This window comes from Flavobacterium sp., from assembly GCF_035299005.1.
Taxonomy (GTDB): domain Bacteria; phylum Bacteroidota; class Bacteroidia; order Flavobacteriales; family Flavobacteriaceae; genus Flavobacterium.
Genome location: NZ_DATGXL010000015.1, coordinates 230686 through 288356, shown reverse-complemented (window position 1 = coordinate 288356; position 57671 = coordinate 230686). Strand labels below are relative to the sequence as shown.

At 32.6% G+C, this 57671-nt stretch carries 44 protein-coding genes (2 of these 44 only partly in view); 25 read left to right on the top strand and 19 right to left on the bottom strand.

Annotated features, from left to right (window positions below; translation table 11 throughout):
- The 4 genes from VK164_RS12855 to VK164_RS12840 all read right to left on the bottom strand — a co-directional run.
- Positions 1–3016: the 5' portion of a GEVED domain-containing protein gene (locus VK164_RS12855; protein WP_324209729.1), read on the bottom strand. Its footprint begins 2342 nt before the window's first position; 3016 of the gene's 5358 nt are visible here — the first part of the coding sequence; its start codon is at positions 3014–3016; its stop codon lies beyond the left edge, outside the window.
- Between the two features lie 227 nt (positions 3017–3243).
- Positions 3244–7410 carry a choice-of-anchor J domain-containing protein gene (locus VK164_RS12850; protein WP_324209728.1) on the bottom strand — a complete coding sequence of 1389 codons (4167 nt, stop codon included), beginning with the start codon at positions 7408–7410 and terminating at the stop codon, positions 3244–3246.
- 324 nt (positions 7411–7734) lie between these two features.
- Positions 7735–11889, bottom strand: coding sequence for a GEVED domain-containing protein (locus VK164_RS12845; protein WP_324209727.1), 4155 nt, complete (start codon positions 11887–11889; stop codon positions 7735–7737).
- Positions 11890–12314: 425 nt separating this feature from the next.
- Positions 12315–13907 carry a hypothetical protein gene (locus tag VK164_RS12840; protein WP_324209726.1) on the bottom strand — a complete coding sequence of 531 codons (1593 nt, stop codon included), beginning with the start codon at positions 13905–13907 and terminating at the stop codon, positions 12315–12317.
- Positions 13908–14070: 163 nt separating this feature from the next.
- Here VK164_RS12840 and VK164_RS12835 point away from each other — a divergent pair, with 163 nt between their 5' ends.
- Genes VK164_RS12835 through hemL form a run of 4 tightly spaced genes read left to right on the top strand, consistent with a single transcriptional unit; the run spans position 14071 to position 19024 of the window.
- Positions 14071–15912, top strand: a complete 1842-nt coding sequence (locus tag VK164_RS12835) for a T9SS type A sorting domain-containing protein (protein WP_324209725.1) — start codon at positions 14071–14073, stop codon at positions 15910–15912.
- 49 nt (positions 15913–15961) lie between these two features.
- Entirely contained in the window at positions 15962–16873 is a 912-nt protein-coding gene (locus tag VK164_RS12830; RefSeq protein WP_324209724.1) for a 1-aminocyclopropane-1-carboxylate deaminase/D-cysteine desulfhydrase, read from the top strand.
- A complete protein-coding gene (locus VK164_RS12825; RefSeq protein ID WP_324209723.1) occupies positions 16866–17738 on the top strand; it encodes a glucosaminidase domain-containing protein in 873 nt (290 codons plus the stop codon). The genes VK164_RS12830 and VK164_RS12825 overlap by 8 nt, the downstream gene beginning before the upstream one ends.
- A complete protein-coding gene (gene hemL, locus VK164_RS12820) occupies positions 17738–19024 on the top strand; it encodes a glutamate-1-semialdehyde 2,1-aminomutase (RefSeq protein WP_324209722.1) in 1287 nt (428 codons plus the stop codon). The genes VK164_RS12825 and hemL overlap by 1 nt, the downstream gene beginning before the upstream one ends.
- Before the next feature lie 31 nt (positions 19025–19055).
- Here hemL and VK164_RS12815 read toward each other — a convergent pair whose 3' ends face one another.
- The 3 genes from VK164_RS12815 to lysS all read right to left on the bottom strand — a co-directional run bounded on the left by VK164_RS12815 (position 19056) and on the right by lysS (position 21723).
- Positions 19056–19385 (bottom strand): hypothetical protein, encoded by a 330-nt coding sequence (locus tag VK164_RS12815; RefSeq protein WP_324209721.1) that lies wholly within the window; start codon positions 19383–19385, stop codon positions 19056–19058.
- Positions 19386–19458: 73 nt separating this feature from the next.
- Positions 19459–19911, bottom strand: a complete 453-nt coding sequence (locus VK164_RS12810; protein WP_324209720.1) for a hypothetical protein — start codon at positions 19909–19911, stop codon at positions 19459–19461.
- A 114-nt stretch (positions 19912–20025) separates the two neighbouring features.
- Positions 20026–21723 carry a lysine--tRNA ligase gene (lysS, locus tag VK164_RS12805; protein WP_324209719.1) on the bottom strand — a complete coding sequence of 566 codons (1698 nt, stop codon included), beginning with the start codon at positions 21721–21723 and terminating at the stop codon, positions 20026–20028.
- Between the two features lie 135 nt (positions 21724–21858).
- Between lysS and VK164_RS12800 the strand changes: the two genes are divergently transcribed.
- Positions 21859–23262, top strand: coding sequence for an MATE family efflux transporter (locus VK164_RS12800; RefSeq protein WP_324209718.1), 1404 nt, complete (start codon positions 21859–21861; stop codon positions 23260–23262).
- Positions 23263–23282: 20 nt separating this feature from the next.
- Positions 23283–23513, top strand: coding sequence for a hypothetical protein (locus VK164_RS12795; protein ID WP_166236583.1), 231 nt, complete (start codon positions 23283–23285; stop codon positions 23511–23513).
- A gap of 49 nt (positions 23514–23562) precedes the next feature.
- Here the strand turns inward: VK164_RS12795 and meaB are convergent, their stop codons facing one another.
- A complete protein-coding gene (gene meaB / locus VK164_RS12790; RefSeq protein WP_324209717.1) occupies positions 23563–24705 on the bottom strand; it encodes a methylmalonyl Co-A mutase-associated GTPase MeaB in 1143 nt (380 codons plus the stop codon).
- A gap of 45 nt (positions 24706–24750) precedes the next feature.
- Between meaB and VK164_RS12785 the strand changes: the two genes are divergently transcribed.
- Positions 24751–25662, top strand: a complete 912-nt coding sequence (locus VK164_RS12785) for an AEC family transporter (RefSeq protein ID WP_324209716.1) — start codon at positions 24751–24753, stop codon at positions 25660–25662.
- A gap of 26 nt (positions 25663–25688) precedes the next feature.
- Complete coding sequence (locus tag VK164_RS12780) at positions 25689–27089, top strand: FAD-binding oxidoreductase (protein WP_324209715.1); 1401 nt, start codon at positions 25689–25691, stop codon at positions 27087–27089.
- Between the two features lie 5 nt (positions 27090–27094).
- Here the strand turns inward: VK164_RS12780 and VK164_RS12775 are convergent, their stop codons facing one another.
- The 9 genes from VK164_RS12775 to VK164_RS12735 all read right to left on the bottom strand — a co-directional run bounded on the left by VK164_RS12775 (position 27095) and on the right by VK164_RS12735 (position 36929).
- Positions 27095–27505 carry a hypothetical protein gene (locus VK164_RS12775; RefSeq protein WP_324209714.1) on the bottom strand — a complete coding sequence of 137 codons (411 nt, stop codon included), beginning with the start codon at positions 27503–27505 and terminating at the stop codon, positions 27095–27097.
- Positions 27506–27584: 79 nt separating this feature from the next.
- A complete protein-coding gene (secA, locus tag VK164_RS12770) occupies positions 27585–30941 on the bottom strand; it encodes a preprotein translocase subunit SecA (RefSeq protein ID WP_324209713.1) in 3357 nt (1118 codons plus the stop codon).
- A gap of 85 nt (positions 30942–31026) precedes the next feature.
- Complete coding sequence (locus tag VK164_RS12765; RefSeq protein ID WP_002986941.1) at positions 31027–31248, bottom strand: DUF2795 domain-containing protein; 222 nt, start codon at positions 31246–31248, stop codon at positions 31027–31029.
- Positions 31249–31427: 179 nt separating this feature from the next.
- On the bottom strand, positions 31428–31997 hold the full coding sequence (locus VK164_RS12760) for a cob(I)yrinic acid a,c-diamide adenosyltransferase (protein ID WP_288983167.1): 570 nt from the start codon (positions 31995–31997) through the stop codon (positions 31428–31430).
- Between the two features lie 131 nt (positions 31998–32128).
- A complete protein-coding gene (locus VK164_RS12755) occupies positions 32129–32821 on the bottom strand; it encodes an ABC transporter ATP-binding protein (protein WP_324209712.1) in 693 nt (230 codons plus the stop codon).
- Between the two features lie 96 nt (positions 32822–32917).
- Positions 32918–33745, bottom strand: coding sequence for a class I SAM-dependent methyltransferase (locus VK164_RS12750; protein WP_324209711.1), 828 nt, complete (start codon positions 33743–33745; stop codon positions 32918–32920).
- A 71-nt stretch (positions 33746–33816) separates the two neighbouring features.
- Positions 33817–34200 (bottom strand): hypothetical protein, encoded by a 384-nt coding sequence (locus VK164_RS12745; protein WP_324209710.1) that lies wholly within the window; start codon positions 34198–34200, stop codon positions 33817–33819.
- A gap of 11 nt (positions 34201–34211) precedes the next feature.
- Positions 34212–34982, bottom strand: coding sequence for a hypothetical protein (locus VK164_RS12740; RefSeq protein WP_324209709.1), 771 nt, complete (start codon positions 34980–34982; stop codon positions 34212–34214).
- A gap of 84 nt (positions 34983–35066) precedes the next feature.
- Positions 35067–36929, bottom strand: a complete 1863-nt coding sequence (locus VK164_RS12735) for an ABC-F family ATP-binding cassette domain-containing protein (RefSeq protein ID WP_324209708.1) — start codon at positions 36927–36929, stop codon at positions 35067–35069.
- 80 nt (positions 36930–37009) lie between these two features.
- On the opposite strand from VK164_RS12735, the gene VK164_RS12730 reads away from it, so the two are divergent.
- The 5 genes from VK164_RS12730 to lipB all read left to right on the top strand — a co-directional run bounded on the left by VK164_RS12730 (position 37010) and on the right by lipB (position 40786).
- Positions 37010–37234: a hypothetical protein gene (locus VK164_RS12730; protein ID WP_264550382.1), complete on the top strand. Its 225-nt coding sequence runs from the start codon at positions 37010–37012 to the stop codon at positions 37232–37234.
- 34 nt (positions 37235–37268) lie between these two features.
- Positions 37269–37505 carry a hypothetical protein gene (locus VK164_RS12725; RefSeq protein ID WP_324209707.1) on the top strand — a complete coding sequence of 79 codons (237 nt, stop codon included), beginning with the start codon at positions 37269–37271 and terminating at the stop codon, positions 37503–37505.
- A gap of 3 nt (positions 37506–37508) precedes the next feature.
- Positions 37509–38627, top strand: a complete 1119-nt coding sequence (locus VK164_RS12720) for a glycosyltransferase family 2 protein (RefSeq protein WP_324209706.1) — start codon at positions 37509–37511, stop codon at positions 38625–38627.
- Positions 38628–38711: 84 nt separating this feature from the next.
- Complete coding sequence (locus tag VK164_RS12715; RefSeq protein ID WP_324209705.1) at positions 38712–40010, top strand: dihydrolipoamide acetyltransferase family protein; 1299 nt, start codon at positions 38712–38714, stop codon at positions 40008–40010.
- Between the two features lie 80 nt (positions 40011–40090).
- On the top strand, positions 40091–40786 hold the full coding sequence (gene lipB / locus VK164_RS12710; RefSeq protein WP_324209704.1) for a lipoyl(octanoyl) transferase LipB: 696 nt from the start codon (positions 40091–40093) through the stop codon (positions 40784–40786).
- 19 nt (positions 40787–40805) lie between these two features.
- Here lipB and VK164_RS12705 read toward each other — a convergent pair whose 3' ends face one another.
- On the bottom strand, positions 40806–41465 hold the full coding sequence (locus VK164_RS12705) for a ribonuclease HII (protein ID WP_324209738.1): 660 nt from the start codon (positions 41463–41465) through the stop codon (positions 40806–40808).
- A gap of 198 nt (positions 41466–41663) precedes the next feature.
- Here VK164_RS12705 and VK164_RS12700 point away from each other — a divergent pair, with 198 nt between their 5' ends.
- The 6 genes from VK164_RS12700 to VK164_RS12675 all read left to right on the top strand — a co-directional run bounded on the left by VK164_RS12700 (position 41664) and on the right by VK164_RS12675 (position 51601).
- Positions 41664–44723, top strand: a complete 3060-nt coding sequence (locus VK164_RS12700; RefSeq protein WP_324209703.1) for a SusC/RagA family TonB-linked outer membrane protein — start codon at positions 41664–41666, stop codon at positions 44721–44723.
- A gap of 12 nt (positions 44724–44735) precedes the next feature.
- Positions 44736–46199 (top strand): SusD/RagB family nutrient-binding outer membrane lipoprotein, encoded by a 1464-nt coding sequence (locus VK164_RS12695; protein WP_324209702.1) that lies wholly within the window; start codon positions 44736–44738, stop codon positions 46197–46199.
- A 17-nt stretch (positions 46200–46216) separates the two neighbouring features.
- The gene (locus VK164_RS12690; RefSeq protein WP_324209701.1) at positions 46217–47122 is read left to right on the top strand and encodes a hypothetical protein; all 906 of its coding nucleotides are present in this window, start codon (positions 46217–46219) and stop codon (positions 47120–47122) included.
- A gap of 21 nt (positions 47123–47143) precedes the next feature.
- Positions 47144–48139 carry a hypothetical protein gene (locus VK164_RS12685; protein ID WP_324209700.1) on the top strand — a complete coding sequence of 332 codons (996 nt, stop codon included), beginning with the start codon at positions 47144–47146 and terminating at the stop codon, positions 48137–48139.
- Positions 48140–48224: 85 nt separating this feature from the next.
- Positions 48225–50117 carry a putative porin gene (locus VK164_RS12680; protein WP_324209699.1) on the top strand — a complete coding sequence of 631 codons (1893 nt, stop codon included), beginning with the start codon at positions 48225–48227 and terminating at the stop codon, positions 50115–50117.
- 122 nt (positions 50118–50239) lie between these two features.
- Positions 50240–51601 carry a pyridoxal-phosphate dependent enzyme gene (locus VK164_RS12675; protein WP_324209698.1) on the top strand — a complete coding sequence of 454 codons (1362 nt, stop codon included), beginning with the start codon at positions 50240–50242 and terminating at the stop codon, positions 51599–51601.
- A 37-nt stretch (positions 51602–51638) separates the two neighbouring features.
- Here VK164_RS12675 and VK164_RS12670 read toward each other — a convergent pair whose 3' ends face one another.
- Positions 51639–53327, bottom strand: coding sequence for a GLPGLI family protein (locus VK164_RS12670; protein ID WP_324209697.1), 1689 nt, complete (start codon positions 53325–53327; stop codon positions 51639–51641).
- Between the two features lie 66 nt (positions 53328–53393).
- Between VK164_RS12670 and VK164_RS12665 the strand changes: the two genes are divergently transcribed.
- The 6 genes from VK164_RS12665 to VK164_RS12640 all read left to right on the top strand — a co-directional run.
- A complete protein-coding gene (locus VK164_RS12665) occupies positions 53394–54662 on the top strand; it encodes a DUF2851 family protein (RefSeq protein ID WP_324209696.1) in 1269 nt (422 codons plus the stop codon).
- A 28-nt stretch (positions 54663–54690) separates the two neighbouring features.
- Positions 54691–54912, top strand: coding sequence for a PspC domain-containing protein (locus VK164_RS12660; protein ID WP_324209695.1), 222 nt, complete (start codon positions 54691–54693; stop codon positions 54910–54912).
- An 11-nt stretch (positions 54913–54923) separates the two neighbouring features.
- A complete protein-coding gene (locus VK164_RS12655) occupies positions 54924–55799 on the top strand; it encodes a ComEA family DNA-binding protein (RefSeq protein ID WP_324209694.1) in 876 nt (291 codons plus the stop codon).
- Positions 55800–55834: 35 nt separating this feature from the next.
- Positions 55835–57004, top strand: a complete 1170-nt coding sequence (locus tag VK164_RS12650; protein ID WP_324209693.1) for an acyl-CoA dehydrogenase family protein — start codon at positions 55835–55837, stop codon at positions 57002–57004.
- 74 nt (positions 57005–57078) lie between these two features.
- Positions 57079–57273, top strand: coding sequence for a 30S ribosomal protein S21 (gene rpsU / locus VK164_RS12645; RefSeq protein ID WP_166236606.1), 195 nt, complete (start codon positions 57079–57081; stop codon positions 57271–57273).
- 66 nt (positions 57274–57339) lie between these two features.
- Positions 57340–57671: the 5' portion of a tyrosine-type recombinase/integrase gene (locus VK164_RS12640; RefSeq protein ID WP_324209692.1), read on the top strand. Its footprint extends 562 nt past the window's final position; only the first 332 of its 894 coding nucleotides appear in the window; the start codon lies at positions 57340–57342; the stop codon falls past the right edge of the window.

Genomic DNA, 57671 nt, shown 5'->3' with positions numbered 1-57671 from the left:
TTCCTACTAAATCAAAAGTAATTATTCCATTTGAGCCTATTAAGCATTGATTGTAAGTGTTACCATAAAAGCAAAAATCAAATGGGAGATTAACTACTGGAGACCAGCGATCATCAATATTTACACTCACAGGGTTTTTTAAACAACCAAATTGATATGGAGGAGCGTAGGTGATTGATTCAACGGTATAGCTTGTTGTATTTCCTAAATTTAAATACGTAGCTTCTAAATCAACACATGTTGAAGCAGCTGTACAACTTATAGCTGCATGATCAGCTCCACTTAACCCTAGACCTCCACCTACTACAGAAGGACAGCCTAGTGATGATGTTCCTGTGCTATTTCCTATAAGACAAGTTGGCGCTACGAATGAGGTTCCAATCCAAAATCCTTGTGTGCCACCACAATTTGAACGAATCCAAATATAATATGTAGAACCAATAGTTAATCCAGTTAAATTTAATGTTGTTATACCAGCTCCAACTGATCCCGTTGGTACGGTTGCGCCATTAGGAACTGTTGCAGATGTAGTTAAATAATATTGATATCCATTACTTGGCGCAGGCGTTGCAGCTGTCCAATTAATTGTTGCAGTTGTTTGTGATGTAAGGTTTACTGTTATGTTTGATGGGCCAGGACAAGTTGCAGCTATTACATTGATGGTATAATCTTCATATGTTCCGTAAGAGCCTGTATAGCAAGGTGTAGGTGGTCCAAAATCAACACCGCCTATTCTTAATCTATGATTCCCTAAAATTGCTGTTGGAGGAATCTGAAAGCTTCCGGTTAAAATACCAGGATTTGTTGATGGAGATGTTCCACTAAACATCAGTTCTCCAGTATCATCAAAATCTAAGTCATTATTCCAGTCAATCCAAATAATTGCGTCGTATCCAAAGCCTGATGTTGAAAATCTGATGCTGAATGGAATGGTTTCTCCTTGAGAACCTGTTGTACTCATAGCAGAATAATTTCCATAATTTCCAGCTTCAGCTCCGGTATTATTGTTTATTGTACCCATTGTTACGTTAGTAATTCCTGTACCATCAACACTTGTTGGAGCAGGAACACAATATCCTGTTGTTGCACTACCGGTTGTATAGCTTGAAGAGCATCCATTATTTGCTCTAATTCTATAATAATAAATAGTATTAGCAGCTAAACCAGTCAAATTATAAGTTATTGTTGGATCATTAATTGTAAATGGTGAACCAGCAACATTAGCTGTAAATCCAGCATCAGTTGTTACTTGTAATGTGTATGTTACAGCATTGCTACCTCCTCCAATTGAAGATGGCCAAGAAAAGTTAATGCTATTAAGTGTTGAACTAGTTGATATAGGACTTGGTGCTGCAGGACATGTTACAGCATTTCCAGTTAATGGACCTCCAGCGTTGTATAATGGACCTCCTGTACAGCCAGAATTGTTAAAGGCATAGATGTAATAGTAGTAATGAGTATTTCCTGTTAATCCAGTTCCAGTAATTGAAGTAGACGCTCCACTTTGTACAAATGTAAGTCCAGCTCCTAGAGTAGCAATATTTCCAGCATTATAAATAGTTCCATTTACAGGATGAGTAGGCGGAGTAGCAGAGGTTGACTGAATTACTAAATAACTATCGGCAGTTCCAGAAAAAGTTGCTGGAAAAGAAGTAGAAGTAATTGTTCCTGCAGTAAAACCATTTGCTTGCGCTCCAGGGGTTGTACACGGTCCAGGAGAAGTAGCGCAGATGCCAAATGTGCCTGGATTATCATTTGAATATTCCCAAAAACGTACATAAATTGTGGTTCCAGGGGTTAAGCCAGTTCTCGTTATACTAGACATTAATCCATTAGCGCTATCATCATCGTCACATTCTAACAGAGATAAAGTACCACATGTACCTGTATACCAAGCCATTCCACTATCGGTCATTCCACCCGTTTGTGTGTCAACAGTAACTTCTCCGTTTGCAGGAACAACAAAACTAAACCATACATCGCCACCAGAATAACTAGCACAACCTGGGACAGGTGGTGTTGAAGGTGATGTAGAAGCGGTTGCTCCAGCAGTTGTGTAATTTGAGTATGAACAGCTGGTATTTAATGTTAGAGGAATTGCATTGTTACAATCGTCATTTGATGGTGCAACAATAGGGCAACTTATGGTGAAGCTGATGTTTCCACCCGCAGTACTTTCGGGATCCAGTAACAAATAATATTGAACTCCTCCAGTTAGAGTAAATGAAGGGCTGTTTGAAGCACCAGTTAAATCATCAATACATGTCCATCCAGCAGCAGCACATCCAGAAGCTACAGTTCTAAATTGATAATCTATAAAAGCAAATGAACTTGATTGTTGAATAGTGTACGCTCCTGTTGTAATTGGTGTGAAAGTGAAAACTCTTTCGATTCCACCCGTTGTAAAGCCACAAGCAGAAGTTCCAAAACTTCCTGTTCCTGCTGCAATTGTAGTGTTTACAAGAGTTCCACATGAGGCTATGTTGGTTGTACTGCCACAAACTGAAGCAGGTGTAGTGTCAACAATACAGATAGTACCAGTCATATTATTGGCGGTATTGTTGTTTGTTCGCATAATTCTTAGCTTATACGTTGTACTAGGTGTTACAGTTGTGTTTAAAGTAGCGTTTGCAGCACCAGGTACAATACAAGCTTGTTGTGTTAGAGCATTACATGCGCCAGTACCAGTATATATAGCAATACCCATTTGTCTATTACTAGTGCCTTGAATTGAAATAGATGTTGTTGTGGCTCCAGTAGTAAAAGTATACCATCCATCTCTAAATGAAGTTCCTGTACATGGTGCTTGACCATCGTTGTTAAATCCTGAGGCAACATTATAGTTTGTTGTTGTGCATGTTGCACCAATACTAATTGATGTTGGAGTTGTACAAGTGTCGGTTTGAGAAAATGACAAGTTTGTGTAAAAAACAAAAGCAAAAAGGAGAGAGAATAATTTAATGCTTTTTGCAAAAGAGAATGTAGGAAAAATGTATCCTAAAGGATTCTTTTTCATAGTTTTATAGTTAGGGGTTAATAGAATTTTACACAAATATATTTTTTTTTGTTTAAATAGCAACAAAAAATTAATAATTTGTTAAAAAAACATTATTTTGTTGATAACTTCATTGTAAATTATCATTATAATTTTACTTAGTTAAATTTTAATAACGTTTTGTTGTTAATAAAATAAAAAAAATGACCAGTAAAATACTGGTCATTTTTGTTGGTAAAATAGTCTTTTTAAAATATTATTTTATAAGGCTTTGTTTGTCCGTTTTCTAGAGTTATTCTTATTAGTAAAGTTGTTTTAGTTGGTTTTAAATTTTCGATTCTAAAAAGTGAGTTATTTATATTGTCATATGTCTCAACATTTCTTCCTAACAAATCAAATATTTGTACAGATTTTATTTTTTCGGCAGTTGATTTAATATGAATATTCTCATCGGCATAAACTTGTAGATTGTTACTATTAGTAATAAAATCTTCATTTTCTAAAGTAGAATTGTTGAATCTTATTTTAAATCGATCAGTAAAAGATCCTGAGTTTGTATTAAAACTATAAGGACTCAATGTTAAATTATGGATTGTATTGGTCAACAGATCTTGTAGATAAATGTTTTGATTGTTGAATATGCCGTCTACAGCATTGATAGCTATTGTATAATTTCCACTAGTAGGACTGTCATATCCAATTGGAATGATATCTTGATCGTTAAAAGGTAATTCGCGTCCTTGAATTGCAAATTTATCTTGATTAATTAAACTGTAAATTTTTTGATCGTTATTAGATGATGTGGTAGCATCGAACAATCTGTCTTGGTTGTTAGTAGCTCCTTCAATATATCCTACAAGTGTGCGTGTAGCTTGTAGATATGAATTGGAGATTTCTAACCAAATTCGGTGAGATTCTGGATTGATTAATGTGCTTTGATTTTCAATTGTTTTTAATTGTTGTCGAAAAAACTGATTGTTGTTTTCATCTCTCATAGAATTATTAAATTCGACGGTTTGGTTATTACTGCCTGTTTCCAGTAGCTTGACCATAAAGCCTTGTCCAGCAGCGATATCACCTTCGAATACATGTGGTCCAGCCTGACTTCCTGTTAAGTTATATATGATGTAGTCATTTGAATGATAGTTGGATACAAAATTTGCATAAAAAGGATTCCCATTCGCAGAAGATGGACTGGTATTGTGAGTCCAAACTGCTATTGATCCTTCTATATTTGTGTTTGAAAGCATAAATAAATGTGAATCAATTGCTGATGGGTATGGGTTTCCAATTAGATTCCAATTGTCTGTGTCTTTATTTGGACCAGTGGTAATGGTACCTCGTTGAACATTAGTTGTTATTATTCCATTATGTGGAATGCCTGTGAAGGTTTTTGAAAAAACATCTCTCATTATGTATCCTTTACCAGTTATCATTGGGGTGTTATTAGCTGAAGACCAATTCCCTTGTGTTCCATTTGTGTTGACATAAGTTGTGTTCCAACTGTAGCAACCAACAGCAGCTGTAGAAGAATTTGTTGTTGGTGTTGACCAATATACATAATCATAGAGTGCAGAAGTATAATCTATAGCGTTTCGATAGTAATTAATATTGCCTGTGTTGATGGCATTGTTGTTAATCTGAACTAATGAGGCCTTGTCTTGGAATGTGATGCTTCCTCCATTTACATTTAATTCGTTATAAAGTTTTAAACTATGACCGGTCGTTATAACCACAGCTCCAGAATTAATAGTACAGCTACAAGCTTCAATATCTTCAGTCGAAGTGAAATTTCCTCCATCAAAAATTATTGACTTGTTGTTTGATGGTGCTTCTGACCAATTTGCTGGAGTGTTATTAGAATACAAACTAGGATTGTAAAATACACTTTGAATATTAAAAGCTACAGTGTCAGATTTAATACATCCATTTCCAGTAGATGTTGCTGTGTAAATAATAGATTCAGTAGGTTTCGCGTATAGTATTGGCGCGTTTGAAACACCATCGTATGTAATTGTACAGGTTAGATTTGTAAACAAGTTTGTATTTGGAGACCAAACAATGTTTTGTTTTGAAGCAGAAAGTACAACATTATCTATTGCCCAATACCAATCCCATGTGGCATCATATTTAAATCTTAATTTAAGATTTGATTGTCCAGTATAAGCATCAAGATTAATAGTTGAAAGTATAAATTCCGTTGGAGTTCCTTGGTCATTGTTATAAGTGACTAAATTGATGTAATTAACACCTCCATCCGTTGAAATTTGAACTTTAGCAGTATCATCAGAGTTGTTGTCATAATGTTGATAAAATTGTAAAGTTGCTGAAGTATAGCCTACTAAATTGAAGACAGGGCTAATGAGTTGTGTCGCAGTTGTTCCAGAGTTTTGAGCGTCGCTATCAGACATCGCAAAATTAGAATTATCATTGCTATGAAAAGTTGTTCCAGAGGAGTAAAGTGCCCAAGCGGCATTTGCAGTTGTTCCTCCAGTCGAATTGTTTATCGTGGTCCACCCAGGTGCAGCTCCATTGAAATTTTCTGAGAGTATGTTGTTAGTTACTATGCCTCCAGTTGCAGTAAGTGTTTGTATGTTATTAGTACAAATTGTACTGTTTGAATTTGCTATTTCAACATCTGTAGGTGTTGAATTGATTGTTATTGTAATTGTATTTGTTGTGATTGTTGTTCCAAAAGTACCAGTTACAGTATATGTAGTTGTGTTAGCTGGTGAGGCTATAACTGTAGCTCCTGTAGATGAATTTAGTCCGGTATTTGGAGACCAAGTATAAGTATATCCTACAGTACTTGATGCGGTTAATGAGACAGAATCTCCATTACAAAAAGTAGTGTTAGTTGCAGGAGTTATAGTTATTGGTGCAATCAAAGTTGTAAATGTAGAATTACCAATCCACGATGATGTATCTCCGTTCCCACAATTAGATCTCACCCAAAAGTAGTATGTTGTGTTCGGAGTTAATCCTGTTAAAATAGTAGTATTACCTGTAAGAACGCTTCCTGATGCTGTTATGTTTGATGTTGGAACTGTAGAATTAGTACTATAATAATATTCGTAACCATTGAGAGGGGCTATAGTAGGGGATGTCCATGATAAAGTTGAAGAGTTGGTTGTAATATTTGAAGTGGCTAAACTAGAAGGTGAGGCACATGTGGCACAAGTTCCAGAGTATAATGCTAACAATGCAAATCCAGCTCCTTCATTTGATACATCGGATGTGAATGCAACGGTTAAAGACTGACCAGCACTACTTGTTATGGGAGTTATTGTGCCAGCGGAATTAGAGGAATATGTAGCTAATAAAGTTCCACCAGTACCTACACCACTATATATTTTTAAATGATCATATGAAGACTCAATATAAGTGTAGTTTCCTGTTAATGTAATTACGCCAGTTCCAGAGTTTTCTATAATCGTATATCCATTACTTGAAGTCGCATAATTACCTGATGTTCCTCCATTGTCGTAAATGAAAGAGCTAGACCCGCATGGTATTGTATTATAGCTAGTTGTAGGGACATTAACAGACAAGCAGTTTATTCCGTTAAAGGAAACTGAATTTGAGCTATTTGAGTTTGAGCTATTAGAGCAAGTAGTTACTAGTTTGTAGTATGTTATGCCTGTTGAAGTAGTAATATTATAAGATGAATTAGTTGCTCCAGTGATATTATTCCAAACGATATTATCTAAGGATGATTGCCATTGATAGGTTATACCAGTTCCTGCACTTAAATTTGATGCGTTTAAATTTACAGAAGTATTTGCACAGCCAGAAGAGGAGCTTATGCTTGCTGTTCCTGCATTAGGTGTTCCAGAGCAGGGTGTGAGGTATGTTAAAGTGATGTCGTCAATAGCAGGTGCTGCATTTGGAGCAGCAGCATCACTTTTAAATGTAAACACTAATCTTACAGTTGTTCCTGCAAAAGCACTAAGATCAATTTGTGGCATTGAAGTAAATGTGCTGTAAGCAGTGGCGGTATTTACAAATTGTTGAGTATAGCCAGTTGTAGGAATAGTTCCATTAACAGGGGTGTTACTATTTGAAGTTGTAAATACGTAAAAATAATCAAAAGTATTGTCAATAGTTGGGTATTTTAATTTGTAATTTAAATACACACTTGTTGCGCCTGCAGGTATTGTAATATCTCTGTAAAAATGCCCAACAGCTGCATTGGCATTACCACCATAAGCAGTTGCTGATCCCCAATAGGCAGCCTTTGTTCCTGTTGCTGCTCCTCCATATGTCCCAACTCTCCATGTTCTACCAGAGGTTCCTACTTGAGTCCATCCATTATTTGAAAAAGCTGAAGTGGTATTTTCAAATCCACCATCACTAGTCGTAATTAATGAATTTTGCCCATAAAAAAAATATGAAATGAAAAGTGTTGTAAACAAAAAAAACACTCTGCTATTGGTATTTTTTTGCTTTTTTAATGTTTTGGTTTTATTAGTAAATAAACGGAGTAAAAAGGAATAATTGTTTATCATTTTAACTATATTAATTTAATATTCAAAATATATAGTTAAGAATTTTTAATTATTGTAGGAATTGCTAATGTATTATTAAATTATATTGATAATACTAAAAATCGATGAAAAACAAATAAAATCGATGAAATGATTTTATTCAACTTACTGTAAATCAATATGTTGTTTTTTTGATATTAAAAAAGGCTAACTTTTTAGTTAGCCTTTTCTTAAACTTTTGGAGCTTATTACTTAATATATTACTTTGTATGTTTTTGTATAACCATTTTCTAATATTACTTTCACTAATAAAGCGTTTTGTGTAGGCTTTACATTTTGTACAATGAAAGAATTATTATTGATGCCATTTGCGTTTATAATTTCTCTTCCCAACAAATCAAATATTTGAACAGATTTGATATTTTCAATTGATGATTGAATATTGATGTTTTCATTAGTGAATACAGTTATTGAGTTATTATTTTCAAAGTCGTTATTTCCTAAAGCATCATTTGTATAAGTCAATATAAATCTATTCTCGTCTGTTCCTATGGTTCCAGTAAAACTATATGGGGCAACTCGCAAATCATGTGTTATGCCTAAAGTGTTATCTTTTAGAAAGATATTTTGATTTGTGTCGGAAAATAATCCATCAACTGAAGTAATAGCTATAGTATATACTCCATTTTGTGGTATGGTTACACCTAGAGCTACATGGTCGTCAGTGTTAAAAGGCAAACTTCTTCCTTGAATACTTAATTGATTTGTGTTTTCTAGTGAATACAATTCAAAATTTGATTTAACACCTAATGCTGGAGCATCGTATAATCTATCTGTACCATTTGTTGCATTTGTTGCATAGCCAACTAATGTTCTACTAGCTGAATTTGAAGGACTTATTAAGTCCAACCAAATTCTGTTTTTTTCATCTACAACAGAAGTATTTGAATTTGAATTTCTGTAAAATAAATCGTTTCTATAACCATTATTTCTCATAGTATTATTAAAAACTACATTTTCGGTTGTTGCAGTTGAGGTGTGATTCATTAATACAAAGAAACCTTGTCCTGCAGCAATATTACCATCAAAACCAGGGGTTATTGCTCCCATAAGATTATACGTTACATAATCTGCAACTGAATAGTTCATGGCAAAGTTGTTATAAAATGGATCTGTAGCAATTGCTGATGGAGCAGTTCCGTGTGACCATAGTTTTATAAATCCTGCAATGTTTGTATTTGCTGTTAAAAAACTATCTGCATTTACTGCTGAAGGGTATGGATTTCCAATTAAATTCCAGTTGTCATCATCTTTTGTGGCTGCAGTTCCAGAAACACCAGTAGAATAATTAGCACCGTTATAGACTCCTCTGCTAATAGACATGTTTATGTTTCCATTGTTTGGAACTCCAACAAAATTAGCAGTAAAGTTTTGTGGTGTACTATTAAATGAATCTGGACCTCTTACAATATATCCTTTTCCAATGACCATAGTTTCATTAGCACCTGCCCAGTTTCCCCATCCATTTGTATTTGAAGAAATAGTTGGTGTCCATTTGTATTTGTAATTAGTAGTTCCTGTTGAAACGGCATTTACACCAAAATTAGCAACTGGGGTTGACCAATATACATAATCTAATTTTTTGATGTTTACATTTCTTTTCATTTCAATATTGCCAATATTTGCAACATTGTTAATTTGAATTAAGCCAGCGCCATTTTGAATATTGAACATACCTCCAGGGCTTACTTCAACCCAATCGGTAACTGTAATTGTGTTTTTTGGCTCAAGTTGTAAGTTCCCAGTTGATTTTACTTGAAGAGTTTTTGCAAAAGCGTTATAATTTGTTCCAATTATTCTAGAATTATTTATAGCACTCGGAATTATTACACAAGTTGAAGCATCAGGAACGCCAATTGGTGACCAGTTATTTGGATTGTTCCAATCCCCATTAGTTCCGCCTTTCCATACTTTAGATTTATTGTTAATAGATACATTTTGACTCACATTACATCCATTTGAAAGCGTAGCTGTTGCTGTAAAAGAATAAGTCTGATCTTCTAATTGTGATAAAGTTGGTTTTATATATACCGTTGTTATTGGTGTTCCTGTGACATATGGGGTTAAACAAGTTGCATCTTGATATGCGTCAACAGTAGTTGTGCTTGACCAATTGAAAGCGGTGTTTAAAGGGGTATTTCCGTAAAGTTGAAAATCATCAATAGCTATTCCATCACACCAAGCACCATAATATTGTATTCTTGCCTTAAAGTTTGAATTGTTTATATATGAATTTAAATTGTATGTTTTTTTTGTAAATCTTGTGCCATAACCAATATCAGATAAATATCGGTCAATTTCTATCCATGTTGCTCCTCCATCAGTTGAAACATCAACAGTTACATAATCTAGAGTTGGATTTGCATTGTCGACATAGTACCTTGAATAAAAGATATTGAATGATAAGGTTAAATCTAAGAATGAGTTTGTACTAACTGTAGGTGATAAAAGCGCGTTGTGCGTAGTATATGATCCAACATCTGAAGTTGACATTGCAAATTTATTGCCACTCATACCTGAAGCAATGGCAGGGAACCATACTTGTTGTGCTGGTACAAAAGTACTTGTTTTAGTTTGCCATTCTGTAATAGCATTTATTGTACTTGTATTTGAAACAATGTTTTGATTGGTTAATGTACCTAAACCCGATTCAAAATTCTCATTAATTAAATAATTTTGTTGAACATCTCCTGAAGCGGTTAAAGACAAAACTTGGTTTTCTCCACAAATTTCAGGAACGGAAGAAGTAAAGCTTATGGTTGCTGTAGGATTAATATTGGCAACAATTTTTTTACGTTCTAATGATTCACAACCATTATATGCGCTAACCCAATAAGTAGTTGTTGTAGATAATGATGGCGTTGTCCAGGTTCCTGTGGTTGTAGTTGCTAAAGCGATACCGCCAGTTTCGTTCGCGTACCATTTGAATTGAGTTGGCGAACCTGAAGCGATAGCATTAAGTGTTACTGGTCCTGCACCACAATTTACACCATCTGTTACTGATGTTATTATTGCAGAACAGCTAGCAACAACTGTAAAAACATAATCTTCGGTTTCACCATAATAATTGATATTTTGACAAGAATCAAAAGTACTGATGGCATTTATATCATATGGATAGGTATTGTCATCTTTATTTACTCTGATTCTAATTCTATAATTTCCTAATGCTTGATTGGTTGGGATTACAAAACCAAAAGTTGTTGAATATGTTGCAATTCCGGAAGTATTATAAACAGTTTCATTTGCATCATCAAAGTCACCATCTCTATTCCAGTCAACCCATGCTTTAACATATCCTCTACTGCTCATTTGCATAGAAATATTTATTCCTTCTCCTTGTGCTTGTTTAGCAATATTTGATAAAGAAGTGAAATTTTGATATCCTCTTGTTGGAGTAGTTGTGTAAGTAGAAGAGTTAGAAACATCGTTTAAGGTTCCAACAAAGCTAATATTGTTGAAGTAGACTAAACTTTCATAACCACTACCAACACTTGGTGTACAATAAGTTGGTGTTATATTGCAAGTTCTTGAGATTGTAAAGTTCCCAGTTCCTAAGTCGCCACTTGTGTTTTCTGCAATATAAATATAGTAATGTGTGCCTGATACTGTTGTAAAAGTATAAGTTTCTGCAACTCCACTTCCATTTGTATCTTGGCAGTTAATATTTGTTAAAGAACCACAGCTTCCACTTGAGATTGACATTTCAATATTGTATCCAGTAGATGGTGTAGTAGTAATTGTATTGATAGTACCATCTCCTATAAATGTGTACCAAACTCCATAATTACTCATTGAGCAACCTGTGTTATGTGTCTCACTTACAGAGTTTAAGGTTGTTCCTGAAAGATTTGAAGTAGCACATGGTAAATTTGTTGCAGAAGAACATGCGTCATTTACTGGAGGAATAGGTGAGTAGATAAATATCGTACCATACATGCTTAAATTGCTAGCGTATCTTTGTATTCTAATTCTGTATTTGGTTCCTATTGTTGTTGCATAAGTAATAGTTTCAGCTTGAGCACCTCCATAGGAGTCAGCACAGCTTAAAGCAGTCATAGCAGTACTACAGCTACCAGAAAAAAGCGTTAGAACCGGATCTTCTAAAGCAGTAGGGGTGTAGGTGATAGTTGTTGAGGTACTTGTTGCGATAAACCATCCCCATGCATCATCCACATCTGAAGCATTACAGCCTGAAGCACTGTTCCAATAATCTGTGTCGTTTGTGGAATTGAATACACTAGCTGAACAACTTGAGCCAACAATTAATTGTCCGGACAAATTATCATCACAATCGTTACTTTGGCTATAAATGTTTTGATAGCCACACAGTAAAATAAAAATCAAAAGAACTTTTTTGATTAATATGTTACTTTTTAAATAATTTTTTTCGCTCTTTTTTATTAAAAAAGAACAAGTTTGAAAAACATAATTTTTTCTCATTAATACTATAAATTTAATTAGATTAAAGATATAGCTGAGGGGGTTTTATTTTTGGGACTGCAAAAGTAGAATTAAAAAAATGCTGTTAAGTTAATTAATCGTTAAAATACGTAAAAAATCGTTAAAAAACATTTTTATAAAGCATTAGTTGTCAATTTGTTGCTAAAATTTATCAAAAATTTAGTCTGAATGAGTTAAAAAATTTTCAAAAATTTAGTTTCAATGAATTAAAAAAAAACTCAAAAATTTAGTCTGAATGAGTTAAAAAAAAGAGTTTACTAAGCTTAGTAAACTCTTTTTTTGAATGAGTCGCGTGAGTTATAATAAAATTATTTTTTTGTTTCTTTTGGTCTTTTAACTAACGGAGGAATGTTTGATCCTTCGTGCGCTTCAACAGGTGCCATTTTCCCAAATTCTAAAGAAGTGCCATTCCACCACATAGCTTTTGAAGTTTCTGTAGCTTCTTCATCAATTGTTAAAAAGCTATCTAAATTTGTATCAAAATCTTTGGTTAATAATTCTGAAGGGACATTTAATTCGTTGGCATTGTTTTTTTCTCCAATAGCGATCCAATAAAAAGAAGCGTTTGAAGTTCCGTTTCCGTTTTCTTTCACAATAAAACCATTGTTTGTAACTTCTGCGATGTAAACTCCTTTAGTTTCTCCCATTGGAGTTACGGTAACAATTACAGGTTTGTCTTTAGCGGTTAATTGCGAATAATTTGTATCAAAAGTAATTTTAGCTGTACCATTTACTAATTTCCCTGTTCCTTTTGTGGAAACATCAACTGTGGTTGACGTAGCTGCATAAGTAACTGTTTTGTTGCCTTCTTTTGTAGTGTTAACTACGGCATATCCCTTATTAGATATTGAAGAACCATCTGTATATTGACCAACAATATCTCCTTTTGTAATTAAACCGTATTGGTTTCCTTTTAAGTGACCACCCAGGAAACCTCCACCAATAGCTAAACCGATTGATGAATTTACAGATGTATTTGAAGATCTTGCTGCTGCTGCAACATAAGCAACACTCCCTTGAACTGCATTATTGTTTCCATTGCTTCTTTCGTAACCCAGCATTCCATAAGTGGCATTGTTGTTATTGATTCCCATTACACCTCCAACTGCTCTTGCGGTATTACCCGTTGTTTGTCCTTTGATTGCGAAGGCCCAATCTGTTGTTGTTCCTAATTGTCCATTAACACCGGCATTCGAGTTGTTAAGAGTTGTTCCTGCTCCTGTTGAGTTGCTTAATCCTCGCACGCCAGGCCCATCGGAAGCTGATCCTTCATATTCTCCTTGTACGCCTGCAAACACGGTAGTTCCGGATTGGACTAATCCATAAGTTCCGGCTCCATTAAAATTTGTATATCCATTAACTGCCCATGGAAATGTTGCATTACCAACTCCGTTCATTAAGTCTCCTGGTAAAACTGTATTGTAAGCTCCAATAAAAAATTCTCCTAAATTAGATACACGTGCTCTGTGAACGCCATTTGTTCTAATATCAATATTGGTATTATCGTAAGTTCCTAAAAAGTGAGTTCCACCAGTAGTTGCGGTTCCACCATTAATTCCACCATTCCCAATGATGGACCAGTCTAGTCCCCCTGGGGAACCTGCAACAGAAATCCATCTAGTGCCATTCCAATAATATAGTCCCGGTGACACGTTGTTTGGCATAACGCCTGCAGTATTTGTATTCCAAACTAAAGTTCCATTAGCTAATGCGCCTCCTTGAGGATTAAGTACTGGGGCAGCAACTGTTAAATCAGTAAGGGCAACTTGTGGAGGAATAAATCCAGAGGTAGTTGAAGAAACATCTAAAGCTCCTCTAGGGGTTGTTGTACCAACGCCAACTTGAGCAAATGAATAAGTGCTGCAAAGAACTGCAGCTAAAAGTAATTTTTTAACTTCCATAGTGTAAGGGGCTTAAGTTATTTTTTAATTTTTATAAAACTAAACATCACAAAAATAACTATTTATTTTATATAACAAAATTTTATAAAAAAAATCTTTGATTTCTTGTAAAATACGTTAATTAAGTATATATTTGTCAATTAACCCCCTAAAGGCTAAGATCATGAAAGAAAAAATACTTTTAACATTGGGAATGTTGTGTTTTTTTGTGAACGCAAGTGCTCAATTGTATGTTAATCCAGGTAGTTATGTTTTTATGACTAATCAGTTTATGTATGTTACACAGGATGTTAATATACAAAATACTGGGAATTTCTATATGAGGAATACTGCACAGTTGTTGCAAGGTACTACAGGAGCTTCTACTAATTTTGGTGCTGGTAAATTGTCACTTTTTCAAGAAGGGACAACTAATAATTTTCAATATAACTATTGGTGTTCTCCTGTTGGAGCGGCTTCTGGTATATTTGGAAATGAACAATTTGGTATCGCACTATTGAATAGACCAACAGGATTGGTAACAAGTACTGCAGCAACAATTTTGCCAACAAATAATTACAATGGAACATCAAGTCCTTTAGCAATAGCTCCATATTGGATTTGGAAATTTGTTACATCGTCAACTTATGCACAATGGGCTTATGTAGGTAGTGCTACTTCAGTAAATCCAGGCGAAGGTTTTACTATGAAAGGAACCTCTGGAAATGATGCAACTATTGTTGATGCTGATGGTGTTCAGAATAATTCAGGTAGTAGACAGCGTTATGATTTTAGAGGAAAGCCTAACGATGGAACTATTTCAGTACCAGTTTCAGCCGGAAACTTTACCTTAGTTGGTAATCCATATCCAAGTGCAATTGACTTAAATGCTTATTTACTACATCCAGCAAATGCTTTGGTAATTGATGGTGCTGCTCGTTTTTGGGAACAAGTAGTTGTGAATACACACACTTTAAGCCAGTACCAAGGAGGTTATGGAATATATACACCCGGTTTAGGTTATACTGCTGCGGCTTTTTGGACATATGATGGATTAGGAAATCAAGGAATTCCAGCCGGTTCGGGAACAAACTTTCAAAGAAGATTTAGCCCAGTAGGACAAGGATTTATGGTGATGGGAACTGCAGCTGGATCAGTTACAATGAGAAATTCTTTTAGAGCTTTTGTAAGAGAAGCCGTTGTTAACCAATCTGAATTTGCTAAAAATACAGATCAAACAGCTACTACCGATGTTTATGACCCGAGTTCTGAATATTTTCCAGAAATTCCAAATGTAGCAGGAATTGATTATACTCAAGTTAAAAAAACGTATGCTCCTCAATTAAAAATTTACGCAATGTATAATGATGGGGGAGTAAGACCTACAACTTTAGGTTTTGATGATAATGCAACTGATGGTTTTGATTATGGATGGGATGGAAGATCTCCTTCCGGTGAGGCAGCAGAATTTTATTATATTTTAGAAGGAACAACTAATGAATATGTAGCTTCGGCTATCAAGTTTGATATCAATAAAAAAGTTCCTGTTGGTTTTAGATGTACTGCACAAACCAATTTTAAAGTTCAAGTAAAAGAAGTATTGAATGGTTTTGATCCCAATCAAGCTGTTTACATGCATGATAAAGTAACTGGAATATACTACGATATTAAGACAGGTATTTTTGATATGACTCTACCTGCAGGTGATGATAAAACAAGATTTGAAATTACTTTTAAAAATACTGATGACACTTTGACAACACCTGATGAGGCTAGCAGTATGTTTGTAGTTGTTCAAGATAATGAACAAGGGATGCTAACGATTCAAAATTCTTTATTAAAGGATATTACTTCATTATCTTTATACGATGTAACAGGGAAATTAGTGTTGAGTAAATTGAATTTAGGTAGCGCAGCTTCATATCAATTTTCTACAGCTGGTTTAAGTGATGGTGTTTATGTAGTAACAGCAGCTACTGCTGATAATGTAAATGTGAGCAAAAAAGTATCTGTTTATAAAAAATAAGAGACAATTATAGTATATTTGAAAGCAGCTTTTAATAGCTGCTTTTTTTATGAAAACCAGTCAAAATCAAAAAATACAAATAGTATTTCCAAAAGGTATTACACTCTATATTAAAAGAGAAGATTTGTTGCATCCTATAATTTCTGGTAATAAATTTAGAAAACTGAAATATAACTTGGAAGAAGCTAAACGATTAGGTTTTAAAAAGTTATTAACCTTTGGAGGTGCTTTTTCAAATCATATAGTTGCCTTGTCAGGAGCAGGAGCAGCCTTTGGTTTTGAAACTATTGGAGTAATACGCGGTGAAGAATTAATAGATAAAATTCATGAGAATCCATCGTTACAGTTTGCCCAACAAAATGGGATGCAACTTTATTTTATTGATAGAACTTCATACAGAGAGAAAGCGAGTAAAAATTTCATAGTGAATATGCAAAATTTATTTGGTAATTTTTATTTGGTTCCAGAAGGAGGAACTAATGATTTAGCAATAAAAGGTTGCGAAGAGATTCTAACAGAAGAAGATATTGCACAATTTAATTATATCTGTTGTGCAATGGGAACTGGTGGAACAATTTCAGGAATTATTAATTCGTCGAGTGAAACGCAAGAAATTATTGGATTTTCTTCGTTAAAAGGTGATTTTTTATCTGATGTAATTCGTAATTTTGTACAGAAAAAAAATTGGAACGTTAATTGTGATTATCATTTTGGAGGTTATGGAAAGGTTTCAGATGAACTTATATCATTTTTAAACTTTTTTTATAAGCAAACTAAAATTCCATTAGACCCTGTTTATACTGGAAAAATGATGTTTGGAATTTTTGATTTAATTGAAAAAGGATATTTTCCACCCAATTCAAAAATTCTAGCTATCCACACAGGAGGATTACAAGGAGTTGCAGGTATGAATGATATGTTACAAAAAAAGAATAAAGAAACAATACATTATAATGGTTAAAAAAATCATCTTATTTCTGATAGGTATTATGATTGTTAGTTGTAATAGTACAAAACCAATTGTGCGAACTACTTCAAAGTCAAAGCCTAAATCAACAACTACCACGACTAAAAATAAGCCAGTGGTTCAAAATACTACTACCAAAACAACTCCTGAGAATAAAACAACAACTTCTTCAACTAATGGAAAAGAAGTACAATTAGAAGCAACTTCGAATGTTAGAACTTATGAAGAAGAAATCAAATTGTATGTAGCAGATTTTAGTGAAATTGCAAAAAACAATATGAAAACACATGGAATTCCAGCTAGTATTATTCTAGCGCAAGGAATTTTAGAATCTGGAGCTGGAAAAGGAAAATTAGCAATTTCAGCTAATAATCATTTTGGAATTAAATGCCATACAGGATGGACGGGAGACAGTGTTCGTCATGATGATGATGCTGAGCAGGAGTGTTTTAGAAAATATAATCAAGCTGCTGAATCTTACAAAGATCATTCTTTGTTTTTAACATCAAGAAGTCGTTATGCGTCACTATTTAATTTAGATAAAGGTGATTATGAATCTTGGGCAAAAGGCTTGAAGGCAGCGGGCTACGCAACAGATGTGAAATATCCAGATAAACTAATCGGTTTAATAGAGCGATTCGAATTGTATAAATATGATAATGAGGTTCTAAATCGCAATTATATTCCTGTAAAAAAAGATCCTTTAGTTGAAATTTCTGAAGGTTACTATACAATCCAACAAGGAGACACTTTATATTCTTTATCTAAGAAATTTAGTTTATCAGTTGATGATTTGAAAAAAATGAATAATCTTTCAGACAATGCCATATCAATTGGGCAAAAAATAAAAATAAAATAATGTTATATAAGAGAAGTAGCGAATTATTTATTGAGGCAAATAAAGTAATTCCTGGAGGAGTAAATTCACCAGTTAGAGCATTTAAAGGAGTAGGAGGAACGCCAATTTTTGTAAAAGAAGCAAAAGGAGCTTATTTATACGATGAAGATGGAAATCGTTTGATTGATTATATCAATTCTTGGGGTCCAATGATTTTAGGTCATGCCTATGAGCCTGTAGTAAATGCTGTAATTGAGAAAGCTAAAAAAGGAACTTCTTTTGGGATGCCAACAGAATTAGAAACACAAATTGCAACATTAGCTGTTTCTATGGTTCCAAATATTGATAAAATACGATTTGTAAACTCTGGCACTGAAGCTTGTATGAGTGCTATTCGATTAGCAAGAGGTTATACTAAACGCGACAAAATAATTAAATTTTCAGGTTGTTATCATGGTCATTCAGATTCATTTTTGATTGCTGCAGGAAGTGGATTGAGTACTTTTGGTGTGCCAAACAGTCCAGGTGTGACAGATGGAACGGCAAAAGATACATTATTAGCAAATTACAATGATATTGAAAATGTAAAAGCTTTATTTGAAGCTAATAAAGATCAAATTGCGGCAATAATTATAGAGCCTGTTGCTGGAAATATGGGGTGTATTCCGCCAGCTAAAGGTTTTTTAGAAGTATTAAGAAAAATTTGTTCAGAAAATGGGGCATTACTTATTTTTGATGAAGTAATGACGGGATTTCGTTTAGCAAAAGGTGGCGCTCAAGAATTATTTGGTATTCAAGCAGATATTGTTTGTTTTGGAAAAGTAATTGGCGGAGGTTTGCCTGTTGGTGCTTTTGCTGCTCGAGAAGAAATAATGAATTATTTAGCTCCTTTAGGACCAGTGTATCAAGCAGGAACATTGTCAGGAAACCCATTAGCTATGGCAGCTGGATTTGAAATGCTGAAAGCTTTAAATAATAATACTGCAATTTTTAAAAGTTTAGAAGAAAAAACAGCTTATTTAGAGAAAGGAATTCAAAAAGTATTAACGGAGGCTAACATTCAATTTACAATTAATAGAGTTGGTTCTATGATTTCTGTACATTTTGATGCTAATCCAGTTTGTGATTTTAATACGGCAAAAAATGGTGATAATGAAACGTTTAAAAAGTTTTTCCACGGTTTGTTAAATCGAGGAGTTTATATTGCACCATCGGCTTATGAGACTTGGTTTATTACAGAAGCTTTAACCTATGAAGATTTAGATTTTACAATTAATGCAATTGCGAGTGTTGCAAAAGAGTTATAAAAAAAAGTCCCGATTTAAATCGGGACTTTTTTTATTTTAAAGTCAGTTTATTGAAAACCGCACTATTTTTTTCTAAAAGAACTAACTGCTCTTGCGTTAGCATATCCTTGATTTCAGTTCTTATTCTTTTAAATAAATCCTTTTTTTCTTCTTCAGTAGGATTTACCGCTAAAGATTTATGTTTGTGAATGAATATTTGATAAACTCTCTCAGAAACATCCTCATTAAGTTTTAAAACTGCCGTAAGTTCAGTAGCATCTTTTTTTGCTAAAGTAAAAATATCTCCTTTTTGAGTTTCTTGTGCAGAAGCTCCTATTGTGAAAGCAAAAAACAAAGCGATTACTGCAAATAATTTTTTCATGTTGTTATTTTTTATAGTTTTCGAAATTCAAATCTAATAGATTTTTTTCGGATAACCAAAAAAAAGATTAAAACTATTCTTCAGGCTCAGTATGTCCTTTTCTTTTTTGTTTCATTTTCTCCATTTTTTCACTTCTCATTTCACTTCTTTTTTCATGATTTTCTTCCCATTCTTTATATTGTTCTGGAGTTAAAATCTTCTTCATTTTGGCTTTCATTTCAATTTGCTCATCAAGCATTTTGCTTTTCATCTCAAATTTTTCGTCAGCTGATGGTTTTTCACCTTTTTCTTTATTGCCTTTAAATTCTGCTATTTTTGCCTCTCTTTTTTGAGCTTGTTCTAATAGAATTGCTTTAATTTCTTTTTGTTGTTTTTCATTTAAATCTAAATCCAAAGTCATTTTTTTAACTTGTAGTTCAGATTGTTGTTCTGGAGTTAGTTTTTCTCCTCTTTCTCTTTCTCTTCCTTCTTGCGCAAATGATAGTGAACTAATAACTAAGGCAATTGCTAAAATTAATTTTTTCATCGTTTATAATTTTAAATTGTTTGATGATAAGACAATGCAGAAATTAAAAGGTTTAATCTTTAACAAAAAATTAAGTTTAATGCATAAAAAAGGCACTCAATTGAGTGCCTTTTTTTACTTTCCTAAATATTCGGCTATTTTATTTTCGCCGTCTACTTTTATTTTCATCAAACCATGTTTGCTAATTCCTTTGCTGGCAGCGTCCCATTTTTTTCCGCTTAAACCTGCTTTTTCTTTTAGTTCACCAATGGAAATTCCTTCGTTTGCTTTTAGAATTTCTATGATGTGTTTTTCGTCTTCTGTTAATTCTGGTCCTTTTTTCTCCGGTCGCATTTGAGGGAAAAATAATACTTCTTGAATAGATGGATTATTCGTTAAAAACATAATTAATCTGTCCATTCCAATCCCTAATCCAGAAGTTGGAGGCATTCCGTATTCTAAAGCTCTTAAGAAATCTTCATCGATAATTCCGTTTGCTTCATCATCTCCTTTTGCTGCTAAAGCCATTTGGTTTTCAAAACGCTCACGTTGATCAATTGGGTCATTTAATTCCGAATAAGCGTTTGCAATTTCTTTTCCACAAACCATCAACTCAAAACGCTCAGTTAATTCAGGATTATCGCGGTGTGATTTACATAATGGAGACATTTCTTTTGGATAATCTGTAATGAATGTTGGTTGAATGAAATTTCCTTCACATTTTTCACCAAAAATCTCATCAATTAATTTTCCTTTACCCATGGTATCGTTTACTTCGATTCCCATAGATTTTGCAGCTTCGCGTAATTCATCTTCCGATTTTCCAGTGATGTCAAAACCAGTGAATTGTTTAATCGCATCAGTCATTGTTACTCTTGCATATGGTGCTTTGAAATCTACTTTATGTTCGCCAAAAGTAGCTTCAGTTGTTCCATTTACTTGAGTAGCACAATATTCTAAAAGATTTTCAGTCATTTCCATCATCCAGTTGTAGTCTTTGTAAGCTACATAAATTTCCATTGCAGTAAATTCTGGATTGTGTGTTCTGTCCATTCCTTCGTTACGGAAGTTTTTTGAAAACTCGTAAACACCATCAAATCCTCCAACAATTAATCTTTTCAAATATAACTCGTTAGCAATTCTCATATACAATGGAATATCTAAACTATTGTGATGTGTAATAAACGGACGTGCTGCCGCTCCACCAGGAATCGATTGTAGAACCGGAGTTTCTACTTCCATATAACCAGCTTCGTTGAAAAATGTTCTCATGGCTGTGAACAATTTTGTTCTTTTCATGAAAACTTCTTTCACATGTGGATTAACTACTAAATCTACATAACGCATTCGGTAACGCAATTCTGGGTCAGTAAATGCGTCAAAAACATGACCTTCTTCGTCTGTTTTTGGTAACGGAAGCGGTTTTAATGTTTTGCTCAACATTTTAAAATCATCCACACGAACGCACATTGCGCCCACTTTTGTCATGAATAATTCGCCTTCAATTCCAATAAAGTCACCCAAATCGGTTAATTTTTTGAAAACCTGATTGTAAAGCGTTTTGTCTTCGCCTTCGCAAAGTACATCGCGATTAAAATACAATTGAATTCTTCCTTCACTGTCTTGTAATTCAGCAAATGAAGCTTTTCCTTGATCACGAACACTCATTAGTCGACCAGCCAAAATAACCTTCTTGCCTTCTTCAAAATTTTCCTTCACTTGCTTTGAAGTGTGATTCACCGGAAATAAATCCGCTGGATAAGGGTTAATTCCAAGTTCGCGTAAAGCGTTTAATTTGTCTCTTCTAATGATTTCTTGTTCCGAAAGTTGCATAGTATTGTATTTAAGCGTGCAAAGATAGGTATTAGTTAGAAAGTTTCAAAGTAGTAAAGTTTCAATTCGGATTTATTAAAAAAGATAAGATTTTAAAATCAAAGTGGTACTTTTGTATTCGAAAAACAGCTATAAATGACACTTTCTCATTACACTAAAGAATTTTCTTATAATTTAAAATTGGCATATCCTATTATTTTAGGGATGCTTGGTCATACACTTATTGGAATAGTTGACAATATTATGGTTGGAAAATTAGGCTCAACAGAATTGGCTGCAGTTTCATTAGGTAATAGTTTTATTTTTATTGCAATGTCTTTAGGAATAGGTTTTTCAACTGCGATAACTCCTTTAATTGCACAAGCTGATGCAGAAAAAGATGAAAAAAAAATACGTTCTGTTTTTCATCATGGATTACTTTTGTGCACCATTTTAGGAATAGCACTTTTCGCTATAATTGTTTTAGCTAAGCCAATCATGTTATTAATGCATCAGCCTAAAGAAGTGGTTGAAATGGCCTATCCCTATATAGATTGGGTGGCTTTTTCATTAATTCCAGTGATAGTTTACCAAGGTTATAAGCAATTTGCAGATGGTTTATCAAAGACCAAATATTCTATGTATGCTATTTTTATGGCAAATGTGGTACATATTTTTTTTAATTACGTATTGATTTACGGTGTTTGGTTTTTTCCAAAATTAGGGATTTTGGGAGCTGCATTAGGAACTGTCATTTCAAGAGTTATGATGGTTGTCTTTATGCATTATATTTTAAAATACGATAAAACTATAAAACCCTATTTTAAAAATTTCAGTTTTAAAGAAATCAAGAAGTCTATTATACAAAAAATAGTCAATTTAGGAACACCTTCTGCCATGCAAATGCTATTCGAAGTTAGTTTGTTTACAGGTGCTATTTGGTTAAGTGGTTCAATCGGAAAGACGAGTCAAGCAGCTAATCAAATTGCATTAACATTAGCCACAATGACGTTTATGTTTGCTATGGGTTTAAGTGTAACGGCAATGATTAGAATTTCAAATCAAAAAGGATTAAATGATTATGTGAAATTAGTTGTGGTAGCAAAGTCTATTTTTTTATTAGCAATAATTATCGAGATTGTTTTTGCGCTATTTTTTATTGCATTTCACAATTATTTACCATCATTATTTCTTAATTTAGAAAATACTCATCAAGCAATAGATAATAGGGAAGTGGTACATATTGCAGCTCAATTGTTAGTAGTTGCTGCTATTTTTCAAATTTCAGACGGCATTCAAGTTGTTGTTCTAGGAGCACTGAGAGGATTACAAGATGTAAAAGTACCAATGTATATTACTTTTGTAGCTTATTGGTTAGTTGGTTTCCCAATTTCTTTTTATTTGGGTTTGTACACCAAATTAAAAGCAACAGGAATTTGGATAGGTTTACTCGCAGGTTTAACAATTGCGGCAATTTTATTATATATACGATTTAATCAATTATCTAAAAGATTAATTGAAGAGCAAATAATAGAACCTCGTGAAATACAGACTCAATAATAAACACTAAATATTAAAACATGGATTTACCAAAATTTGTAATCGGTGACAATACCGATTTTCCAGAAGATATTTTCATCATTCATTTAGAATATCCACGATTCGTAATCAACTTAAAAGATGACGAAGTAGAATTTTTAGAAGACATCGAAGAGGAAGACGAAAAAGAATTAGAATCAGAAATGGAACATTTAATTACCATTGCTGGAGAATTCTACGATAGAGAAATTGAACGTTACGAGCAGGAATAGTGTTCAGTAAAAAGTGTTCAGATTTAGCATAAAAGCTAATCACTTTTCACTAATTACTATTTATTAAATATTGTTCCAACAAATTCATAGCCGCTGCAAAAGGTGATATTTCATTGTTTTGCACGGCTTTTTTATTTTCTTCTAGTAGTTGAATGATATTCGGATGATTGTAAAAATGCGATTTCAATTGTTCGTTAATCGTTTCCATCATCCAAAATTGATTTTGATTTTGACGTTTTTCTTCGAAATAATGATTTGCTTTTACCAGTTCGAAATATTCAGAAATAATTTCCCAAATCGCATCAATACCTGTTTTTTCATAAGCACTACAAGTAGTTACTTTCGGAATCCAACCGGATGATTTAGCTGGAAATAAATGTAATGCTCTATTGAATTCAGTTTTGGCTAATTTGGCTTTCTCAACATTATCACCATCCGCTTTATTAATTACGATAGTATCCGCCATTTCCATAATACCGCGTTTAATGCCTTGTAATTCATCGCCAGCACCTGAAATTTTCAGCAACAAAAAGAAATCTACCATACTGTGAACGGCGGTTTCGCTTTGCCCTACTCCAACGGTTTCAATGATAATTGTATCAAAACCACAAGCTTCACAAAGAATAATAGTTTCACGCGTTTTTCTAGCAACACCACCTAATGTATCACCCGAAGCACTTGGTCGGATATAGGCATTTTCATCTTTTACCAATTCTTCCATACGGGTTTTATCGCCCAAAATACTTCCGTGACTGATGGACGAACTTGGATCAACTGCTAAAACAGCGACTTTCTTTCCGATAGAAGTTAAATATTTTCCAAAAGCTTCAATAAACGTACTTTTGCCAACACCAGGAACACCTGTAATTCCTATTCGAACCGAATTATTCGCATGTGGCAAACAAACTTTTATGACTTCATTCGCTTTGGCTAAATGCTCAGGATTTGTACTCTCAACTAAAGTTATAGCACGACTCAAAGCCGTTTTGTCACCTTTTAAAATTCCAGCAATCAATTCTTCTGCCGAAGGTTGTTTTCTTCGGAATTGTTGAATTTGATGCGCAACAACCGCACTCAATGTTTCGGGTTGTTCCACGCCATGAATTTCTGAAAGAGCCGATTTTTTATTTGGTGTTTTCAAAAGGAATTTTACTTTGTGTAAAAATACAAAAATTGTAGGAATATAAAACATTGAAATCTTAAGGTTTAATTACCTTTGTAATCTTGATTTCACGAAATGGAAAACATCATTCTTTTATTTTTGTGTTTACTTTTGGGCATTGCGCTTCAAAAAGTACCTCAATTTCCTAAAAATGCCTATCAAAGTTTGAATCAATTCGTGATTTATGTTTCACTTCCAGCTTTGGCATTGTTTTACATTCCTAAAATTACGATTTCAATTGCTTTACTTTATCCATTAGGAATTGCTTGGTTTGGTTTCGGTTTATCATTTGTGTTTTTCTATGTTTTGGGAACCTATTTTAAATGGTCAAAAAAGTTAATCGGTTGTTTAATTTTAACGAGTGGATTGAGTAATACTTCATTTGTAGGTTTCCCAATTATCGAAGCTTTATATGGTACCGAAGGATTGAAAACCGCTATCATTGTAGATCAACCGGGTTCATTCGTTGTTGTAACTACTTTAGGAATCTTAGTAGCAGCTAGTTTTTCAAGAGGAAATTTAAGCACTTCAGAAATTGTATTAAAAATTGTCAAATTTCCACCATTTATCGCTTTTACGATTGCACTTTTCTGCACAATATTTACTTTAGAATTTCCTGAAGCGTTGCAAAACTCCTTTTTAAGAATAGGAAACACCGTAACTCCGGTCGCTTTAGTAGCCGTGGGATTGCAATTAAAAATTGATACACGAAGCAAACATTGGTCTTTTTTAACTTTAGGTTTGCTTTTCAAATTGGTTCTAATGCCAGCTTTTTTCTTTTTACTATACAAAATTGTCTTAGGCGGAAATGGTTTTGAAATTGATGTTTCAATTATGGAATCTGCCATGGCGCCAATGATAACAGGTGCGATTTTAGCTTCCAATTACGGATTAAAACCGAAATTAAGTAGCATGATGATTGGAATTGGGATTCCTCTATCTTTAGCTACTATAGCCTTTTGGTATTGGGTATTAAGTAGTTTTTAATATCTTTACTTTTTCAATTTTACACTATGAATCCTGAAATATTACTTGCTCTTGAAAACATTGTTGGTTCGGCTTATATTTTTACAGATGAAGCTACCCGTAAAACTTATGGTCATGATGAAACGGAGGATTTGAGTTTTCCGCCTCATGTGGTAGTGAAACCAGCGAATACTGAAGAAGTTGCGCAAATTTTAAAAGTTTCAAATACGTATAAAATTCCGACGGTGCCAATAGGTGCTCGTACAGGTTTGAGTGGTGGTGCTTTGTCAATCTATGAAGGTATTGGAATTTCAATGGAGCGATTCAATCAGATTATTGAAATTGATGAGCAAAACCTACAAGTTACTACAGAACCTGGAGTAATTACACAAGTTTTACGCGAAGCTGTTGCCGAAAAAGGTTTGTTCTATCCTGTAGATCCAAGCAGTATGGGAAGTTGTTTTATTGGTGGAAATATTGCAGAGAATTCTGGTGGAGCAAGAGCTTTGAAATATGGTGTTACGAAAGATTATGTGCTGAATTTAGAAGTTGTTTTGCCTACTGGTGATGTGATTTGGACTGGAGCCAATACTTTGAAAAATTCAACGGGTTATAATCTTACACAATTGATGGTAGGAAGTGAAGGAACTTTGGGAATCGTAACAAAAATTGTATTGAAATTATTACCTCAAAATAAGCATAACGTTTTGCTTTTGGTTCCGTTTTATAAAGCAGAGCAAGCTTGTGAAGCGGTTTCAGCGATTTTTAGAGCAGGAATTGTACCAAGTGCTTTGGAGTTTATGGAACGCGATGCCATTGATTGGACATTGAAATTTGTCGATGGATTGAATGTGGAAGTAAGTGACAACGTTCAAGCACATTTGTTGATTGAAGTTGATGGGAATTACCCAGAAATTCTGATGCAAGAAGCAGAGCAAATTTTGACCGTTGTAGAACAATTTGAAATCGACGAAGTACTGTTTGCTGATACTGAAGAACAAAAAAATGCACTTTGGAAAATGCGTCGCTCTGTGGCGGAAGCTGTAAAAGCTAATTCGATTTATAAAGAAGAAGATACAGTTGTTCCAAGATATGAATTGCCAAAATTGCTAAAAGGAATCAAAGAAATTGGTGCTAAATATGGTTTTCAATCAGTGTGTTATGGACATGCGGGCGACGGTAACTTACACGTAAACATCATTAAAGGTAACATGACCGATGACAATTGGAAAACCGAAGTTCCAAAAGGAATTCGTGAAATTTTTGAATTAACAGTTGGTTTAAAAGGAACACTTTCTGGAGAGCATGGTATTGGTCTAGTTCAAAAAAACTACATGGACATTGCGTTTTCAAAAGTACATTTGGAATTAATGGAACGCATCAAAGCTATTTTTGACCCCAATAATGTGTTGAATCCCGGGAAGATTTTTCCTGATGGAAATGATTAATTCAATTACTTATTCAAAAACTCCACTAAACTCGCATCCGCATTTTTAAACGTTGGCGGTTGTTCGATAATACTTGCCACGCGCTTTTTGTTTAATTTCATGGTAATATCGGCTTCGGTTGTAAATAACAAAACAGATAAAAATGGATTATTGATGTGTGGAATTAATTCTGCTTCTAACTCGTCTAACTTGCAGATTTTTACTAGTTCTTGCTTTTCGGTGGTATAAATTTTATACGTCATTGACAATTTTAATATATTGTCTTCTACGATAGTTTTTACGTAAATGTTTTGCAATTCGGGTTTTCCAACGGTTTTAGCCAGTGTTAATTTAGCAAAAGTACCATCGGCTAAACTTGCTCTAACTTGGTTGAAAAATTCGGTGTAGGTGATATTGTTTGTTGGAATATTTTGCATTTTTGGAAATTTTATCAAATATAAAAAATCCCCAACTACTTTTGGTAATTGAGGATTAGTTTATTTTGACATGAATCAATTATTCGTTAACCAAAACCCATTCGCCAGAAGCAATCATGCTTTCAGCTTTTTTGAATTTCATGGTTTCGCTTTTACCACTCATGACATGTTTGATAGTTACGGTGTCATTACGATTGATTTTTGGTGTTTCTCTAGTAATTGTTTCCGTTACTTGTGGTCTTTGGCTTGCCATTTCACCCGCTCTTCTTGCTTCATTTGCAGCGTCATCGCTGTCTAAATCTTGCTTTGATTCGGTATAATTTTCTTTTTGACGCACTTGTTTTGCTTCGTGAATATCAGACGGGTTTTGTGAAGGTAAATTTCCTTTGAACAAGAATGAAATTACTTCTTTATTTACGTCATCAATCATTTTTTTAAACAAGTTGAACGCTTCAAATTTATAAATCAATAAAGGATCTTTTTGCTCATGAACTGCTAATTGAACTGATTGTTTTAACTCGTCCATTTTGCGTAAATGTTTTTTCCAAGCTTCATCTACAATTGCTAAAGTGATGTTTTTTTCAAAATCTGTCACTAAAGTTTTTCCTTCTGAAGTGTATGCTTTTTCTAAATCGGTTACAACATTCAACGATTTGATTCCGTCTGTAAAAGGAACGATAATTCGTAAATATTGACCATTATTGTTTTCATAAACATTTTTGATAATAGGATAGGCTTCCGATGCATTCCTTGTAATCTTATCGTTATAATGTTCTAAAACAGCTTTATATGTTTTTCCTGTAATTTCTCTGTCGGATAGTTTTCCAAATTCAGCTTCAGAAATTGGCGAACTTATTGAGAAATAACGAATTAATTCAAACTCATAGTTTTTAAAATCACCAGCTAATTTATTTTGTTCTACTATTAATTCGCAAGTATCATACATCATGTTTGCGATATCGACTTTTAAACGTTCTCCGTGTAATGCGTGACGTCTTCTTTTGTAAACTACTTCTCTTTGTGCGTTCATTACGTCGTCATATTCTAACAAACGTTTACGCACTCCAAAGTTGTTTTCCTCTACTTTTTTCTGTGCTCTTTCGATAGATTTTGTCATCATCGAGTGCTGAATTACTTCACCTTCTTTTAGACCAATTCTATCCATAACTTTTGCTACTCTTTCTGATCCAAATAAACGCATTAAATTATCTTCCAAAGACACGTAGAATTGTGAACTACCCACGTCTCCCTGACGACCAGCACGACCTCTTAACTGACGGTCTACACGACGCGAATCGTGACGCTCTGTTCCGATAATAGCCAAACCACCTGCTTTTTTAACTTCTTCAGATAATTTAATATCGGTACCACGACCGGCCATATTGGTTGCAATGGTAACTACTCCAGGTTTTCCTGCTTCGGCTACAATTTCTGCTTCACTTTTGTGCATTTTAGCATTCAATACATTGTGTTGAATACCTCTAATTTTCAACATTCGGCTTAATAATTCCGAAATTTCTACCGATGTTGTTCCAATCAATACAGGTCTTCCTGAATTTGATAATTGTACTACATCTTCAATAACTGCGTTAAATTTTTCACGAACAGTTCTATAAATCAAATCGTCTTTGTCTTTACGAGCCATTGGTCGGTTTGTTGGAATTTCTACAACATCTAATTTGTAGATTTCCCAAAATTCACCAGCTTCGGTAACAGCAGTTCCTGTCATACCTCCTAATTTGCTATACATACGGAAATAATTCTGTAATGTAATTGTAGCAAATGTTTGTGTAGCCGCTTCAATTTTAACGTTTTCTTTAGCTTCAATAGCTTGGTGTAACCCGTCTGAATAACGACGGCCATCCATAATACGACCAGTTTGTTCATCAACAATTAATACTTTATTGTCCATGATAACATATTCAGTATCTTTTTCAAATAAAGTATAAGCTTTTAACAACTGTGTTAATGTGTGAATACGTTCCGATTTGATAGAAAAATCTTTAAATAATTCTTCTTTGCGTTCTGCTTCTGCTTCTGTAGAAAGATTTTCTTTTTCAATTTGAGCAATTTCGGTTCCAATATCTGGTAAAACAAAAAACAGAGCATCTGTATCTTGTGAAAGATATTGAATTCCATTATCTGTTAATTCTACCTGATTGTTTTTTTCTTCAATAACAAAATATAATGCTTCATCAATTTTTGGCATTTCTCTGTTGTTATCTTGCATGTATTGATTTTCAGTTTTTTGAAGTAATTGTTTTACTCCTTCTTCTGATAAAAATTTAATTAAAGCTTTGCTTTTTGGTAACGCTCTATGAGAACGTAACAAGTAAAAACCAGCATCTTTATTATTTCCTTCTTTAAACAAACGTTTTGCTTCAGTTAAGCAATCAGTAGCTAATTTACGTTGTAAGGAAACTAAGTTTTCAACTTTTGGTTTTAATTCATTAAATTCATGACGATCTCCTTGAGGAACTGGTCCAGAGATGATTAAAGGTGTTCTGGCATCATCAATTAATACAGAATCGACCTCGTCAACAATAGCATAATTATGTTTGCGCTGTACTAAATCTTCAGGTGCATGAGCCATATTATCACGCAAATAATCAAAACCAAATTCGTTATTTGTTCCATAAGTAATATCAGCTTCGTATGCTTTTCTTCTTTCAAGTGAGTTAGGCTGATGATTGTCAATACAATCTACTGTCATTCCATGAAATTCAAAAAGAGGCGCTTTCCATGTACTATCACGTTTTGCTAAGTAATCATTTACTGTTACTAAGTGGACTCCATTTCCAGTTAAAGCGTTTAAGTATAATGGTAATGTTGCTACTAATGTTTTCCCTTCACCAGTTTGCATTTCGGCAATTTTACCTTGATGTAATACAACTCCACCAATTAATTGAACGTCATAATGAATCATATCCCAAGTAATGGCTTTACCAGCAGCATCCCATGAGTTTGCCCAGCTTGCATTGTCACCTTCAATAGTAATATATGATTTTGTAGCTGATAATTCACGATCTTTTGGAGTAGCAGTTACTGTAATTGTTGTGTTTTCTTTGAAACGGCGTGCTGTTTCCTTCACAACAGCAAATGCTTCAGGAAGAATTTCGTTAAGTATCTTTTCAGAAATTTCATACGCTTCTTTTTCGATTTTGTCGATTTCAGCATAGATATCTTCACGAGCATCAATATCTTGTGTTTGCTCGGCATCTTGCTTTAAAGAAACTATTTTAGCATCTTTTTCTGCACGAGCTTGTTGTATTTTTGATTTGAATTCGGCAGTTTTAGCACGTAATTCATCGTGAGATAACGCTTTTAAAGCATTTTCAAAAGATTTTACTTTTGTGATTAAAGGTTGAATCGCTTTTACATCTTTCTCCGATTTATCACCCACAAAAGCCTTCAATATGGAATTTATGATACTCATAATTTTTATTTTCTAAATGTTTGCAAATATAACCAAAAAAAAAGCCTCAGTGAAGAGACTTGTTTCTGTTGTGTTTATTTATTTTTTAATATTCGTCCTCATTCCAAAGATAATCTTCGTCAGTAGGATAGTCTGGCCAAATCTCTTCCATTGATTCATAGATTTCACCTTCGTCTTCTATAGACTGTAAGTTTTCCACTACTTCTAATGGAGCTCCAGTTCTAATAGCATAGTCGATAAGTTCATCTTTGGTTGCTGGCCAAGGTGCATCACTCAAGTATGACGCTAATTCTAATGTCCAATACATCTTTTTATCGATTTAAGTTTATGCAAAAATAAATTTATTACTTAAAAAATCAAGTTTTTTTTTACTTTTTTTATTAAAATTTAAGAACGTAGTTTTTTAAGGTTCAAATGGAGTTGTTTTTTTGTAATTATTTTTGCCAATCAATCCAAATAAAGCAATAAAATCCTGAGTATAGAATACTATTTTCGTGGTATCCATTGTACTTCATCAGCGTTCAAGTCGTAGGACAACTTTCGTGCCAAGACAAAAAGATAGTCAGAAAGTCGGTTTAAATACTTAATTACATGCTCATCTGTCGGTTCTATGTCATTCAAATGCACTGCTAAACGCTCAGCTCTACGACAAACACAACGAGCAATATGACAATATGACACAGTAGTATGGCCGCCAGGTAAAACAAAATGAGTCATAGGAGGTAACGATTCTTCCATTGTGTCAATTTCATTTTCTAAAAACTCAATGTCTGACTCAATAATGCCTAAATTTTGTAATCGTGGTTGTCCGTTTTTTAAGGTTTCTTTCTCGGGAGGAGTGGCTAAAATAGCACCAACTGTGAATAAGCGATCTTGTACTTCGATAAGAACATTTTTGTACAATTGATTCATTTCTTGATCACGAATTAATCCTATGTGAGAATTTAATTCGTCAACAGTTCCATAACTTTCGATTCGTATATGATGTTTTGGAACGCGAGTTCCACCAAATAATGCTGTAGTTCCTGTGTCTCCTGTTTTTGTGTAGACTTTCATTTTGTGAATAAAGATTATGAGTTTAAAAAGTGTTATTATATTTTAAACTAAATTTCTTTTCCAAAGATAACAAAATTTAAAGTGAATCAGCAACCAGCTTTGAGTTGAAAACAAAACTTCTGGTGTTAATTCTATTTTTTATTTAGTGTATCGCTTTCGATAATTCCATCACGCAAACGAATGATTCTGTGAGCATAAGCAGCAATATCTTCTTCGTGTGTTACTAAGATTACTGTGTTTCCGTTGGCGTGAATTTCGTTGAATAAATTCATTATTTCCACCGAAGTTTTACTGTCTAAGTTTCCAGTTGGTTCATCGGCTAAAATGATAGAAGGTTTGTTTACCAAAGCTCTCGCCACCGCTACACGCTGACGTTGACCACCTGAAAGTTGATTGGGTTTGTGATCCATTCTATCGTCTAACCCAACTTGTGTTAGTACTTCGGTAGCACGTTCCACACGTTCTGATTTAGAATGACCTGCATAAACCATCGGTAAAGCTACATTATCCAAAGCCGTTGTTCTAGGCATTAAGTTAAAGGTTTGAAAAACGAACCCAATTTCTTTATTACGAATTCCTGCCAATTCATCGTCTTGCATTTCGCTCACGTGTTTTCCGTTCAAAATGTAAGTCCCAGAAGTTGGCGTATCCAAACAACCTAAAATATTCATCAACGTTGATTTTCCAGAACCTGAAGGTCCCATCAAAGCAACATATTCACCTTTGTTGATTTCTAAATCGATGCCTTTTAACACATACACGATTTCGTTTCCTAAAGGAAAATCTCTTTTGATATTGGTTATTTTGATTAACGGATTTGCCATATTGAAATTAGAATTTAGCCTCTCGACTTCGCTCGAGATGACAATATTATTGATGTAACACTACTATAAGTAGAAAAAGAAAGGATTTTGTTACAACTAAAAGCGAATTCTTTCAAACAAATGCGAACTTATGGTTTTATTCGGATTGATGATGAAATGTTCCTTTTTTTGTTCGGCTCTAAAAAACACAATTCCCCATTGAAATGTGTCAATTGTGACCGAAACCTTTGGATGATTTTTTATGATTTTCCAAACATCTTCCATGTCGGTTGACCAATGAATGTCATCAAAAATCCAAACGGAATCATTTGAAACCGTTGGAAGTAAGGCTTCAAAGTACTCTAAAGTCGCTTTTTTGGAATGGTTGCCGTCGAAATAGATCAGTTGGCAGTGTTCAGTGTTGAGCGGGCAGTTTTTAAAATAATTTGAAAATTCAGTAGTTACAAATTCAATATTTTGAAAATTTGAATTTTGCTTTTGTAATTGAACTTGCGCTTGTTTTTGTGTATTTGTGCAACCTTCTAAAGTGATAATTTTTGTATTTTCATTTGCTAAAGAAAGTGCTGAAGTGGCCAAACCTAATGAAGTACCAATTTCTAAAACGCTTTTTGGTTGAAAATAACGAACGATTCTAAAAAGCAATTCGGCATTTTTTGGAGTAATTCCAGCGGTTTGTGCGATTTTTGAAATTGCTCTAACGTTCGATTTAAAAACTCTCGAACCTGCACCAAAATCGGTTACTTCAATCGTATTTTTATTTTCTAAAAGCGATTTTCGGTACGATTTTAAGGTTTTGTATTCTGAATATTTTGTGTTGTCATAAAAACATTTCGTAACCAAATCAAACACAAATGGCGAATGTATTCCATGTTCGTTTTTGGAATGGAAAAGAAATTTTAAATAGGATTTAATTAAATGATTCATAATGTAAGCACTGATTTCACGAATTAGCACAAATTAGATTGGTGAAAATTCGTGTAATTTGTGCTGGTTTTTTATTCTAAGCGAAAGTCATCAAACTCATAGTTATTCTCTTGATTTTTAAAATGCACAACTAAGTTGTCTTTAACTACATAAGAATAAATTTCTGGAGCATCACCATTTTCGTGTTTTTCATAAAATAAGTTTCCTTTTGTCCACCATTTTCCTTTTTCAGTAAATGTTTGAATTTCACAATCTTGTTTAGTTGTAAACATAATTACATAAGTTCCATTAGCAAATCTTTGAACAATCCAGTGTTTTTCTACACCCTCATATTGTTTTTCAACTTCAAAACCTTTCCAAATACCAACAAGCTTTTTGTCATTATTGTTTTCTGATTTGAAAGATGTAAATAGAATAATTCCTAAAAATAGAATTAGAGTTTTGAATGTTTTCATTTTTTTAATAATTAGTTAGTTATATCTATTGTTTTGATGTTGTTAGTTGTAAAGAAAAATAAAAAACCTTCTGCTGATTTTACATATTCAAGTTCTTTTTCTTTTTCGTAAAGGTATTTATTTTGTTTTTTTCTTTTGTTGTTTTCTTTTTTAATGTCTTTAAACTCTTTTTCTAATTCTTTGTCAGATTCTTTGAATGAATTAATCGTTTCAGCTAGTATTTTTTTGTACTCTTCTGATTCTTTATATTTCTGAAAGTGTTTCAATTTTAAATCGATATATTCTTGATTTGATATATGAACTTCTTTAACATAGTTTCCGTCTTTTATTTCAAATAACGAATAGTTCTCATAAACAGAACTATATCCCATATGAACGTAGTCTAACATTTCACCACGAGGACATATTAAAACACCATTATAAAAATTGCATTCAAAATCTTTTATCTCTTTAAAAGCTATAGTATAAATAGATATTAATTCTTCTTTATGATTTCCTTGGTCATCTTTATAGTATCTTATTTTGTAAATATTATCAACAATTAATTTGTTGTTTTTTATTTTAAAATAAGCAATGTATCCTCTCCACAGTCCTGTGCTTATTGTTGTGAATGTATTATCAGGTAATGGATTTTTTTCGAAATAAGTTTCGAGAGGATTGCAATGTAGTTTTAGTGTATCTTTTTCAATAATTAGATAATCAGGTGCTTGGGCGGTAGCACTAATTTTGTTTAAGCTAAAAATAATTAAAGATACTATGATGAAGATTTTATTTATTTTCATTTTTCTGTTTCTATAAACAACGAATTTTCTTATGAAAAATTGTAATAAGATATTTTTTTGTTTTAAATAAAATTGAAAATTAATTTATTCCATTTTCGAACTCAACTCAAACCAACGTTCTTCTTTTTCTTCTAACGATTGAATGATTTTTTGCAATTCATTTGCTTTTGCTTCAATCTTATCATCAGAAACTTTTCCGTCGGCGAATTCTTGTTCGATTTGTTTTTTGTTGTATTCTAAATCTTTGATTTCGCGTTCTAATTTATTGAATTCCTTTTGTTCGTTGAAATTCAAACCAGCTGAAGCAGTATTTTTTTCTTTCCAACTTACTTTTTCCGTACTTACATTTGAAAGTGTTTTTGGTTCAGCCGAATCTTCATAACTTCTAAAATCAGAATAATTCCCAGGGAAATCTTCAATTTGACCTTCGCCTCTAAAAACAAATAAGTGATCCACAATTTTATCCATAAAATAACGGTCGTGACTCACCACTAATAAACATCCAGGAAAATCTAAAAGGAAACTTTCTAAAACATTTAGAGTTACAATATCCAAATCATTTGTTGGCTCATCTAGAATCAAGAAATTCGGATTTTGAATTAAAACCGTACATAAATACAAACGTTTCAATTCGCCACCACTTAATTTTTCTACAAAATCGTATTGTTTTTTCGCATCAAATAAAAAGCGTTCCAATAATTGTGAAGCCGAAATAATTTTACCTTTAGTCAACGGAATATATTCGCCATATTCTTTGATGATATCAATTACTTTTTGTCCTGGTTTTGGGTTGATGCCACTTTGTGTGTAATAGCCAATTTTAATCGTATCACCAATAATTACTTTACCAGAGTCAGGTTGAATCGTTTGGGTTAAAATATTTAAAAAAGTCGATTTTCCTGTTCCGTTTTTACCAATAATTCCAATGCGTTCGCCTCGTTGAAACGAATAGGTAAAATCGTCCAAAATTTTTCTATCTGGAAAACTTTTATTTAGTTTTACCATTTCGATAATCTTGCTTCCCATGCGTTCCATGTTGATTTCGAGCTCTACTACATTCTCTTTTCTTCGGCTTTCGGCTTTTTCTTTAATGACGTAAAAATCATCTTGACGCGATTTTGATTTGGTAGTTCTAGCTTTTGGTTGACGACGCATCCAAGCCAATTCTTTTACGAATAAGTTTTGCGCTTTATCGATACTCGCATTTTCAGAAGCCAAACGTTCTTCTTTTTTCTCTAGATAATACGAATAATTGCCTTTGTATTGGTATATTTTTCCGTTATCTAATTCAATGATTTCATTACAAACACGTTCCAAAAAGAATCGGTCGTGCGTTACCATAAATAACGTGATATTTTCTTTTGCAAAATAATCTTCTAACCATTCAATCATCTCTAAATCAAGGTGATTGGTTGGCTCGTCTAAAATCAATAAATCGGGTTTACTAATCAAAATAATTGCTAAGGACAAACGCTTTTTTTGTCCACCCGACATGTTTTTGACTTTCATTTTCAAGTCTTCCAACTTCAGTTTGTACAAAATTTGCTTGAATTGCGTTTCAAAATCCCACGCATTGTGTCTGTCCATATCATCAAAAGCTCTTTGATATGCTTCCTCATCATTCGGATTTTCTAAGGCTTTCTCGTAGCGTTCAATTACTTTCAAAATTTCATTATCCGAAGCAAAAATATTTTCCTCAATAGTTAATTCGTCTTGCAAATTATTATTTTGCGACAAAAAGGCCATGTTAATCTCTTTTCGAATCACCACTTGTCCAGTGTCGGGTTCATCTAAGCCATTAATAATGTTCATAATGGTGGTTTTTCCCGAACCGTTTTTAGCGATAAAAGCTATTTTTTGATCTTTGTTAATGCCAAACGAAACGTCTTTAAAAAGAATACGTTCGCCATAAGATTTGGAGATGTTTTCGACTGATAAGTAATTCATAATATAATTTAGAAATGCAAAAATAGTTTATTGTATCTAAAGATTATAGATTATTTCCTAACTTTGTGAAAATGCATTTTATGACTTCCAAAAAGAAAAATAAAATAGAAGAACCAGCAGAAGCTTACGAAGTAACTCCTAAAAGTGAAGTTATTGCGAGTAATGATGCTTGGGAGCAATTGCCAGAACATGTCCAAAAAGCAATTGAGCTGGGTATTGAACAAGCAGACAAAGGTCTTGTTTTTACTCATGAAGAAGTTATGTCTAATTTGAAAAAGAAATATCCTTTTTTGAATGGAATATAAGGTTGTTTGGGTTCCTTTAGCTGTTGAAATTTATATGGAAGAAATTGATTTTATTTATTTAAAATGGAATCAAAAAGAAGTTGATGCTTTTGTCATGTTAGTTGATAAAAATTTAAAAAGATTATCGATTAATCCTTTAATTGGTCAAATTTATAAAAATGTTTACAAAATAGTTATATCCAAACAAACATCATTATTTTATAAGATTATTGAGAAAGATAAAAAGGTTGAATTAGTGTATTTTTGGAACAACAAAAAAGATTCTCAATAAATCATGCAACTATCCGTAATCATTCTCAACTATAATGTGCGCTATTTTTTAGAGCAATGTGTTTTTAGTGTTCAAAAAGCATTGGAAGGCATTGATGGTGAAATTATTGTCATTGATAATGCTTCGTCTGATGATAGCTGCGAGATGATGAAAGTCAAATTTCCGCACATCAAACTCATTGAAAACGAAGCAAATTTAGGTTTTCCAAAAGGAAATAACATCGGAGTTGCTCAAGCTAAAGGGGAATACATTTGCATCTTAAATCCTGATACCGTTGTTGCAGAAGATACTTTTTCAAAAATACTCAACACTAAAAACTTGCAACTGAACACTGGAATTATCGGTTGTAAATTAATCGACGGTTCAGGAAATTTCCTTCCCGAAAGCAAACGTGGTGTTCCAACGCCTTGGGTGGCTTTTACAAAGATTTTTGGATTGTATAAAATTTCCAATTTTTTCGGAAAATATTACGCCCAACATTTATCGGAAAAAGAAACTGGTAAAGTTGATATTTTAGTCGGAGCTTTTATGGTAATGAAACGTGAATTATATCTGGAAGTAGGTGGTTTTGATGAAAATTGCTTTATGTATTCCGACGATATCGATTTGAGTTATTTGGTGTTGAAAACTGGAAAATCGAATTATTACTTTCACGAAACTTCTGTGATTCATTATAAAGGAGAAAGTACCGTTAGAGATGGAACTTATATGAAACGTTTCCGTGAAGCAATGCAATTTTTCTACAACAAACACTTTAAAAGATCATGGTTTTTTGATGTCATGATGCAAGTAGGAAGTTTTGTTTTTAGTCTTTTGAAGAAGAGTCAGCAAAAAAATGAAGTTCGAATTATTGATGAATATTTCGTTTTTTCAAGAAAAAATAGAGAACTTAATCTATCAAAAAAAACAAATTATTTATCTGATTTTAATCAATTTGAGAACCAATCGTATAAAAACATTGAAATAATATTTGATACCACTACTTTTAGTTTTGATGAAATTATTACTTTTATGCAGTTAAATAAGCGTAAAAATCTAAGTTTCAAAAATTATATTTTGAGTTCGAATTATCTAATTGGAAGCAATGATTCGAACGATAGAGGACAAATAATTTTGTTGTAAAAAATTATTGATTTCTTTAAAAATCGAATGAAAAATTAGTATTTTTGCAAACCAAATACAAAAACACAACTTTAGTTTAAAGATATGGCAAAGTTTGAATTGAAATTACCTAAAATGGGTGAAAGTGTTGCAGAAGCAACCGTAACCAACTGGTTAAAAAAAGTTGGAGATAAAATTGAAATGGACGAAGCAGTACTTGAAATTGCTACTGATAAAGTAGATAGCGAAGTGCCTTCAGAAGTTGCAGGAATACTTGTTGAAATTTTATTTAATACCGATGATGTAGTTCAAGTTGGTCAAACTATCGCTATTATCGAAACGGAAGGTGGTGCTGTTGCATCAACTCCAGAAGTTAAAGCAGAAGCGCCAGTTGCAGTTGTAGAAGTTGCGAAAGCAGTAGAAGTAGCAAAAGAAACTGTTGCTCCAGCTGATTTTTCGGCATCAGAAAAATTCTTTTCACCATTAGTAAAAAACATTGCTAAAGAAGAAGGAATTTCATTGGCAGAATTAGAGTCTATTGCTGGTTCTGGTAAAGATGGTCGTGTAAACAAAGAAGATTTATTAAATTATATCAAAAACAGAGGAAGTCAGCCTGCAGTTGTGGCAACTCCAGTTGTAGCTTCAAAAGCAACTCTAGCTCCAGCAGCACAATCCGTTCCGGTTTCAGTAAATGGTGGTGACGAGATTGTGGAAATGGACAGAATGCGTAAGTTGATTTCGGGTTACATGGTAGCTTCGGTTCAAACTTCAGCTCACGTTCAGTCGTTCATTGAAGTAGATGTTACCAATATTGTAAAATGGAGAGATAAAGTTAAAAATGCTTTCGAGAAGAGAGAAGGTGAGAAGTTGACTTTCACACCAATTTTCATGGAAGCGGTAGCAAAAGCATTGAAAGATTTCCCAGGAATGAATATTTCAGTTGATGGTGAGTTCATCATCAAACGCAAAAATATCAATTTAGGAATGGCAGCTGCTTTACCAAATGGAAACTTAATTGTTCCTGTAATTAAAAACGCTGACCAATTAAACTTAGTTGGAATGGCGAAAGCAGTTAACGATTTAGGAAACCGTGCAAAAGCTGGAAAATTAAAACCAGACGATACACAAGGTGGAACTTACACGGTTACGAATGTAGGAACTTTTGGTTCTGTTTTTGGAACTCCAATTATCAACCAACCACAAGTAGGTATTTTAGCTTTAGGTGCTATTAGAAAAGTACCAGCAGTTATTGAAACTCCAGAAGGAGATTTTATCGGAATCCGTCAAAAAATGTTTTTATCGCATTCATATGACCATAGGGTGGTAGATGGTGCGTTGGGAGGAAGTTTTGTAAAACGAGTTGCAGATTATTTAGAAGCTTGGGATATTAATAGAGATATTTAAAAAAATATAAAACGACCTAATAATTTCAGGTCGTTTTATATTTTTATTTGTAGGTGTTGGGATGTAAAAAAAATAATGGAATGAATAAAAAGGTTCAACTTCAAGATTTAGGACGAAAAGATTACAAAGTTACTTGGGATTATCAGGAAGAACTTTTTAAGAAAATAGTAGATATAAAAATTCAAAATCGCAAGGATGAAACAGCTTTAGCAACACCAAATTATTTTTTATATGTAGAACATCCACATGTTTATACTTTGGGAAAAAGTGGCGATATGTCTAATCTTTTGTTATCAGAGAAACAATTAGAAGCAAAAGGGGCAACTTTTTATAAAATAAATAGAGGAGGAGATATTACGTATCATGGTCCAGGTCAAATAGTGGGATATCCAATTTTAGATTTAGAAAATTTTTTTACAGATATTCATAAATATTTACGTTTACTTGAAGAAGCGATTATTTTGACCTTGGCAGAATATGGTATACAATCAGAACGAAGCGAAGGAGAAACAGGTGTTTGGTTGGGTGTAGGCACACCATTCGCTCGTAAAATTTGTGCTATGGGTGTACGGGCTTCTCGTTGGGTAACTATGCATGGTTTTGCTTTAAACGTTAATGCAGATTTAGGATATTTCGACAATATTATTCCTTGTGGCATAAAGGGAAAAGCTGTAACTTCAATGCATGTGGAGCTAAACAAACAAGTTGATGAAGAAGGAGTGAAGTCTAAAATATTAAACCATTTTCAAAAACTCTTTGAAGCTGAAATTATGTAGTTGGTAAAAAACTCCTTGATTACAAATTTAGGCTTAGTTGTTCTGGAAGTAATCTAAAACTCATGCGGTGATATTTGCAAGGTCCATATTTCTTTATGGCTTCACGGTGTTCTTTGGTAGGATATCCTTTGTTTTTTTTCCAATTATACATTGGAAATTCTTCATGAATTTTATCCATATATTCATCTCTGTATGTTTTTGCTAATACAGAAGCAGCAGCGATACTTAAAAATTTACCATCTCCTTTTATTATGCTAGTATTTGGAATAGATTTTAGTATTTCAATTTCTTGTGCTGAAAAAATTTTACCATAGGTTTGTTTTAGTCCTAATTTTCCATTTATAGGTCTATTTCCATCAACAATTATATGTTCGGGAATAGTTTTTAATTTTAAAACACATTCTTGCATTGCTTTCATGGAAGCGTTTAAAATGTTTATTTCATCAATTTCTTCATTATATATATGCGTTACAGCAAAAGTAATAGCGTTATCTTCAATAATAGGTTTTAATTTTTTCCGATTTTTTTCTGATAACATTTTTGAGTCGTTGAGTATTCCGTTGTTAAATGAAGAATTGAGAATGATTGCGGCAGCAGTAACAGGGCCGGCAAGGCATCCTCTGCCAGCTTCATCGGTTCCGCATTCAAAATTAAAATTGCTATAACTTTTACTTAACATATCTTTTTTTGTCAAAAATATAATTTTTTACGCAACCTTTTTGCGATATATTCATCTTTATAATGAGAATCTTTCGCAAAATGTTTTTTTTAAACAAAAACTTTAACATAAATAAATTAGTAATATTCCGAAGTATTATTTGTTTATTTAAGAAATAATTAAGAAGTTTGCGGAATAACTAACTCAAATAAATTTAATATGAGATCGAAGTTTAAATGGATTTTTACGCTTTTAGTAGCGTTTATGATGCAGTTTTCGTTCGCGCAAGAGAAAACTGTTACAGGTGTAGTTACAGATGAACTAGGACCTGTTGTTGGTGCAAATGTTGTAGTTAAAGGTACAACTAATGCTACCACAACTGATTTTGATGGAAAGTATTCTATCAAAGCAAAATCAGGAGATGTGTTAGAGATATCATTTCTTGAAAGTAAAAAATCAATATCTGTAGGGGCTGCAACAAATTATAATGTTGAGCTTAAGCAAGAATTGAAAGAGGTTGTTATTACAGCTTATGGTATTGCTAGAGAGACTAAAAAACTAGCGTATGCTACCCAAAAGGTTCAGGCAAAAGAGTTGATGCAAGCTGCTCCAGTTAACCCTGTTACTGCTTTGGCGGGTAAGGTTTCTGGTTTGAACATTATTACAAAAAATAATGGTGTTAATCCATCAACATCTATTATTTTGCGTGGTTATAAAGGGATTACAGGTGATAACTCGGCTTTAATTGTTATTGATGGAATTATTCAATCTGGAACTGCTTTAAATAGTTTGAGTCCAAACGATATTGAATCTATCAACGTTCTTAAAGGGGCTTCTGCAACTGCATTATACGGTTCTCAAGGTAGAAATGGAGCTTTAATTGTTACTACTAAACAAGGTAGTAAAGAAACTGGTTTGAGTGTAGAATTCAATTCAAGTTATACTGTAGAAAAAATCAAGTATTTTCCAGAATTGCAAACTACTTTTGGTCCTGGGTTTAATAATGAGTATGATCCATATGAAAACACAAGTTGGGGGCCAAGATTTGATGGTGTGCCAAGAAGAGTTGGTCCAATTTTAAATGATGGATCTTATCAGTTGTTACCTTATCAAGCTATTCCGGATAACAGAAAAGATTTCTTTGTTGATGGTATTACTAAAATTAATACAATTGCTTTAAGTGGTGGAGATGAAAAATCAACTTTTTATTTTTCTGCTCAAAGAAGTGATGTTACTGGTATTACTCCGAAAGATGAGTACGTAAAAAATAACTTTAGATTGAATGCTTCTAGAACTTCTGGTAAGTTTAAAATTTCTACAGGTGTTTCTTTCTTTACAGATAAGTCTAATGTTGCAGGTGATGGTGGTTACCAAACAAGACCTTTATATTGGAGTATTATCAATACTCCAGCAAATATTCCTTTAACTTCTTATAAAGATTGGAGAAATAATAAGTTTGCAACTCCTGAAGGTTATTTTAATGAATATTATCAAAATCCTTATATGTTGATTGATATTGCAAGAAATGAAGCGACTTCAAATAGATTATTTTCAAATGTTAAATTTAATTATGAATTCACAAAATGGTTTTCAGCAGCGTATAGTTTGTCTGGAACTTTCTTTAATTCATATGCAAGAAATACAAGAGATGCTGTAACATATAATCCTGTTTTAGCTCCAACAAGAACTGATGCTAATACAGTAGCGTCTGTGGCTGAAGGAACTAGTACTAACACAAGAATTACATCAGATTTAGTGCTTACATTTAAAAGAGAATTATTTAAGGATGTTAAAGGAACTTTAATCTTAGGTAATGCTTTATATACTTATAAAGAAAACAACTTAAATGTTGGTGGTAACGATTTGTTTGTTCCTGGATTGTACAATCCTTCTGTTAGAACTGGTGAGTTAACCGGAGGTTCAAGTGTTTTTCAAGAAAGAAGAGTTGGTAATTTTGCTGATTTAACATTAGATATTTCTACTTTCTTATCTTTAAATGGTGCTTATCGTTTAGATAGATCTTCTACTTTAAAAGATTCATATGATTTTTACACTTATGGAGCTTCTCTTTCTATGTTAGATGCTTTGCCTTCAATTAAAGGTGATATTATGTCTTTTTGGAAAATTAATGGAAGTTATTCTAAAACTGGTTTTGCTCCTTCTATAGGATTTATTAATGAGACTTATGCAACTCCTGCTGGTTTCCCTTTTGGTGAGATTGTTGGTTTGGCAGCTCCTACTAATGGTGCAAGTGCAACTTTTTCTCCTTCTTTTACAAAATCATATGAGTTTGGAACTGAATTAGGAATGTTTAATAATAGATTAAATATTAAGGCTAATTACTTTAATACAACTACTGATAATGAGTTTTTAACATCTTCAACTTCTTATGCGTCTGGTTTGGCTGCTTTAAGACTTAACTCAGGTTCAATGGAAAGTAAAGGTATTGAATTAGATGTTAACGGTTCTATTATTAAAAATGATAACTTTGAGTGGAAATTAGGAGTTAATCTTTCTAAAATTAAAAGTGAAGTTTTATCATTGTCTGATGGTGCTGATAGATTACAAACAGGTTTAGCTACTTCAGAAGTTGGTATTTTTGCTCAAGTTGGTGAATCATTCCCTTCTTTATATGGAACTGCATATACAAGAGATGCTGAAGGTCACATTATGTTAAATGCTGATGGAGACCCAATTGTTAGTTCTGAGTTGAAATTTTTAGGAAATACTACTCCAGATTTAATTATGGGATTCAATACTTCTGTTAGATACAAACAATTTACTTTATCTGCTGTTGCTGATTACAAAACAGGTCATAAATATTATAATAATTTAGTTGACGCATTAGAGTTTACAGGTTCTACACAACATAGTGCTTCTGCAGGAAGAGAACCTTTTGTTTACCCTAATTCTGTTTATGAGTATACTCCAGGGGTATGGTCTGAAAACACAAATATTACTACTTCAAACGGTGGATTTGATTTTTGGACTGGAACTTATAATGCAATTAAAGAAAATTATGTAGTAGATGCTACTACGCTTAAATTAAGAGAGGTTGCTTTAAGCTATGAACTACCTTCAAAATATTTAGATAAGACTTTTATAAAAGGTGTTACTTTAGGTTTTGTTGCTAGAAATATTATCATGTTAAGATCTGCTCAAAATAAATATACAGATCCTGAGTTTACAAATGATAGTCAGCAAGTTACTGGTTTTGGTACACAGTCTCAATTACCTCCAACTGCATCTTATGGATTTAAATTGGATGTTAAATTTTAATAAAAAAGAAATATGAAAATATTGAATAAAATTTTAATAGCACTTTTTGTTGTTGGATTTGCAACTTCATGTAGTGATGATTATTTTGATGTTAATGATAGTCAGAATAGTCCTGTTTCATCTACTCCACCTCTTTCGTTACCAGTTGCGCAAAAATACACTGTTGATGTATTACAAGGTGGTTATAATTCAATGAATACACTTGGAAACTTATGGTCATATTCATGGGCTGCAGGTGGTGATTATGTGTATTTTACTGATGAAACTTTATATTTAGTTACTAGCGGTTTCAGAACAGGAATTTATGAAAATGCATATGTTCTTCCTTTAAGAAATTATGATGTAATTGAAAAAAATACTGATCCAAAGTATACAAATTATGTTGCAATTGCTAAAATCATGAAAGCATTTCATTTTCAATATTTAGTTGATGCTTATGGGGATGTTCCTTACTCTGAAGCTTTACAAGGTGCAGCTAATACTACTCCTGTTTTTGATGATGCAAATGCGATTTATGATGATTTAATTGTTCAGTTATCTGCTGCACAAGATCTTATTACTAATGCTGATGCCTCTGCTTTAGTTCCTGGTTCAGGAAATGATGTAATGTTACATGGTGATATGGCTATGTGGTCTAAATTCGCTAATACACTTAAATTAAGAATTTTATTAAGACAAAGTGAAAAAGCAGGTTTAGTTTCTCAAGCTGATTTTGACGCAGCTGTTAATAATGGTATTGGGTTTCTAGGGGCTGGAGAAAATATCTTATGTAATCCTGGTTATTCAAATGATACTAATAAGCAAAATCCTTTCTATGCTGCTTTTGGTAAAACTGTAGCTGGTGACCCAGCTGCTAATGCTAATGCAACTAGAGCAACTGATTACGCTATATCTAAGTTATCTGTTGACCCTAGAAGAGCATTTATTTACAAAAATGTTGGAACAGGTACTACTTATGCAGGTATTGCTCAAAATAATGTTGGTGGACCAAACTCAGCTAGTTTATCTGGTATCGGACCTGGTGTATTAAATAGTGCTTCTCAAGATGGTGTAATCATGTTGGCAGCTGAAAGTTTGTTTTTACAAGCTGAAGCAGCTTCTAAAGGTTATATTGTTGGTGATGCAGAGTCTTTTTATAATGCTGGTGTTCAGGCTTCATTCGATTATTTAGGTGCAGGTTCTGCTGCTGGTTATTTGACTAGTTACCCATTCCCAAATTCAACAGCTGTTAATTTAGAGGCAATTATTTATCAAAAATGGGTTGCTTTAATCGGAATTAATGGTTTTGAAAGTTGGATTGAATATAGAAGAACTGGTTTCCCAGCTGATTTACCAGTTGCTCCTAATCAAACTAATTCTACAGTTATTCCTGTAAGATTATTATATCCTACTTCAGAGTATGCTGCAAATCCAGATAATGTTCCAACCCAATCATCTGGTGATGCCTTTACCTCAAAAGTATTTTGGCAGAATTAATTAAAAAAAAATGAATTATGAAAAACACATTTAAAACATTAGCGTTTTTATTCATTGGAACACTTGCATTTAACTCATGTGATAGTGTTGGTGATGATGAAGAATTAAACTATGGACAAGGTTCTTATGTAACCCAATTTACTGTAGCTGAAAAAACTGGTTTTTTCTTAAAAGATGACTCAGAAGTTTTTCCTTTTGATATTCCAGTTGAATTAGTTGGTGGTAATGGTCTTGCTCTTAATTCTGATTTAAATTTAACTTATGAAGTTAATTTAGATGAGTCTACAGCTGTAGAGGGTACACATTTTACATTTGATACTCCTGGTAATACTACTGTTGTTCCTGCAGGAAATAAATTTTCTGCTATTAAAATTAATGTTGATTCAGCTACTTTAGATGATCAAAATCCACCAGTATTAGTTTTAGATTTAGTTTCTGCTACTTCTTCTGGTAATAGTGTAGTTATTTCGGGTAATAAAAATCGTATTTATGTTACTTTGCAAGGAACTTGTACTTCAGATTTAGCTGGAAATTATTCTGTAGTTACTACAAGAATTAGTCCTGCTGGAGGTCCTTACACTCGTGATAATGAGATGATCGATGAAATTTCAACAGGTACTTATAATACTACAACTGTAGGTAATTATAAAGCAGTTACTGATTTAACTTTAACTGGTACTTGGAATAATTTAGATGCTTCTTTATCTGACGTAGGTTATGACTTTAAAGAGGTATGTGGAAGAGTAAAAGTTGAGCAACAAAATTTAGCTCATGCTTATTCTAACATTGTAACTCAAAGCTCTGCACAATATGCTAACAGTACTGTTGATGAGGCAACAGGTGTTATTACAATCCAATATTCGATTTGGTTTACTAGTAATACTGTTGAAAGAACTTATCAAAGTGTTTATACTCCAATGTAGTTAATAAAATAAATAATTATTATGAATAAATTTTTAAAAGTATTAGGTGTATTTGCATTTGCATCTGTTTTATTCTCTTGTGATAAAGAAGAGGATGTTGCTGATATTGTTCAAGTACACAAGCCAAATATGACTATTAATATTGCTTCAAATATTAATGCTCAAGAAGGAGATATTGTTCCTTTTACATTGAATTTTGACGAGCCTGTTGGTCGTGAGTTTCATTTTTACGTTGTTAGATTGAATCAAAGTTCTGCATCTGGAGTTGATTCAAGTGTGTCTGAATCTTATTCAAACACTGCTTTTCAGCAAACATTTGTTGTGCCTGCTGGAGCTACTTCTTTTACGGGTGAAATTGTAATTGAAGAAGATATTGACAACGATGATAATGAGCAATTAGTACTTACAGTTGGTGATACTAGAACTTCAGCTGTTTTATTTACACCTTCAATCGTAACAATCAACATTGATAATGTTGTTAAAGATGAATTGACTTTAGATTTTCATTTTAACAAAGATTTTGGTGTAGCTGCTTATTCAAGTTCATTATGTGAAATTGAAAGTTCATTATCAGGAAATGGTTATGATATTGATTTTATTGTGTATGATGCATCGTATAGCGATTTGAGTGTTTTTGATGCTCAAACTGGGGCTTGTGAAGAGTCTTTGACTATGAATTTAGCTGATTATGCTGATGGAGTTTATCACATAACTTCTTTCTTATACACTAATGGTGAATTAGATTTAGCTCACCTTACATTTCCACTTTTAGGATTAGCTGAATTTGAGATTCCTGTTACTGTTGATTATTATAGACCTGGATCTTTCAAAGGTTTGTATGCTCAAGATGCAGCTGATAGATTTACTTCTATGACTCCTGAAGGAACTGAAAGTTATGTTATGTCTGTTGAAGTTTATACAGATGTAGATGGTCAAAGAAAATTCAAAGTGTTTAATGATAATACTGGTGCAATATCTGGTATGGGTAAACACGTAAAAGTTAATAAGAAAAAATAATTTCTTGTTTATATTTAAAGCCCCTATTTATAGGGGCTTTTTTTATTCCCTTTTTTCTCATTACATTTGTGCATATTTTATTAGAATGAGAAACATATTTTTTATTGTAGCCTTTTTTTTCAGTTGTTTTAGTTATTCACAAGATGATAATTTTGGAAGTATAGCCAAACAAGATTCCTTGAAGAATGCAAAACCTCCAATAAACTTATATAAAATCTACAATATACAAAGAGATACAACTTATGTTGATACCTCTTTAACTATACAAAGCGAATACAAATACAACCTTCTAAGAAAAGACATTTTTGGATTGCTTCCTTTTTCTAACGAAGGTCAAACTTATAATACTCTTGATTATGGTTTAAATCGAAAAAGTATTTTTCCTTCTATTGGATTTACTGCAAAACATTTTAATTATTTGGAAGTTAATGATGTTAAATACTATTCAGTTCCTACTCCATTAACAGATTTGTACTATAAAACGGTTATGGAACAAGGTCAATCTTTAGATGCTTTTTTAACCATAAATACAAAACCAAATCTTAACTTCTCAATTGCATATAAAGGATTGAGATCTATTGGTAAGTATGTAAACAATATTGCAAGTTCAGGTAATTTTAGATTTACTTCAAGCTATTTTACTAAAGATAAAAGATATATTTTAAATGCTCATTTTACTGGTCAGGATATTTCGAATCAGGAAAATGGTGGTATTGTAGATGTTTCGCAGTTTGAATCTGGTGCTGATAATTTTAAAGATAGGGAGCGATTAGAAGTTTATTTTGATGATGCAACTTCATTGCTTAAAGGGAATCGTTTTTTTATAGATCATTCATTCAAATTGAGTAAGTCTAACCCTAACAGCTTAGTGTTTACACACCAATTTAATCACGAATACAAATTTTTTGAGTACACTCAGCCGACAGTTAGTTCTAGATTTGGTAGCGCATTTTCTTCTGATATAAATAATAAAACACGTTATAATCATTTGTACAATAAAGTTGGAGTTGCCTATAAAACTAAGGCTTTAGGTGATTTGGAGTTTTTTATAGAAGATAATAAATATAATTATTTCTACAATAGTGTAGTTTATGATGGTTCTGGAAACATAACCGTTCCTAATTCTATTTCTGATAGAATTAACATGATTGGAGGTTTCTATACTTATTTTGCTAATAATATTATAGCTAAATTATCTGTTTCTCAAGCAATAAGTAATCAATCTATTTCTAATATTGAGGCTAATGCTAAATATAAATGGAATGAAGATATTCAACTGGAGTTTAATTTTCAAAAATTAAATAGTCTTCCAAATTTGAATTATACTTTATATCAAAGTGATTATATAAATTACAATTGGTATAACAATTTTAAGACTGAAAAAATGAATCAATTTTCATTTTCGGCAAATACAAAATGGCTTAATCTTACGGCACAGTATAAAGTTTTGAATGATCATTTGTTTTTTAATAATACTACAAATAACATCGCTTCGTTACTTGTAGAACCTGTTCAGTATAATAATACAATAAATTATTTTTCTGTTAAAGCTAATAAAGAAATCAAGTTTTGGAAACTAGCTTTAGATAATACACTTTTATACCAATCGGTGGAACAAACTGATGATATATTAAATGTACCTCAATTAACTACTCGAAATACATTGTATTTTTCTGAATATGTTTTCAAAAAAGCGATGTATTTGCAAACAGGATTCACTTTTCAATATTTTACTAAGTACTATGCAAACGATTATAACCCTTTAATTGGTGAGTTTTTTGTTCAAAATGAAACTAAAATAGGAGGTTTCCCGTTAATTGATTTTTTCGTAAATGCAAGAATTCGTCAAACTAGAATTTTCCTTAAAGCCGAACATTTTAATTCATCACGAACTGGTTATGATTTTTATTCAGCTCCAAATTATCCTTATCGTGATTTTATGGTTCGTTTTGGATTAGTTTGGAATTTCTTTAAGTAGAAGTTTAATTCATAGGCTGGCCTATCTTATAAGTTGTCTATTTTTATATTCCCTATATTCATACTATCTTTGCCAAAATTTTGAGGGCAGCTTGTTTTCAAAATCTAATACTAAATTTTAAAATGAAATACGCTAAAAATATATTAGAAACTATTGGTAATACTCCTTTAGTACAATTAAATAAAGTAACTGCTGAAGTTGATGCATTAGTATTAGCTAAAGTTGAAACCTTCAATCCTGGAAATTCTGTTAAAGATAGAATGGCTGTAAAAATGATTGAAGATGCTGAAGCTGACGGTAGATTAAAACCCGGAGGAACTATCATCGAAGGAACTTCAGGAAATACTGGAATGGGTTTAGCTTTAGCTGCTATTGTAAAAGGATATAAATGTATTTTTGTAATTTCAGATAAGCAGTCTAAAGAAAAGTCAGATATCCTACGTGCTGTTGGTGCAAAAGTAATCGTTTGTCCAACCGATGTAGAACCAACCGATCCACGATCTTATTATTCCGTATCTAAAAAATTAGGAGAAGAAATTCCAAATTCTTGGTACGTAAATCAATACGATAATCCAAGTAACGCAATTGCGCATTACGAACAAACAGGTCCTGAAATTTGGGAACAAACCGAAGGGAAAATTACGCATTTTGTAGTAGGCGTTGGAACTGGAGGAACGATTTCAGGTGTAGCTAAATATTTAAAAGAAAAAAATCCAAATATTAAAATTTGGGGAATTGATACATATGGTTCTGTTTTCAAAAAATACCATGAGACTGGAATTTTTGATGAGAACGAAATTTATTCATACATCACCGAGGGAATAGGTGAAGATATTTTACCTAAGAATGTTGATTTTTCATTAATCGACGGTTTTACTAAAGTTACCGATAAAGATGCAGCTGTTTATACAAGAAAAATAGCTTTAGAAGAAGGGATTTTTGTAGGAAACTCTGCTGGAGCAGCAGTTAAAGGTTTGTTGCAGTTAAAAGAACATTTTGGGCCAAATGATGTAGTTGTAGTTTTATTTCACGATTCGGGAAGCCGTTACGTTGGCAAAATGTTTAATGATGATTGGATGCGTGAAAGAGGTTTCTTAGAAGAAGAAATAACAAAAGCTGAGGATTTAATAAAAGAACACATTGATAAGCCATTGGTTGTAGTTCGTACAGAAGAATTGGTTTCACACGCAATTGAAAGAATGAGAAAATATAAAATTTCTCAAATTCCAGTAATTGATATCAACGGATTTGTAGGTTCTGTTGATGAATCTGATTTGTTCCAAAGCTTTATTTCAGATAAAAATACAGCGGAGAGACCAATTCGAGAAGTAATGGGAAAACCATTTCCAATTGTAAAAATAGGTACGCCAGTTGAAGATGTTTCTAAACTAATTACTAAAGACAACCAAGCTGTTTTAGTGGATTTAGGAAATGGTAAACACCATATTATTACTAAATATGATATCATTGGTTCAATAAAATAATAGAATAAAAAAGGGCGTTCAATTGAACGCCCTTTTTTTATTCTCCTAATAAAACGCCTGAAACATTCCAAGCACTAAAACTTCCGCCTTCGTTTGCACCTTGGGGAATTTTAACTTGTATTGTATGTGTTCCCGCTTTTAAATCTCCTAATTCAATATAGATCGGATTAGTTGCTGTTCCAGGACACCAATTTGAACGACTTAAATCAGATGAGGATAAGCCATCATTAAAATTTCCAGAAGCGGGATTAAATAAACGATAGCTACCACAATCTTGTCGCCAAGGAATAAATGAAAATATTTCTTTTCCATTTAAAAAAATAGTGTTTTTCTTTGGAACAAATTCGTCACCGTTTTCCCAACCTCCATGTCCAGTAGTGATATAGCGCAATTTAGCGTTTTTAATTTCTTTATCAACTACAAAAGTTACCTCCAATCCTTTTTCATGGTTAAACATCGTAGCATATTCCTGACCTGCCATTTCCATAACATTTGTGGTATTAAATAACGGAATAGAAATGTTGTTTTTATTTAATGAACTCTCGCTTGGATTAATGGTAATATTCATCGAAATTTTGTGTCCACCTTTATCATAGTTGCCAATAAATGTACCTACATAGACAGTTTTTCCTGATATATTTGATTTTAAATCGGTAATATCCATTCGATATGGAACCGTTTCGTGCCAAGTTTTGTCTTTCAATTGAATGTAGTTGTATTGCTTAATTCCAAATGGTGTAAAAAAGCGCATTAATTCAATAATAGGAGTGTATTCATTTGTAGCCACAATACCTTGATATTGTTTTCCATTACCGTTTTCATAAATAGGTAAAGTTTTACTTCCGTATTGCAAGCCATCTAAAAATGATTGTTTCTTGTCTTGTGGAATTACAAAAACCGAACCCGTTCTATCATATGCATCACCATTGGATTGTTCTATCAAATCCAAAAAGAGTAAATCACTTTTTTTTATTTCAGGAAATTTAATTTTTTTCAAGATAATAGTTCCGTTTGCAAATCGTAGAATGCTGTCGTTTGACTTTGAAGTATCTGAAAAGTTGATGATTTCATTTTCAAACACTTTTATTGTAGTAAAACGACTCTTCCAAACTAAATCTTTGTAGGATAATCCATCAATAAGCTTGCTTTTCGTGGTATATTTTTGAAGTTCTAAACTAGGATTAACGTTTTTTATTTTTTCAATTTTTGATGCTGAGATTACAAAATTACCATTTCGAACCATTTCTAAAACTAAACCAATGTTTTGTCCTAAAGAAGTTGGAGCTCCTTTAATTTCAAGTTCGTTAGTATACCAAAGTTCAATAGTGTTTGAATTGATAATTGTCTTTGCTTTTTGGCATTTGTAGCCTAAAATGGTTTTGGTTTCTGCTAAAAATTCAAAAGTTTGTTTTGCTAAAGAAAGACTGTCTACCGTTGTAACAGATTTTTCTTTCTGGAGTTGGGTAACTTGTACAACTTTATTTTCAGAACGATTAATCAGAGATTGCTCAAATGGATATAATGCTTTTCCATTATTTATCTTTTCTGAAGTAATCAACGTTTCTGATTTGCTCGAAAAAACTAAAATAGCGTCTTGATTTTCAATTAGTTTTCCGTTTGAACTTCTAGTATAGATTATTTTTAGACCTTTTGTTGGTTTTACTTTGGTTTGAGCGTTAACCAAAGAAAGAAAACTTAATAAAGTAATGGTTATAATTTTTTTCATAAAAGTTGAGTTGTTCAGCAAATATAATTTTTTATCTTTGTTTTTCAATTATATACGCCATACAGAATGAAAGAAGATTTTTTACACCACGTGTGGCAGCATAAGAAATTTGCTGTTACTCAACTTCAAACTACTACGGGAGAATCGATTCAGATTCTAAATTCAGGTCAATATTTGCAGCTTGCTGGGCCTGATTTTTTCAATGCACAAATTATTATTGGTAATCAAAAATGGGCTGGGAATGTAGAAATTCACATCAAGTCATCAGATTGGTATGTTCATAATCACCAGAATGATTCAAATTATGATTCAGTTATTTTACATGTGGTTTGGGAATATGATACACCAATTTTTAGAAAAGATAATCTAGAAATTCCCACACTTGAATTAAGAAATTATGTGGCATTATCTGATTTACATAAATATCAATCTTTAGTTTCTCAAAAGTCTTGGATTTATTGTGAAAATGAAATTAAAAATGTAGATGGTTTTATTTTTAAGAATTGGCAAGAACGTTTATATTTTGAACGTTTGGAGCGAAAATCTGAAGAAATTATGGAGTTGTTAGCTGAGTCAAATAATGATTGGGAAGCGGTTTTGTTTTGTCTTTTAGCTAAAAATTTTGGATTGAATACAAATGGTTCATTGTTTTTAAAGATGGCTAAATCAATTCCATTTTCAGTTGTTAGAAAAGAATCATATATAGTTGAGAATTTAGAAGCCTTGTTTTTTGGTCAAGCAAATATGTTAGTGTCTAATTTTCAGGATAATTATACAAAAAAGCTACATCAAGATTATACATATATAATACAAAAACATAAAATACAAAAAAGTGTTTACGAAAATGTTGCTTTTTTCAAACATCGACCGGATAATTTTCCAACCATTCGTTTAGCGCAATTGGCAGCTTTATACCATAATGAACAAAATTTATTTTCAAAAATTATAAATGCTGTAGCTATTGCTGATATTTATAATTTACTCAGAGTTGAAGTAAATAATTATTGGGAGTTTCACTATAATTTTGATAAAAAAAGTGTTCCTAAGAAAAAGAAAATAACAAGATCTTTTGTTGATTTAATTATAATTAATACCATAATTCCTGTGCGATTTGCCTATGAACAAAGTGTACAAAAAGAATATTCTCAAGAAATGATTGAATTATCAACTGCTATTCAGCCAGAAAGGAATATTGTTATTGATAAATTTGCATCAATTGGAATTTTTGCTAAAAATGCATTTGAAACACAATCACTATTGCAATTAAAAAACGAGTATTGTGATTCTAAAAAATGTTTACAATGCGCAATAGGTGCTTTTTTACTTAAAAATTAATTGTATTTTTGAATAAAATTAATGGTCTATGATCCAAAATCTATTACATTTTTTTGAAAAACATGGTTTTTTTGTAGCGTCACGTTTAGCTGATAAGTTAGGAATGAGAGCTACAAATGTGCGATTGTTTTTTATTTATATTTCTTTTATTACAGTTGGTTTAGGTTTTGGATTTTATCTTACTTTGGCTTTTATCTTAAAATTAAAAGACATGATAAAAACAAAACGAACTTCTGTTTTTGATTTGTAATTTTTGATTCCATGGATAGGCTGAAATCTTATTTTTTGTTTTCTAAAGAACATAGAAGCGGAATCGTTTTATTGTTAATTCTTATTGGGATTACCCAATTAGTATATTATTGGTATTCAAATAGTAATATAATTAGTAAGTCCAAAGATGACAAAGCATGGTTATTGGTGCAAAATGAAATTGATAGTTTGAAACAAACAGTTGCAACACGAAGAGATACAATTTATCCATTTAATCCTAATTTTATTACTGATTACAAAGGTTATAAATTAGGAATGACTGTTGCGGAGATTGATAGATTAAAACAATTTAGAAATCAGAATAAGTATGTTAATTCTGCAGAGGATTTTCAAAAAGTTACTAAAGTTTCAGATAAATTATTACTTAAAATTTCTCCTTATTTTAAATTTCCAGATTGGGTAACTAATAAATCTTCAAGTACATCTGAAAAGTTTCATAAATTTTTGCCTAAAGAAAAAGTAACTATTATTCAAAAAGACATTAATGCAGCAACCAGAGAAGAATTAATTGCTGTTTATGGTATTGGAGAAAAATTAGCAGACAAAATACTTAGCGACAAGGAAAAACTTGGAGGTTTTGTAAGTATGGAGCAATTTCAATTTATGTGGGGTATTAGCCCAGAAGCATTTGCCGATTTGGAAAAACGATTCGTGGTTAAAAATATAAGTTCCGTTAAAAAAATTGCAATCAATAATTTGTCAATGAAAGAATTGGCAAAATTTCCATATTTCAATTATTCCGTTGCAAAAGAAATAGTTGTTTACCGAACAATGAATAACGGAATTAAAGAAATTGCGGATTTAACAAAAATTAAAGGAATGCCTAATGAAAAAATAAAAATAATCGCCTTATATTTGGAATTCTAAAAAAATATTAAAATTTTAAATCAAATTCCAATTATATGAATTCAATATATTTCACAGAAGAGCACCAATTATTTAGAGCTAGTTTACGAGATTTTTTGCAAAAAGAAGTGGTGCCACATATTGAAAAATGGGAAAAAACAGGTACGATTGAACGTTTTATTTGGAAAAAATTTGGCGAGATGGGCTTTTTTGGAATTCGTTATCCTGAGGCTTATGGTGGACTAAATTTGGATTTATTTTATACTGTAGTATTTTTAGAAGAACTTCAAAAAATAAAATCAGCTGGTTTTGCAGCAGCTATGTGGGCACATTCTTATTTAGCAATGACGCATTTGAATGCTGAAGGAGATGAACAAATTAAGCGAAATTATTTAGCGCCAAGTATTTCAGGAGATAAAATAGGAGCGTTGTGTATTACAGAACCTTTTGGAGGTAGTGATGTTGCAGGAATGAGAACAACAGCTATAAAGCAAGGAGATAAGTATGTGATTAATGGCTCAAAAACATTCATTACAAATGGTGTTTACGCAGATTATTATGTTGTGGCGGCAAAAACTACTCCGGATGTGGGGAATAAAGGAATCAGTATATTTTTAGTTGACACAAATACAAAAGGAATTTCAGCAACAAAATTAGATAAATTAGGATGGAGAGCCTCAGATACAGCAGAAATTGCATTTGATAATGTGGAAATTCCGCTTGAGAATTTAATGGGTGAAGAAGGAAAAGGTTTCCCGTATATTATGCAACATTTTGCTTTAGAGCGTTTAATCATGGCTATTAATGCTCATGCTAGGGCTGAATACGCTATTGAGTATACGATTGAATACATGTCTCAACGCGAGGCTTTTGGAACTACAATAGATAAATTTCAAGCGCTAAGACATACTATGGTTGAGCACGCAACAGATGTTGAGCATTGTAAAATATTTAATTACGCTGCTGTAGCTAGATTAGATAAAGGCGAGTATGTAGTTAAAGAAGCTACAATGGCAAAATTAAAATCTACAAAAGTTGCTGATGAAACAATTTATAGTTGTTTACAAATGTTAGGTGGTTATGGTTATATGGAAGAATATCCGTTAGCTCGTTTGTTAAGAGATAGTCGTTTAGGGCCTATTGGTGGAGGTACTTCAGAGATTTTAAAAGAAATTCTGTCAAAAATGATATTTGACAAGCAAAATTATAAACCAGCTGTTAAATAATTTTTTGAATTTTAATTTCTAATTCAGAATTATTTTTTACATTTGCACCCTTAACGAGAGGAGGTGTCAATATTATGTTAATTATACCAATTAAAGACGGAGAAAATATCGATAGAGCATTAAAGCGCTATAAAAGAAAATTTGATAAAACTGGAACTGTTCGTCAGTTACGTGCACGTCAAGCTTTCATTAAGCCTTCTGTGACAAACAGAGCTAAAATCCAAAAAGCAGCATATATTCAAGGATTGAGAGACTCATTAGAGAGTTAGTATTTTTTGAATAAAATATAAAACCGCTAGATAATAAAGTGTAACTTTGTTTCTAGCGGTTTTTTTATGGATTCAAATATTAAAGCATATCAAGATTATTTAATTAAAGAGAAAAATTATTCTCCTTTAACGGTGCAAGCTTATATTGCTGATGTATTTTCTTTTCAGCAATATTTAGAAGATAGTCATGAATCAATATTAATGGAAGAAGTGATTTATTCACAAATTAGAAGTTGGATTGTGGTTTTAGTGGAAAAAAATATTTCTAATGCTTCAATAAACAGAAAAATTTCTTCTTTAAAATCATTTTATAAATTTCTTTTAAAGAGTAAACAGATTTCGGTTAATCCATTGTTGAAACATAAGTCGTTAAAGACAGCTAAAAAAGTTCAAATTCC

Excerpts from the sequence above, each read along its gene's own strand:
- VK164_RS12670 (WP_324209697.1), bottom strand. The coding sequence starts at position 53,327 with ATGAAAAAAATTATAACCATTACTTTATTAAGTTTTCTTTCTTTGGTT.
- VK164_RS12685 (WP_324209700.1), top strand. The coding sequence starts at position 47,144 with ATGAATAAATTTTTAAAAGTATTAGGTGTATTTGCATTTGCATCTGTT.
- VK164_RS12780 (WP_324209715.1), top strand. The coding sequence starts at position 25,689 with ATGAATCCTGAAATATTACTTGCTCTTGAAAACATTGTTGGTTCGGCT.
- VK164_RS12735 (WP_324209708.1), bottom strand. The coding sequence starts at position 36,929 with ATGAATTACTTATCAGTCGAAAACATCTCCAAATCTTATGGCGAACGT.
- VK164_RS12785 (WP_324209716.1), top strand. The coding sequence starts at position 24,751 with ATGGAAAACATCATTCTTTTATTTTTGTGTTTACTTTTGGGCATTGCG.
- VK164_RS12700 (WP_324209703.1), top strand. The coding sequence starts at position 41,664 with ATGAGATCGAAGTTTAAATGGATTTTTACGCTTTTAGTAGCGTTTATG.
- VK164_RS12755 (WP_324209712.1), bottom strand. The coding sequence starts at position 32,821 with ATGGCAAATCCGTTAATCAAAATAACCAATATCAAAAGAGATTTTCCT.
- VK164_RS12745 (WP_324209710.1), bottom strand. The coding sequence starts at position 34,200 with ATGAAAACATTCAAAACTCTAATTCTATTTTTAGGAATTATTCTATTT.
- VK164_RS12705 (WP_324209738.1), bottom strand. The coding sequence starts at position 41,465 with ATGTTAAGTAAAAGTTATAGCAATTTTAATTTTGAATGCGGAACCGAT.
- VK164_RS12795 (WP_166236583.1), top strand. The coding sequence starts at position 23,283 with ATGGATTTACCAAAATTTGTAATCGGTGACAATACCGATTTTCCAGAA.
- VK164_RS12750 (WP_324209711.1), bottom strand. The coding sequence starts at position 33,745 with ATGAATCATTTAATTAAATCCTATTTAAAATTTCTTTTCCATTCCAAA.
- secA (WP_324209713.1), bottom strand. The coding sequence starts at position 30,941 with ATGAGTATCATAAATTCCATATTGAAGGCTTTTGTGGGTGATAAATCG.
- VK164_RS12690 (WP_324209701.1), top strand. The coding sequence starts at position 46,217 with ATGAAAAACACATTTAAAACATTAGCGTTTTTATTCATTGGAACACTT.
- hemL (WP_324209722.1), top strand. The coding sequence starts at position 17,738 with ATGTTATATAAGAGAAGTAGCGAATTATTTATTGAGGCAAATAAAGTA.
- meaB (WP_324209717.1), bottom strand. The coding sequence starts at position 24,705 with ATGTTTTATATTCCTACAATTTTTGTATTTTTACACAAAGTAAAATTC.
- rpsU (WP_166236606.1), top strand. The coding sequence starts at position 57,079 with ATGTTAATTATACCAATTAAAGACGGAGAAAATATCGATAGAGCATTA.
- VK164_RS12740 (WP_324209709.1), bottom strand. The coding sequence starts at position 34,982 with ATGAAAATAAATAAAATCTTCATCATAGTATCTTTAATTATTTTTAGC.
- VK164_RS12695 (WP_324209702.1), top strand. The coding sequence starts at position 44,736 with ATGAAAATATTGAATAAAATTTTAATAGCACTTTTTGTTGTTGGATTT.
- VK164_RS12665 (WP_324209696.1), top strand. The coding sequence starts at position 53,394 with ATGAAAGAAGATTTTTTACACCACGTGTGGCAGCATAAGAAATTTGCT.
- VK164_RS12765 (WP_002986941.1), bottom strand. The coding sequence starts at position 31,248 with ATGTATTGGACATTAGAATTAGCGTCATACTTGAGTGATGCACCTTGG.
- VK164_RS12835 (WP_324209725.1), top strand. The coding sequence starts at position 14,071 with ATGAAAGAAAAAATACTTTTAACATTGGGAATGTTGTGTTTTTTTGTG.
- lysS (WP_324209719.1), bottom strand. The coding sequence starts at position 21,723 with ATGCAACTTTCGGAACAAGAAATCATTAGAAGAGACAAATTAAACGCT.
- VK164_RS12715 (WP_324209705.1), top strand. The coding sequence starts at position 38,712 with ATGGCAAAGTTTGAATTGAAATTACCTAAAATGGGTGAAAGTGTTGCA.
- VK164_RS12775 (WP_324209714.1), bottom strand. The coding sequence starts at position 27,505 with ATGCAAAATATTCCAACAAACAATATCACCTACACCGAATTTTTCAAC.
- VK164_RS12660 (WP_324209695.1), top strand. The coding sequence starts at position 54,691 with ATGATCCAAAATCTATTACATTTTTTTGAAAAACATGGTTTTTTTGTA.
- VK164_RS12720 (WP_324209706.1), top strand. The coding sequence starts at position 37,509 with ATGCAACTATCCGTAATCATTCTCAACTATAATGTGCGCTATTTTTTA.
- VK164_RS12725 (WP_324209707.1), top strand. The coding sequence starts at position 37,269 with ATGGAAGAAATTGATTTTATTTATTTAAAATGGAATCAAAAAGAAGTT.
- VK164_RS12655 (WP_324209694.1), top strand. The coding sequence starts at position 54,924 with ATGGATAGGCTGAAATCTTATTTTTTGTTTTCTAAAGAACATAGAAGC.
- VK164_RS12840 (WP_324209726.1), bottom strand. The coding sequence starts at position 13,907 with ATGGAAGTTAAAAAATTACTTTTAGCTGCAGTTCTTTGCAGCACTTAT.
- lipB (WP_324209704.1), top strand. The coding sequence starts at position 40,091 with ATGAATAAAAAGGTTCAACTTCAAGATTTAGGACGAAAAGATTACAAA.
- VK164_RS12810 (WP_324209720.1), bottom strand. The coding sequence starts at position 19,911 with ATGAAAAAATTAATTTTAGCAATTGCCTTAGTTATTAGTTCACTATCA.
- VK164_RS12815 (WP_324209721.1), bottom strand. The coding sequence starts at position 19,385 with ATGAAAAAATTATTTGCAGTAATCGCTTTGTTTTTTGCTTTCACAATA.
- VK164_RS12675 (WP_324209698.1), top strand. The coding sequence starts at position 50,240 with ATGAAATACGCTAAAAATATATTAGAAACTATTGGTAATACTCCTTTA.
- VK164_RS12650 (WP_324209693.1), top strand. The coding sequence starts at position 55,835 with ATGAATTCAATATATTTCACAGAAGAGCACCAATTATTTAGAGCTAGT.
- VK164_RS12800 (WP_324209718.1), top strand. The coding sequence starts at position 21,859 with ATGACACTTTCTCATTACACTAAAGAATTTTCTTATAATTTAAAATTG.
- VK164_RS12825 (WP_324209723.1), top strand. The coding sequence starts at position 16,866 with ATGGTTAAAAAAATCATCTTATTTCTGATAGGTATTATGATTGTTAGT.
- VK164_RS12830 (WP_324209724.1), top strand. The coding sequence starts at position 15,962 with ATGAAAACCAGTCAAAATCAAAAAATACAAATAGTATTTCCAAAAGGT.
- VK164_RS12730 (WP_264550382.1), top strand. The coding sequence starts at position 37,010 with ATGACTTCCAAAAAGAAAAATAAAATAGAAGAACCAGCAGAAGCTTAC.
- VK164_RS12680 (WP_324209699.1), top strand. The coding sequence starts at position 48,225 with ATGAGAAACATATTTTTTATTGTAGCCTTTTTTTTCAGTTGTTTTAGT.
- VK164_RS12760 (WP_288983167.1), bottom strand. The coding sequence starts at position 31,997 with ATGAAAGTCTACACAAAAACAGGAGACACAGGAACTACAGCATTATTT.